The organism is Pseudomonas neuropathica (assembly GCF_015461835.1).
Lineage (GTDB): Bacteria > Pseudomonadota > Gammaproteobacteria > Pseudomonadales > Pseudomonadaceae > Aquipseudomonas > Aquipseudomonas neuropathica.
This window is the reverse complement of the sequence record NZ_JACOPX010000014.1, coordinates 1-57067: the sequence shown is the minus strand read 5'-3', so window position 1 is coordinate 57067 and position 57067 is coordinate 1. Positions and strand designations below refer to the sequence as shown.

53 protein-coding genes and 4 tRNA genes (1 of these 57 cut by a window edge) are annotated in these 57067 nt (G+C 58.2%); 19 read left to right on the top strand and 38 right to left on the bottom strand.

What is annotated here, in order from left to right; translation table 11 throughout:
- A protein-coding gene (locus H8F23_RS20640) for an NADPH-dependent 2,4-dienoyl-CoA reductase (protein WP_194935601.1) crosses the window boundary here: on the bottom strand, positions 1–1136 show its 5' portion. Its footprint begins 904 nt before the window's first position; only the first 1136 of its 2040 coding nucleotides appear in the window; its start codon is at positions 1134–1136; the stop codon falls past the left edge of the window.
- Positions 1137–1344: 208 nt separating this feature from the next.
- On the opposite strand from H8F23_RS20640, the gene H8F23_RS20635 reads away from it, so the two are divergent.
- Positions 1345–2475 (top strand): carbon-nitrogen hydrolase family protein, encoded by a 1131-nt coding sequence (locus H8F23_RS20635; RefSeq protein WP_194935600.1) that lies wholly within the window; start codon positions 1345–1347, stop codon positions 2473–2475.
- 3 nt (positions 2476–2478) lie between these two features.
- Positions 2479–3519, top strand: coding sequence for an AraC family transcriptional regulator (locus tag H8F23_RS20630; protein ID WP_194935599.1), 1041 nt, complete (start codon positions 2479–2481; stop codon positions 3517–3519).
- Between the two features lie 416 nt (positions 3520–3935).
- On the opposite strand, the gene H8F23_RS20625 is transcribed toward H8F23_RS20630, so the two are convergent.
- Complete coding sequence (locus H8F23_RS20625; protein WP_194935598.1) at positions 3936–4790, bottom strand: DUF2242 domain-containing protein; 855 nt, start codon at positions 4788–4790, stop codon at positions 3936–3938.
- 92 nt (positions 4791–4882) lie between these two features.
- Positions 4883–5782: a LysR family transcriptional regulator gene (locus H8F23_RS20620; protein WP_194935597.1), complete on the bottom strand. Its 900-nt coding sequence runs from the start codon at positions 5780–5782 to the stop codon at positions 4883–4885.
- 118 nt (positions 5783–5900) lie between these two features.
- Here H8F23_RS20620 and H8F23_RS20615 point away from each other — a divergent pair, with 118 nt between their 5' ends.
- The gene (locus H8F23_RS20615; protein ID WP_194935596.1) at positions 5901–7106 is read left to right on the top strand and encodes an MFS transporter; all 1206 of its coding nucleotides are present in this window, start codon (positions 5901–5903) and stop codon (positions 7104–7106) included.
- Between the two features lie 578 nt (positions 7107–7684).
- Here H8F23_RS20615 and H8F23_RS20610 read toward each other — a convergent pair.
- The 10 genes from H8F23_RS20610 to H8F23_RS20565 all read right to left on the bottom strand — a co-directional run bounded on the left by H8F23_RS20610 (position 7685) and on the right by H8F23_RS20565 (position 17082).
- Positions 7685–9556 carry a SurA N-terminal domain-containing protein gene (locus H8F23_RS20610; RefSeq protein WP_194935595.1) on the bottom strand — a complete coding sequence of 624 codons (1872 nt, stop codon included), beginning with the start codon at positions 9554–9556 and terminating at the stop codon, positions 7685–7687.
- Positions 9557–9784: 228 nt separating this feature from the next.
- Positions 9785–10057: an HU family DNA-binding protein gene (locus H8F23_RS20605; RefSeq protein ID WP_003183171.1), complete on the bottom strand. Its 273-nt coding sequence runs from the start codon at positions 10055–10057 to the stop codon at positions 9785–9787.
- 148 nt (positions 10058–10205) lie between these two features.
- Positions 10206–12602, bottom strand: a complete 2397-nt coding sequence (gene lon, locus H8F23_RS20600) for an endopeptidase La (protein WP_016986884.1) — start codon at positions 12600–12602, stop codon at positions 10206–10208.
- Positions 12603–12765: 163 nt separating this feature from the next.
- Complete coding sequence (gene clpX / locus H8F23_RS20595) at positions 12766–14049, bottom strand: ATP-dependent Clp protease ATP-binding subunit ClpX (protein WP_003223632.1); 1284 nt, start codon at positions 14047–14049, stop codon at positions 12766–12768.
- A 112-nt stretch (positions 14050–14161) separates the two neighbouring features.
- The gene (gene clpP, locus H8F23_RS20590) at positions 14162–14797 is read right to left on the bottom strand and encodes an ATP-dependent Clp endopeptidase proteolytic subunit ClpP (protein ID WP_194935594.1); all 636 of its coding nucleotides are present in this window, start codon (positions 14795–14797) and stop codon (positions 14162–14164) included.
- Positions 14798–14890: 93 nt separating this feature from the next.
- Complete coding sequence (tig, locus tag H8F23_RS20585) at positions 14891–16201, bottom strand: trigger factor (RefSeq protein ID WP_007917329.1); 1311 nt, start codon at positions 16199–16201, stop codon at positions 14891–14893.
- A gap of 402 nt (positions 16202–16603) precedes the next feature.
- Positions 16604–16679: transfer RNA gene (locus H8F23_RS20580), tRNA-His, on the bottom strand.
- A gap of 77 nt (positions 16680–16756) precedes the next feature.
- Positions 16757–16841 (bottom strand) — tRNA-Leu (locus H8F23_RS20575).
- Positions 16842–16897: 56 nt separating this feature from the next.
- Positions 16898–16973: transfer RNA gene (locus H8F23_RS20570), tRNA-His, on the bottom strand.
- A 32-nt stretch (positions 16974–17005) separates the two neighbouring features.
- Positions 17006–17082 (bottom strand) — tRNA-Arg (locus H8F23_RS20565).
- 275 nt (positions 17083–17357) lie between these two features.
- Between H8F23_RS20565 and folD the strand changes: the two genes are divergently transcribed.
- Together folD and pbpG are read left to right on the top strand one after the other, a co-directional pair.
- Positions 17358–18212, top strand: coding sequence for a bifunctional methylenetetrahydrofolate dehydrogenase/methenyltetrahydrofolate cyclohydrolase FolD (gene folD / locus H8F23_RS20560; protein WP_038362797.1), 855 nt, complete (start codon positions 17358–17360; stop codon positions 18210–18212).
- A 230-nt stretch (positions 18213–18442) separates the two neighbouring features.
- Positions 18443–19381 carry a D-alanyl-D-alanine endopeptidase gene (pbpG, locus tag H8F23_RS20555; RefSeq protein WP_093434043.1) on the top strand — a complete coding sequence of 313 codons (939 nt, stop codon included), beginning with the start codon at positions 18443–18445 and terminating at the stop codon, positions 19379–19381.
- 55 nt (positions 19382–19436) lie between these two features.
- Here the strand turns inward: pbpG and H8F23_RS20550 are convergent, their stop codons facing one another.
- From H8F23_RS20550 to H8F23_RS20540, 3 genes are all read right to left on the bottom strand, one after another.
- Positions 19437–19643: a hypothetical protein gene (locus H8F23_RS20550; RefSeq protein WP_194935593.1), complete on the bottom strand. Its 207-nt coding sequence runs from the start codon at positions 19641–19643 to the stop codon at positions 19437–19439.
- Between the two features lie 12 nt (positions 19644–19655).
- Positions 19656–19862, bottom strand: coding sequence for a DUF6021 family protein (locus tag H8F23_RS20545; RefSeq protein ID WP_093434037.1), 207 nt, complete (start codon positions 19860–19862; stop codon positions 19656–19658).
- A 90-nt stretch (positions 19863–19952) separates the two neighbouring features.
- Complete coding sequence (locus H8F23_RS20540) at positions 19953–20624, bottom strand: peptidase C39 family protein (protein WP_093434034.1); 672 nt, start codon at positions 20622–20624, stop codon at positions 19953–19955.
- A gap of 234 nt (positions 20625–20858) precedes the next feature.
- On the opposite strand from H8F23_RS20540, the gene H8F23_RS20535 reads away from it, so the two are divergent.
- Complete coding sequence (locus H8F23_RS20535; protein WP_194935592.1) at positions 20859–21026, top strand: hypothetical protein; 168 nt, start codon at positions 20859–20861, stop codon at positions 21024–21026.
- Between the two features lie 263 nt (positions 21027–21289).
- Here H8F23_RS20535 and H8F23_RS20530 read toward each other — a convergent pair whose 3' ends face one another.
- Both H8F23_RS20530 and H8F23_RS20525 read right to left on the bottom strand, forming a co-directional pair.
- Positions 21290–22039 carry a TerC family protein gene (locus H8F23_RS20530; protein WP_007917342.1) on the bottom strand — a complete coding sequence of 250 codons (750 nt, stop codon included), beginning with the start codon at positions 22037–22039 and terminating at the stop codon, positions 21290–21292.
- Positions 22040–22068: 29 nt separating this feature from the next.
- Entirely contained in the window at positions 22069–22311 is a 243-nt protein-coding gene (locus H8F23_RS20525) for a hypothetical protein (RefSeq protein ID WP_007965379.1), read from the bottom strand.
- A gap of 133 nt (positions 22312–22444) precedes the next feature.
- On the opposite strand from H8F23_RS20525, the gene nhaR reads away from it, so the two are divergent.
- Entirely contained in the window at positions 22445–23344 is a 900-nt protein-coding gene (gene nhaR, locus H8F23_RS20520; protein WP_194935591.1) for a transcriptional activator NhaR, read from the top strand.
- Here nhaR and H8F23_RS20515 read toward each other — a convergent pair.
- Positions 23339–24502: an MFS transporter gene (locus H8F23_RS20515; RefSeq protein ID WP_102901657.1), complete on the bottom strand. Its 1164-nt coding sequence runs from the start codon at positions 24500–24502 to the stop codon at positions 23339–23341. The genes nhaR and H8F23_RS20515 overlap by 6 nt on opposite strands.
- 336 nt (positions 24503–24838) lie before the next feature.
- On the opposite strand from H8F23_RS20515, the gene sstT reads away from it, so the two are divergent.
- Complete coding sequence (gene sstT, locus H8F23_RS20510; protein WP_095050828.1) at positions 24839–26071, top strand: serine/threonine transporter SstT; 1233 nt, start codon at positions 24839–24841, stop codon at positions 26069–26071.
- A gap of 245 nt (positions 26072–26316) precedes the next feature.
- Here the strand turns inward: sstT and H8F23_RS20505 are convergent, their stop codons facing one another.
- Positions 26317–26826 (bottom strand): DUF1993 domain-containing protein, encoded by a 510-nt coding sequence (locus tag H8F23_RS20505; protein WP_194935590.1) that lies wholly within the window; start codon positions 26824–26826, stop codon positions 26317–26319.
- Between the two features lie 124 nt (positions 26827–26950).
- Here H8F23_RS20505 and H8F23_RS20500 point away from each other — a divergent pair, with 124 nt between their 5' ends.
- Complete coding sequence (locus H8F23_RS20500) at positions 26951–27598, top strand: YceH family protein (protein ID WP_194935589.1); 648 nt, start codon at positions 26951–26953, stop codon at positions 27596–27598.
- Between the two features lie 116 nt (positions 27599–27714).
- Here H8F23_RS20500 and H8F23_RS20495 read toward each other — a convergent pair whose 3' ends face one another.
- Positions 27715–28233, bottom strand: a complete 519-nt coding sequence (locus tag H8F23_RS20495; protein WP_095124445.1) for a cupin domain-containing protein — start codon at positions 28231–28233, stop codon at positions 27715–27717.
- Between the two features lie 142 nt (positions 28234–28375).
- Positions 28376–29194, bottom strand: coding sequence for a shikimate 5-dehydrogenase (locus tag H8F23_RS20490; protein WP_194935588.1), 819 nt, complete (start codon positions 29192–29194; stop codon positions 28376–28378).
- Positions 29195–29450: 256 nt separating this feature from the next.
- Here H8F23_RS20490 and H8F23_RS20485 point away from each other — a divergent pair, with 256 nt between their 5' ends.
- From H8F23_RS20485 to H8F23_RS20475, 3 genes are all read left to right on the top strand, one after another.
- Positions 29451–29801, top strand: coding sequence for a hypothetical protein (locus H8F23_RS20485; protein ID WP_093434008.1), 351 nt, complete (start codon positions 29451–29453; stop codon positions 29799–29801).
- 230 nt (positions 29802–30031) lie between these two features.
- Positions 30032–30226 (top strand): hypothetical protein, encoded by a 195-nt coding sequence (locus H8F23_RS20480; RefSeq protein ID WP_016984641.1) that lies wholly within the window; start codon positions 30032–30034, stop codon positions 30224–30226.
- 98 nt (positions 30227–30324) lie between these two features.
- The gene (locus tag H8F23_RS20475) at positions 30325–30507 is read left to right on the top strand and encodes a hypothetical protein (protein ID WP_093434005.1); all 183 of its coding nucleotides are present in this window, start codon (positions 30325–30327) and stop codon (positions 30505–30507) included.
- Here H8F23_RS20475 and H8F23_RS20470 read toward each other — a convergent pair.
- Entirely contained in the window at positions 30504–31565 is a 1062-nt protein-coding gene (locus tag H8F23_RS20470; protein WP_093434002.1) for an AI-2E family transporter, read from the bottom strand. The two genes, H8F23_RS20475 and H8F23_RS20470, sit on opposite strands and share 4 nt — an antisense overlap.
- Positions 31566–31790: 225 nt before the next feature.
- On the opposite strand from H8F23_RS20470, the gene trhP reads away from it, so the two are divergent.
- Positions 31791–33122, top strand: a complete 1332-nt coding sequence (trhP, locus tag H8F23_RS20465; protein ID WP_194935587.1) for a prephenate-dependent tRNA uridine(34) hydroxylase TrhP — start codon at positions 31791–31793, stop codon at positions 33120–33122.
- Between the two features lie 94 nt (positions 33123–33216).
- Here trhP and H8F23_RS20460 read toward each other — a convergent pair whose 3' ends face one another.
- A complete protein-coding gene (locus H8F23_RS20460; RefSeq protein ID WP_194935586.1) occupies positions 33217–33450 on the bottom strand; it encodes a hypothetical protein in 234 nt (77 codons plus the stop codon).
- Positions 33451–33542: 92 nt separating this feature from the next.
- Positions 33543–34256: a FadR/GntR family transcriptional regulator gene (locus H8F23_RS20455; RefSeq protein ID WP_093433993.1), complete on the bottom strand. Its 714-nt coding sequence runs from the start codon at positions 34254–34256 to the stop codon at positions 33543–33545.
- A 345-nt stretch (positions 34257–34601) separates the two neighbouring features.
- On the opposite strand from H8F23_RS20455, the gene H8F23_RS20450 reads away from it, so the two are divergent.
- Entirely contained in the window at positions 34602–35948 is a 1347-nt protein-coding gene (locus H8F23_RS20450; protein WP_194935585.1) for an MFS transporter, read from the top strand.
- A gap of 21 nt (positions 35949–35969) precedes the next feature.
- On the top strand, positions 35970–37313 hold the full coding sequence (gene gudD, locus H8F23_RS20445) for a glucarate dehydratase (protein ID WP_116256027.1): 1344 nt from the start codon (positions 35970–35972) through the stop codon (positions 37311–37313).
- A 128-nt stretch (positions 37314–37441) separates the two neighbouring features.
- On the opposite strand, the gene H8F23_RS20440 is transcribed toward gudD, so the two are convergent.
- Entirely contained in the window at positions 37442–38314 is an 873-nt protein-coding gene (locus tag H8F23_RS20440; RefSeq protein ID WP_194935584.1) for a LysR family transcriptional regulator, read from the bottom strand.
- Positions 38315–38483: 169 nt separating this feature from the next.
- On the opposite strand from H8F23_RS20440, the gene ampC reads away from it, so the two are divergent.
- The gene (ampC, locus tag H8F23_RS20435; protein WP_407692565.1) at positions 38484–39641 is read left to right on the top strand and encodes a class C beta-lactamase; all 1158 of its coding nucleotides are present in this window, start codon (positions 38484–38486) and stop codon (positions 39639–39641) included.
- Between the two features lie 92 nt (positions 39642–39733).
- Here the strand turns inward: ampC and H8F23_RS20430 are convergent, their stop codons facing one another.
- Both H8F23_RS20430 and H8F23_RS20425 read right to left on the bottom strand, forming a co-directional pair.
- Positions 39734–40000 carry a hypothetical protein gene (locus tag H8F23_RS20430; RefSeq protein ID WP_194935582.1) on the bottom strand — a complete coding sequence of 89 codons (267 nt, stop codon included), beginning with the start codon at positions 39998–40000 and terminating at the stop codon, positions 39734–39736.
- Positions 40001–40016: 16 nt separating this feature from the next.
- Complete coding sequence (locus H8F23_RS20425) at positions 40017–40307, bottom strand: DUF6124 family protein (protein ID WP_371929249.1); 291 nt, start codon at positions 40305–40307, stop codon at positions 40017–40019.
- A 425-nt stretch (positions 40308–40732) separates the two neighbouring features.
- Here H8F23_RS20425 and H8F23_RS20420 point away from each other — a divergent pair, with 425 nt between their 5' ends.
- Positions 40733–41953 carry an AAA family ATPase gene (locus tag H8F23_RS20420; protein WP_228759313.1) on the top strand — a complete coding sequence of 407 codons (1221 nt, stop codon included), beginning with the start codon at positions 40733–40735 and terminating at the stop codon, positions 41951–41953.
- A 176-nt stretch (positions 41954–42129) separates the two neighbouring features.
- Here H8F23_RS20420 and H8F23_RS20415 read toward each other — a convergent pair whose 3' ends face one another.
- On the bottom strand, positions 42130–42693 hold the full coding sequence (locus H8F23_RS20415) for a DUF4174 domain-containing protein (RefSeq protein ID WP_194935581.1): 564 nt from the start codon (positions 42691–42693) through the stop codon (positions 42130–42132).
- A gap of 208 nt (positions 42694–42901) precedes the next feature.
- Between H8F23_RS20415 and H8F23_RS20410 the strand changes: the two genes are divergently transcribed.
- Positions 42902–43366: a GNAT family N-acetyltransferase gene (locus H8F23_RS20410; RefSeq protein ID WP_194935580.1), complete on the top strand. Its 465-nt coding sequence runs from the start codon at positions 42902–42904 to the stop codon at positions 43364–43366.
- A gap of 36 nt (positions 43367–43402) precedes the next feature.
- On the opposite strand, the gene H8F23_RS20405 is transcribed toward H8F23_RS20410, so the two are convergent.
- The 4 genes from H8F23_RS20405 to H8F23_RS20390 form a co-directional block, all read right to left on the bottom strand.
- Positions 43403–43729 carry a hypothetical protein gene (locus H8F23_RS20405; protein WP_194935579.1) on the bottom strand — a complete coding sequence of 109 codons (327 nt, stop codon included), beginning with the start codon at positions 43727–43729 and terminating at the stop codon, positions 43403–43405.
- A gap of 7 nt (positions 43730–43736) precedes the next feature.
- A complete protein-coding gene (locus tag H8F23_RS20400; RefSeq protein WP_034154648.1) occupies positions 43737–44522 on the bottom strand; it encodes a sulfite exporter TauE/SafE family protein in 786 nt (261 codons plus the stop codon).
- Between the two features lie 224 nt (positions 44523–44746).
- Entirely contained in the window at positions 44747–45961 is a 1215-nt protein-coding gene (locus H8F23_RS20395) for an MFS transporter (protein ID WP_194935578.1), read from the bottom strand.
- Between the two features lie 196 nt (positions 45962–46157).
- The gene (locus tag H8F23_RS20390; RefSeq protein WP_194935577.1) at positions 46158–46907 is read right to left on the bottom strand and encodes a hypothetical protein; all 750 of its coding nucleotides are present in this window, start codon (positions 46905–46907) and stop codon (positions 46158–46160) included.
- Positions 46908–47251: 344 nt separating this feature from the next.
- Here H8F23_RS20390 and H8F23_RS20385 point away from each other — a divergent pair, with 344 nt between their 5' ends.
- Entirely contained in the window at positions 47252–48400 is a 1149-nt protein-coding gene (locus H8F23_RS20385; RefSeq protein WP_194935576.1) for an aldose epimerase family protein, read from the top strand.
- Positions 48401–48510: 110 nt separating this feature from the next.
- Here the strand turns inward: H8F23_RS20385 and H8F23_RS20380 are convergent, their stop codons facing one another.
- The 5 genes from H8F23_RS20380 to tssI form a co-directional block, all read right to left on the bottom strand.
- A complete protein-coding gene (locus H8F23_RS20380; protein WP_228759312.1) occupies positions 48511–48786 on the bottom strand; it encodes a hypothetical protein in 276 nt (91 codons plus the stop codon).
- A gap of 85 nt (positions 48787–48871) precedes the next feature.
- Positions 48872–49360 carry a hypothetical protein gene (locus H8F23_RS20375; protein WP_194935575.1) on the bottom strand — a complete coding sequence of 163 codons (489 nt, stop codon included), beginning with the start codon at positions 49358–49360 and terminating at the stop codon, positions 48872–48874.
- Positions 49353–54038 (bottom strand): RHS repeat-associated core domain-containing protein, encoded by a 4686-nt coding sequence (locus tag H8F23_RS20370; RefSeq protein ID WP_194935574.1) that lies wholly within the window; start codon positions 54036–54038, stop codon positions 49353–49355. Before H8F23_RS20370 ends, H8F23_RS20375 begins: the two co-directional genes overlap by 8 nt.
- 116 nt (positions 54039–54154) lie before the next feature.
- Positions 54155–54418, bottom strand: coding sequence for a PAAR domain-containing protein (locus tag H8F23_RS20365; protein WP_008077213.1), 264 nt, complete (start codon positions 54416–54418; stop codon positions 54155–54157).
- Positions 54419–54452: 34 nt separating this feature from the next.
- The coding region (tssI, locus tag H8F23_RS20360) for a type VI secretion system Vgr family protein (protein ID WP_194935573.1) at positions 54453–57067 on the bottom strand (2615 nt) is incomplete at its 5' end.

The window sequence follows — 57067 nt, the reverse complement described above, 5'->3', positions numbered from 1 at the left end:
TTCTTGATCTGCTGCACTGGCAGGTAGTTGAGTTCGGTTTCGTGGCAAGCACGCGGGTTGACCAGGCAACTGGTCAGCTTGCCGCCGAAGGTGTGATCGAGGCACGCCTGGTTGCAGCCGATGCAGGTGTTGATTTCGTCAGCGCGGCCTTCAGCGGCCTTGTTGACGAAGTCCGGGTCGGCGAGGAACGGCCGCGCCATCGAGACCATGTCGGCATCGCCTTCAGCCAGAATCTGTTCGGCGATTTCCGGGGTGTTGATGCGGTTGGTGGTGATCAGCGGAATCTTCACCGAACCGCGCAGCTTGGCCGTGACCTTGCTGAATGCCGCACGCGGCACTTTGGTGGCGATGGTCGGGATCCGCGCTTCGTGCCAACCGATGCCGGTGTTGATGATGGTTGCGCCGGCCTGCTCGATGGCTTTGGCCAGGGTAACGATCTCGTCCCAGGTGCTGCCGCCCTCGACCAGATCGAGCATCGACAGACGGAAAATGATGATGAAGTTCGGGCCTACCGCCTCGCGCACGCGACGAACGATTTCCACCGGCAGGCGCATACGGTTTTCGTAGCTGCCGCCCCAACGGTCGGTGCGGTGGTTGGTGTGCGCGGCGAGGAACTGGTTAATGAAATAACCTTCCGAGCCCATGATCTCGACACCGTCGTAATCGGCGGTTTGCGCCAGTACCGAACAGGTGACGAAATCGCTGATCTGCTTCTCGATGCCTTCCTCGTCCAGTTCTTTGGGCTTGAACGGGTTGATTGGTGCCTGAATCGCGCTTGGCGCGACTTGCTTCGGGCTGTAGGCATAACGCCCGGCGTGGAGAATCTGCATGCAAATCTTGCCGCCCGCGTCGTGCACCGCGCGGGTGACGATGCGGTGCTTGAGCGCTTCTTCCTCGGTGGTCAGCTTGGCCGCCCCGGAGTACACGCCGCCCTCGTCGTTCGGGCCGATACCACCGGTGACCATCAGGCCAACGCCGCCACGGGCACGTTCGGCGAAGTACGCCGCCATGCGCTCGAAACCGCCCGGTTTTTCTTCAAGGCCTGTGTGCATCGACCCCATCAGGGTGCGGTTGCGCAGCGTGGTGAATCCCAGATCCAGCGGGGCCAACAGGTGCGGGTAATGAGCGGCGGTCATCGGTAACTCCACAGCGAGCAATCACGGAAAAGTTGCGGGCGCTCTGCGGCTCCCGTCAGTCATGTTCGACAGACTAAGAGTCGCATCGCTGTCACTCAATGACCGTAACTGACAACTTATTGATCCAAATGCGCAGCACCCCTTGGCAATCAGGTCCATGGGCCCTACCCTAGTCGCCATACCCTGTACCCGGTAGCTGTTGGTTTTCATGCGCAAACTTTTGTACCTGTTTTTCTCCATGGCCCTCGTCGCCGCCCTGACCACCTACGCCATGTGGGCGGCGGACCGGCCGGCGGGCCATTACCTGTCGGACTTACGCATTAAAGTGGCGATCGATCAGGGCATCCCCGCCGATCGTGGCAATCTGCTGGGCATCCAGCCCGAGCTGTTTCCCACCGATTATCAAAGCACCGAGCGCTTGCACCGCAAACTCGCAGCCTATCTGCAGCAAGCCCAGGATCAAGGCCTGCTGAACGATAAAACCGTCGTGGTGCTGCCGGAGAACGTCGGCACCTGGCTGCTGCTCAGCGGCGAGAAAGACGAGCTGTATCAGGCCCCGACCCTCGCCGAGGCGATGAACTGGCTGGCGGCGAGCAATCCCTTGCTGTTCGCCCGCGCCTGGCTCAGCGCCAACGGCAGCGACCGCCTCAATGACGCGTACCTGCGCATGAAGTCCAAGGCGATGGCCAAGGACTACCAGGCACTGTTCGGTGGTCTGGCCAAAGAGTTTCATGTGACGCTGGTAGCGGGTTCGATCGTGCTGCCGGAGCCAAGCATTCGCGACGGCCAGCTCAAGCCCGGTAGCGGCGCGCTGTTCAACAGCAGCGTGGTGTTCGGTCGCGACGGCGTGCCGCTCGGCCAACCGCAACGGCAAATGCACCCGGTGTTCGATCAACGTGAAGTGATCGAAGCCGCAGACAAACACTTGCTCAACGTGGTCGATACTCCGGCCGGGCGCCTTGGCGTATTGATTGGCAGCGACAGCTGGTATCCGGACAACTATCGCCAACTCGACGAGCAAAACGCGCAATTGGTCGCGGTGCCGGCACAGGTGCTCGGTCAGGGTGCGTGGAACCAACCGTGGCGTGGCTACAAAGGTTCAAGTACACCGGGATCGGTCAGCCTCAAACCCGGTGAAGTCACCGAAGGACAGGCTTGGCATCGGTTGACGCTGACCGCTCAGCCGCCAAGCAGTCGGGCGATTGCCGGCATCAGTGTGTTCCTGCACGGGCAGTTCTGGGACAAGGCCAGCTCCGGTCAGAGCTTCCTCAGCAGCAACGGTCAGCAGTTCGCCGATGGCGAGGCCCGTGGCGCGCGCTTACTGAACATCTGGTTGTAAGCCATGAAGCCGCTGCCGATGCGTCTTGGGGATCTGTCGGTAGGCTTCGTCCACAGCCTCGCCGACGCCGTGCGCAGTCATGGGGCGGATCCGCAGTCGCTGCTGGAGCAATATGGTCTGGACGCCGCGCGACTGGCCGAGGCCGGGGCGCGTTTGTCGATTCCGCGCTATATGCGCCTGGGCCACGCGGCGATTCAGTTGACTGGCGATTCGGCGCTGGGCCTGCGCATGGGCCAGCTCAGTCGCCTGAGTCAGGCCGGGCTGGCCGGCGTCACCGCTGCGCAAGCGCCGACCGTGCGAGAAGCCGCGCGCTGCCTGATCCGTTTCGAGGCTTTGTACGGTTCCAACTATCGCGGTCAGTCCAGTTTCCATGAAGATGCCCATGGCGCGTGGCTGCGTTTCTATTCGATCAGCCCGTACAACGCCTATAACCGTTTTGTCGTGGACTCGATCATTGCCGGATGGCTGCATCAGCTCTCCAGTATCAGCCGCGAACCGCTGCGCGCCGAACGCATCGAAATCGAATTCGAAGCGCCGGATTACCGCGAGGCTTACGACTTGCTGGGGGACTGCCCGATCCAGTTCGGTGCCGAGGGCAATCAACTGCGCCTGAGCCTGAACAGCCTCGCACAGCGCAATCCCGAGCATTGCCCGAGTACCTGGCGGCATCTGCTGCAACTGTGTGAACGCGAGCTGGAGCAATTGACTCGCACCCGCAGCCTGCGCGAACGCATCACTCAACTGTTGGGGCCATTGCTCAATGGTGGCCGGGAACCCGACCTGGAAGAAGTGGCGGCACGCCTGAAGCTGCCGACCTGGACGTTGCGGCGCAAACTGGCCGAGGAAGGCACGCAGTTTCGCGCAATCCTCAATGACACTCGTCGGGACCTGGCGATGACTTACATCCGCGATACCGAACTGGCATTCGGTGAAATCGCCTACCTGCTGGGTTTTGCTTCAGCCGAAGCGTTCCAGCGCGCCTTCAAACGCTGGAGCGGTCAGACGCCCGGCGAATTCCGCCGCAGTCACCGCAAGACGGCCTGAAAGCAGCTGCGAGCCATAAGCTGCAAGCTGCAAGTTAAAGCTCGGTGGCGTCTTCGGCTGGCTCGGGTTGGTCCAGTTCAAAGGCTTGGTATTCGAGCAGCTCTTCTTGATATTCATCCATCGTGTAATCCCCCTGCTGCTCTCTTGAATGGGCCTGAGCAAATGCCCAGTGCCTCGAGCTTAACGTGCTCGTATGAAGGAAAAGTGAAACCGGCCTTCATGAATAAAACGTAGCAGGTGGTCAGGAATTTATCGCAGGATTTTTGTCAGGGGAATGTAACGAGATTTTAAGTGCATCAGAAAGCAATGTGGGAGCGAGCCTGCTCGCGAAGGCGTCGGCCCCTTCAGCACATAGGTGACTGAAAGTCCGTCTTCGCGAGCAGGCTCGCTCCCACAGGGTGTGCGGTGAGGCTGAATTACTGGCCAGACGCTGGCATCGCCGGAATCGGCTCGGAGGGTGGCGGGATATCCGGATTGGCCGGTGGCGTGATGGTTTCGGTCGCCGGTGCAGGTTCTGCGCTAGGGGCCGGAGTGATCGGCGCGGCCTCTGCCGGTGGCGCAACCGGTTCAGACGTCACCGGTGCGGTCTCGGCAGGTGCGGGAGCGGGCTCCGCTGCAGGCGCCGGGGTTGCGGCGGGCGCAGGCGTTGGAGTCGGCGCTGGCACCAGCGCTGCCGGAGCAGCCTTCGCCTCAGGCACGCCGAGGTCAGTCTTCGGTTTCTCTTCAATGTGCGCAGCTTTCTTCGCATCCGTCGGCAGGAACTGCTCGACCAGGGTAAAGAAACGCTCGTAGAACTTCTGTGCCGTCACCGTCTCGCTGGCGACTTTGACCATCGAATCGTCGGAGGAGCCGATCGGCATCGACACCGAGCCCAACACACCCACGCCGAGGCTGGCCGAGTTGTTGGTCTTCTTCAGCGCATAACGATCCTGCAAGGCGTTGGCGAACATCGTCGCATGGTGCCCGACACTGCCGTCATCGGCGCAGACCACGTTGAAGCTGATCTCCATGTGGGTGTCGCCGGTTTGCTGGAAGCTCTTGTGGCCACTGACCAGTTTCGGGTCACTGCTGGTGATGATGTAGCCCTGGCTAAGCAATGCACGGCGCGCCGCTTCGCAGCTGACCGCGTCGGTCACCGGGTAATTGCGCGAAAACGTACCGGAGTCATCGAAGTTCTCATGCTCATACATCGGCTTGTCTTTCGAACAGCCGGCAACAGCGGTCAACAACAGCGCCAACCCGACAACACGCATGGGAGTGGAAATCAACATTGAACATCCTGAGAGAAAACAGTCCGGGGCGTATTGTGCAACAGATCACGCCCCCGCGGCGCATGGATTAGTGTCTTAAAGCAGTTACAACTCTATCGACCTTCAGTTGCGGGAAAAAGTCGCAATGCCAGATGATCGATGAACACGCGCAACTTTGCCGTGGCGTGGCGACTGGATGGCCATAGGACCCAGAACTGTCCGGTGTGTTCCAGATGCGCGTCGAGCACCCGCTGCAAGCGGCCTTGTGCCTCGGCCTCGCGGGTCATGAAATCCGGCAGACAGGCAATGCCCATGCCGGCCAGCGCCGAATGCCCCACCGCTTCGATCGACGTGCTGACCAGCCGCGTCGGTAACGCTGGCTCGGCGGCATCTGGCACGCGGATCAGCGGCCAGGTTTCCAGTTTGCCGGTGGCGTGAAACGTATGCCGAAGGCACGCGTGATCCGCCAGATCGGCGGGCGTCTGCGGCACGCCGCGTTGCGCCAGATACGCCGGACTGGCCACCAGCACCATGTGAAATTCGCCCAACGCTCGCGCCATCAATCGCGAATCCCGTGGCTTGCCAGTGCGGATCACGGCGTCGAAACCTTCTTCAACCACATCGACCATGCGATCGGTCAAATCCAGATCAAGTTCAATCAGCGGGTACAGTGCCATGAACTCGTTCATCACCGGCATCACCAAACCATGCACCTGCGGCAGGCTGATGCGCAACTTGCCATGGGGTTTCGCAGCCGCGTCACACAACTCGAACTCTGCCGCCTCGACCTCCACGAGAATTTTGCGACAGCGCTCCAGAAACAGCGCCCCTTCACTGGTCAGCGTGACACTGCGAGTGGTGCGCTGAAACAGCCGCACGCCGAGTCGCGCCTCCAGCCGCGCAATGCTTTTGCCCACCGCCGACGATGACACCCCTTGCAGCCGGCCAGCCTCAGTAAAACTGCGCGTCTCGGCGACCTGAACAAACACCGAAATACTGCCCAGGCTATCCATACCACCCTCCCATTGCCGACATCCGTGTCCGATATGTTCGGAACCTTAACCCGTTTTTCACCGATGTGCAGCGCCCTACCCTGTGCTCTTCGTCAACACTGCACAAGGATGCCGACTCATGAACGATGCCCAACTCGGTTGCCCCGCACTTGAACAACCCGTCGATCGCCGCGAGCGATTACCCCTCGCCGCGCTCCTGGCACTGGCCACCGCCGGATTCATTACGGTCATGACCGAAGCCATGCCCGCCGGCCTGTTGCCGCAGATGAGCAGCGGCCTGAATGTTTCCCAGGCGCTGATCGGCCAACTGGTTACGCTGTACGCGCTCGGTTCGATCCTGGCAGCGATCCCGCTGACGATCGCCACCCGTGGCTGGCGAAGAAAACCGCTGCTGCTGGCCGCCATCGCAGGCTTCGCCATCGCCAACAGCATCACCGCCCTGTCGCAGTGGTACTGGCTGACGCTGATTGCACGGTTTATTGCCGGCATATTTGCCGGGTTGCTCTGGGCGCTCCTGGCAGGTTACGCGAGCCGCATGGTCGCCCCGCACTTGCAAGGCCGCGCCATAACGGTAGCGATGCTCGGCGCACCACTGGCGCTGTCACTGGGAATCCCCGCAGGCACCCTGCTCGGCGCCCTGGTCGGCTGGCGCCTGAGCTTCGCCATCATGACCGGACTGACCGTTGCGCTGGTGATCTGGGTGCACTGGCAAGTCCCGGACTTCGCCGGCGAACGCGTGGGAAACCGCATCCCGCTGCATAAGGTATTCACCTTGCCCGGCGTGCGATCCGTGTTGTTGGTCACGCTTACCTACGTGGTCGCGCACAACTTGTTGTACACCTACATCGCGCCGTTCCTGCAGCCATCCGGGCTTGATGCCAATGTCGACCGCGTGCTGCTGGCATTCGGCCTCGCTTCAGTGTTGAGCTTATGGATCGTCGGCAGCCTGATTGACCGCTGGCTGCGCGAACTGGTGTTGATCAGTGCCGGGCTGTTCATGCTTTCCGCGATAGCGCTGGGCCTGTGGCGCGACATGCCGAACGTGGTGTACATCGCCACCGCTGTTTGGGGCCTGGCGTTTGGTGCAATGCCATCGTTACTGCAAACCGCCTCGGCGAAAACCGCGAAGGAGGCTGCCGATACCGCGCAATCGATGTTGGTTACGCTGTGGAATGTCGGGATCGCTGGCGGGGGGTTGATGGGTGGTTTGTTGCTGGGGAACCTTGGGGTCGGGGCATTTCCGTGGATTGTTGCAGGATTGCTGATATTGACCCTGTCAGCAACCATCAACACTCGGGATCACGGCTTTCCAAGAGCTGGATGAAACCGGCCGGCAAGCAGTCCAGCTCAAACATTTGAAACGGCAGCCTGCAGATAGAGATTGGTCGATTGGCAGGCCGCCATCGCGAGCAGGCTCACTCCCACAGGTTTAATCTGTGTGCGGCCCACGCGGCAAAGCCGCCCCACTCAACAGGATGAGCGTTAGCTCGGCTGCAGCTTTTGATCTTGATCTGAAGGCCCGTCGGCAGGCTGAGTGGAGGGATTTATCCGGGGGTGGGAGCGCAGCGACCGTTCGACGAAGTCGAACACATCGAGAGGAGGTGCAGCGAAGCAAACCGTAGGCGATGCCCCCGGATGAATCCCGGAGCGAAGGAACCCCGAGCCCCAGCGAGCGGGCCGAACGTCAGGGCAAAGCCTTTTGGGTTACCTTTTCGGCGTTTGGAAAAGGTGACTCGCTGTAAGAGCGAAACCGCCAGCGGCAGCACCCGAAACAACGGATATTCACCCAAAACCCCAAGAACATGGTCGGCCCAAAGGCCGCCACTACCCAACGCCCCAAAAAAAACCCCGACCATAAGGCCGGGGCTTTCACATCACATCACATCACATCTCAGTCAACCATCAAAACCGCTTGATGTCCGCCTGAGCTTCCAACTGCTTGCGATAAGCAGCAAAGTCCTGCTGCCCCTCACGCGAAGCAAGGAAACGACGGTACTGAGCCTTCTCTTCATCCGTCGGCGCAGCCGCTTCGTTAACACCATTCAGACGCACGATCATCAGACTGCCATCAGGCAACGTCACGCTGGTGAACGTCGGCTTGTCCTTGGCAGCCGGCTTCGGCATACGGAACAACGCTTGCAGCACCGCCGGATCAACACCTTCCTGACCACGGGTGGCCGCTTCGGTAGCTTTCCAGTTCTGCCCCTCAACCGCTTTGTCCAGCGGAGCCTTGCCATCGCGCAGATCAGCAATCAGCTTCTCGGCCTTGGTCTTGGCAGCCGCGCTGGCGTGCTCTTTGGTCAACTGAGTGCGAATAGCCGCATTCACGCTTTCCAGCGGCAGTTGCGCAGGCTTGAGGTGTTCCTTGGAACGCAGCACGATCACGGTTTCCGGATCCAGCTCGATGGCAGTGCTGTTGGCACCCTCGTCGATCACTTCGGTGCTGAACGCTGCGGTGACCACGGCACGGTTGGCCGCAACACCTTCGCCACCCTCACGGCCGAACGGCTTGGAGGTGTGCACGGTCAGCTTCAGATCCGCCGCTGGCTGAGCCAGGTCAGAGGCTTCGAACGCGGAGTCTTCCAGTTGCTTGGTCGCCTCGACAAAACGCTGCTCGACCTGAGCGGCTTTCAGCTCGCGGGTCAGCTTGTCTTTCAGGCTGGCCAGGGTCGGCACTTCAGGCGCTTCCACACCCAACAGCTTGATCAAGTGATAACCGAAGTCGGTACGAATCGGCTCGGACACCTGGTCTTTCGACAAGGAGTACAAGGCTTTTTCGAACGCCGGATCGTAAACGCCTGGGCCTGCATAACCGAGGTCACCGCCGTTATTGGCCGAACCCGGATCCTGCGAGAACTCTTTGGCAAGCGCTTCGAACTTCTCGCCCTTGGCCAGACGCGCCTGAACGTCTTCGATCTTCGCCTTGGCCTGAGCCTCGGTGGTCTTGTCGTTCACTTCGATCAGGATGTGCGCGGCACGACGCTGTTCCGACAGGTTGGCGATCTCTTTCTGATACGCCGCCTGCAGGTCTTCGTCCTTGACGGCAACCTGATCGAAGAACGAAGACTTCTTCAGTTCTACGTAATCGATGATCACTTGATCCGGAGTCATGAACTCCTTGGCGTGCTCGTCGTAGTAAGCCTTGACCTCGTCGTCGGTCAGTTTGACCGCCGCCGGGTCAGCCTTGACGTTCAGGGTCGCGAAATCGCGGGTCTGCTTTTCCAGACGGGCGAATGCCAGCACTTCGGCGTCAGTGACGAAACCGCTGCCTGCCACACCGGCACGCAGTTGGCCGATCAGCATTTCCTGAGCCAGCATCTGGCGGAATTGCATACGGCTGTAACCCAGTTGACGGATCACCTGGTCGAAACGGTCGGAGCTGAACTTGCCGTCCACCTGGAATTCAGGTGTCTGCAGGATCACTTGGTCCAGTGCGCCTTCGGAGAAAGCGAATTTCGCTTGTTCTGCACCTTGCAGCAGCAGCTTGCGATCGATCAGACCCTTGAGGGCCGATTCGCGCAGCATTTTCTCGTCGAGCAAGGAAGCATCGAAGTCCTTGCCCAGCTGTTGCATCAGCTGACGGCGTTGCATATCAACGGCCTGGCTCAGCTCATTCTGGCTGATTTCATCACCGTTGACCTTGGCCGCCTCATTCTTGTGAGTCGTGGCCTGGAAAATGGCGTCGAAACCGGTCAGAGCCATCAGTGCAACGATGACCCCGATAATGGTCTTGGCAATCCAGCCTTGTGAATTGTCCCTGATATTCTGCAGCATGCGTCCCCCAGAAACGGTTGAACTTCAAAATTAGGCAACCGTGGAGCGTGGGTAGAATCCGGATAGAAGAAAGGCGCATCCGAGGATGCGCCTTCTCGTAACTGGCGGAGCGGACAGGGCTCGAACCCTCGATCCCGGCGTTACAGGCCACTGTTTCAGTGACCTGCTCTACCGCTCCGCTGCCAAGTCAGGCATGACCCCGACCCGGATGGGTAAAAACCTGAAAACTTAGTTAACAGCTTCTTTCAGTGCTTTACCGGCTTTGAAACCTGGCTTCTTGGCAGCCGGGATTTCCAGAGTCTTGCCGGTTTGAGGGTTACGACCGGTACGAGCCGGACGGTCCGTCACGGAGAAAGTACCGAAACCAACCAGAACAACGGAGTCGCCAGCCTTCAGAGCGCCAGTGACGGATTCGATTACAGCGTCCAGCGCACGGCCAGCAGCAGCTTTCGGGATATCAGCGGATGCAGCGATAGCATCAATCAGTTCCGACTTGTTCACTCTAAGTCCCCTTATATCTATTTTGAGATGATTCTAAGTTTTTTGGTGAAAGCAAAAACGAGTGCTGAATGGCCTACAGACACTTAAGAGCCGCTTTATAACAAGGGCTCTAAAAAACTGTCAAGGAAGCCCCCCAGGCAAAAGCGTATTAATGCGTGCTAATTCTTTCCTTAGAGTCAGACTCACGTTTTTCGTCCTTGGCAACTATCTCCGGAGCCACATCCGGCAAGGGCTCCGGCGCGTATTGCAGCGCAATTTGCAGGACCTCGTCAATCCATTTAACCGGTTTAATCTGCAGATCCTGCTTGATATTGTCAGGAATCTCCTTCAGATCGCGCACGTTCTCTTCCGGAATAATCACGATCTTGATTCCGCCGCGGTGAGCCGCCAGCAGTTTTTCCTTCAGACCGCCAATCGCCAGCACTTGACCACGCAGAGTGATTTCACCGGTCATGGCGACATCGGCGCGCACCGGAATGCCGGTCAAGGCCGACACCAGCGCCGTACACATGCCTACGCCAGCGCTAGGACCGTCTTTCGGCGTCGCCCCTTCCGGCATGTGGATGTGCGTGTCACGCTTCTCGTGGAAGTCCAGAGGAATGCCCAGGCTCTTGGCCCGGCTGCGCACTACAGTGAGCGCGGCAGTGATCGATTCGACCATCACGTCGCCCAGCGAACCGGTCTTGATCAGTTGACCTTTACCCGGTACAACCGCGGCTTCGATGGTCAGCAATTCACCGCCCACCTGAGTCCAGGCAAGGCCCGTGACCTGACCGATCTGATCCTGTTGCTCAGCCAGACCGTAGCGGAATTTGCGCACCCCGAGGAAGTGTTCCAGCAGGTCAGCTGTCACTTTCACCGAGAAGCGTTTTTCCATTGCGTGCTCTTTAACGGCCTTGCGGCAGACCTTGGCGATCTGACGTTCGAGGCCACGCACACCGGCTTCACGGGTGTAGTAACGGATGATGTCGCGGATCGCTTCAGCGTCGAATTCCAGCTCGCCTTTCTTCAAACCATTGGCGGCGATCTGCTTTGGCGAGAGGTATTTGACGGCGATGTTGATCTTCTCGTCTTCGGTGTAGCCCGGCAGACGGATCACTTCCATCCGGTCGAGCAGCGCCGGCGGGATGTTCATCGAGTTCGAGGTGCACAGGAACATCACATCCGAGAGGTCGTAATCGACTTCCAGATAATGGTCGTTGAAGTTGTGGTTCTGCTCCGGATCGAGCACTTCCAGCAACGCCGACGCCGGGTCGCCACGCATGTCGCTGCCCATTTTGTCGATTTCATCGAGCAGGAACAGCGGGTTGCGCACACCCACTTTTGTCATCTTTTGAATCAATCTTCCTGGCATCGAACCGATGTAAGTCCGACGGTGACCACGGATTTCCGCTTCATCACGCACGCCACCGAGGGCCATGCGCACAAATTTGCGGTTGGTGGCGTGAGCGATCGACTCTGCCAGCGAGGTTTTACCCACGCCCGGAGGACCGACCAGGCACAACACCGGGCCACGGATTTTCTTCACGCGCTTTTGCACGGCGAGGTATTCAAGGATACGTTCCTTGACCTCTTCGAGTCCGTAGTGATCGGCATCGAGAATGTCTTCTGCGCGCGCCAGGTCCAGGCGAACCTTGCTCTGCGCTTTCCACGGCACTTGCACCAGCCAGTCGATGTACGAGCGCACCACGGTGGCCTCAGCGGACATCGGCGACATTTGCTTGAGCTTGTTCAGCTCGGCAGTGGCTTTGGCCAACGCGTCTTTCGGCAGACCGGCAGCGTCGATACGCTTTTTCAGGTCTTCGATTTCGTTGTGGCCTTCGTCGCTGTCACCGAGTTCTTTCTGAATGGCCTTCATCTGCTCATTCAGGTAGTACTCGCGCTGGCTGCGCTCCATTTGCTTTTTGACGCGACCGCGAATACGTTTTTCGACTTGCAGCAGATCGATCTCGGCATCCAGCAACGCCAGAACGTGCTCGACCCGGGCCGACAAATCGATGATTTCGAGGATTTCCTGTTTCTGCTCGATTTTCAGCGCCATGTGCGCCGCCATGGTGTCGACCAGGCGACCCGGCTCATCGATGCTGTTGAGCGACGACAGGACTTCAGCCGGGACTTTCTTGCCCAGCTGTACGTATTGTTCGAACTGCGACAGCAGTGTGCGCACGAACACTTCGGATTCGCGCTCGGCGGCGTCGACTTCTTCGATCAACGAAACTTCGGCACGACAGTGCCCGTCAACTTCGCTGAAGCGCTCGACGGTGCCGCGTTGCTCACCCTCGACCAGAACCTTGACGGTGCCGTCAGGCAGCTTGAGCAGCTGTAGAACAGTGGCGATGGTACCTACGCGATAGAGAGCGTCTTCACCGGGATCATCGTCAGCCGGGTTTCTCTGGGCCAGCAGCAGGATCTGCTTGTCGCCCGTCATCGCGGCCTCGAGGGCTTCGATGGATTTCTCGCGCCCCACGAACAGCGGGATAACCATGTGCGGATAAACCACGACATCACGCAATGGCAGGAGAGGCAATTCGATGGTTGTCTTCATGATTTCGCCTCTACGGCGGCCATATGGCCGTAATCAGATGGAATTGAGCTTGAAACCAAGATGGGGGCTGCCTTGAAAAAAAACAAGCACAAAGCGGATGTAAAAAATGACATAAAAAAAAAGAGGCCCGAAGGCCCCTTCTTTATTCCAGCAGACTGGACGCTTAAGCGTCCGGCGCTGCCTTGGCCGTCGGCTCACTGTTTTCGTAGATATACAGTGGCTTGGACTTGCCTTCGATCACGCTTTCATCGATCACGACTTTGCTCACCTCGGACTGCGAGGGGATTTCATACATCGTGTCGAGCAGTACACCTTCGAGAATCGAGCGCAGACCACGAGCACCGGTTTTACGTTCCAGGGCACGCTTGGCGACCGATTTCAGTGCGTCGGTCCGGAACTCCAGATCCACGCCTTCCATCTCGAACAGCTTGGCATACTGTTTGGTCAGAGCATTTTTCGGCTCGGTGAGGATCTGCATCAGCGCAGCCTCGTCAAGCTCGTCCAGCGTCGCGAGGACCGGCAGACGACCGACGAATTCCGGGATCAGACCGAACTTGACCAGATCGTCAGGCTCGACTTCACGCAGGGATTCACCGACTTTCTTGCCTTCTTCCTTGCTGCGTACTTCTGCGTTGAAGCCGATGCCGCCCTTGGTGGAACGGTTTTGAATAACCTTTTCCAGACCGGAGAACGCACCACCGCAGATGAACAGGATATTACGGGTGTCGACCTGCAGGAATTCCTGCTGCGGGTGCTTGCGGCCACCTTGCGGCGGTACGGAAGCGACCGTGCCTTCGATCAACTTCAGCAAGGCCTGTTGCACGCCTTCACCGGAAACGTCCCGGGTGATCGACGGGTTGTCGGACTTGCGGGAAATCTTGTCGATTTCGTCGATGTAGACAATACCCATCTGGGCCTTCTCTACGTCGTAATCGCACTTCTGCAGCAACTTCTGAATGATGTTCTCGACATCTTCACCCACGTAACCCGCCTCGGTGAGGGTGGTTGCGTCGGCAATGGTGAACGGAACGTTCAGCAAGCGGGCCAATGTTTCGGCCAGCAGGGTTTTACCGGAGCCTGTCGGGCCGATCAGCAGGATGTTGCTCTTGCCGAGTTCGACGTCGTCAGCCTTCTTGTCACGCTGGTTCAGGCGCTTGTAGTGGTTGTACACCGCTACGGCCAAAACCTTTTTCGCACGCTCCTGACCAATGACGTACTGGTCAAGGATGCCGCTGATTTCTTTAGGCGAAGGCAATTTATGCGCGCTGCTCTCGGCCTGGGCTTCCTGCACCTCCTCGCGGATGATGTCATTGCACAGGTCGACGCACTCGTCGCAGATAAAGACCGAGGGGCCGGCAATCAATTTGCGCACTTCATGCTGGCTTTTGCCACAGAAGGAGCAATAGAGCAGCTTGCCGTTGTCCTCGCCGTTGCGGGTGTCAGTCATTCGTTCGATCCAAATCCGATAGGCTTGCAACACAAGATGAAGGCTATTGCGGGCTTTTTCAAGCCCGCCGCTGATCAGACAAGCCGACCAAGCCTATTTTGAGCTGCTTATTTTAAGCTGGGCGCTGGTTGATCACTTCGTCGATCAGGCCATATTCCTTCGCAGCTTCTGCACTCATGAAGTTGTCGCGATTGGTATCGCGCTCGATTTCTTCCAGAGTACGCCCGCTGTGTTCGGCCATCAGCGTGTTCAGACGCTCGCGAATGAAGAGGATTTCCTTGGCGTGGATTTCGATGTCCGACGCCTGACCCTGGAAACCGCCCAGCGGCTGGTGAATCATCACGCGAGAGTTCGGCAGGCAGAAACGCTTGCCCGGGGCACCTGCGGTCAGCAGGAATGCGCCCATGCTGCAGGCCTGGCCGATGCAGGTGGTCGACACGTTCGGCTTGATGAACTGCATGGTGTCGTAGATCGACATGCCTGCAGTCACCGAACCGCCCGGGGAGTTGATGTAGAGATGGATGTCCTTGTCCGGGTTTTCCGCTTCAAGGAACAGCAGTTGCGCACAGATCAGGTTGGCCATGTAGTCCTCTACCGGACCAACCAGAAAGATCACTCGCTCCTTGAGCAGGCGCGAATAGATGTCATAGGCGCGTTCGCCACGAGCAGATTGCTCGACAACCATCGGGACCAGGCCGCCGGCGGCCTGGATATCAGAGTTCTGCTGAATATAAGAATTACGGAACATGCTCTGCAGTCGCTCCCAAATAGTTATGTCTTGAATACGCATAAGCCAGCTCGAGAGCTGGCTTATGGTGTGTACTTCTTAACGCAAAACCAATCAGTCGGCTGTTGGAGCTTCTACCGGCTTGACTGCTTCTTCGTAAGAGACCGCTTTGTCGGTCACACTAGCTTTCTGCAGAACAGTATCCACAACTTGCTCTTCCAGCACAACCGAACGCACTTCGTTCAGCTGCTGCTCGTTTTTGTAGTACCACGACACAACCTGCTCAGGCTCCTGGTAAGCGGAAGCCATTTCCTGAATCATTTCGCGAACGCGAGCTTCGTCAGGCTTCAGGTCGAATTGCTTGACCACTTCAGCAACGATCAGGCCCAGCACGACGCGGCGCTTGGCTTGCTCTTCAAACAGCTCGGCCGGCAGTTGATCAGGCTTGATGTTGCCACCGAACTGCTGAACAGCCTGCACGCGCAGACGGTCAACTTCGTTGGACAGCAGCGCCTTCGGCACTTCGATCGGGTTGGTGGCCAGCAGACCGTCCATTACCTGATTCTTGACCTTGGATTTGATCGCCTGACGCAGTTCACGCTCCATGTTCTTGCGAACTTCGGTGCGGAAACCGTCGATACCGCTTTCCTTGATGCCGAATTGAGCGAAGAACTCTTCGTTCAGCTCTGGCAGTTTAGGCTCGGAAACAGTGTTGACGGTCACGGTGAACTCGGCGGTTTTGCCAGCCAGGTCCAGGTTCTGATAGTCCTCTGGGAAAGTCAGGTTCAGAACGCGCTCTTCGCCCGCTTTAGCGCCAACCAGACCTTCTTCGAAGCCCGGGATCATGCGGCCGGAACCCAGTACCAGCTGAGTACCCTTGGCGGAACCGCCAGCGAATACTTCGCCGTCAACCTTGCCAACGAAATCGATGTTCAGTTGGTCTTCGTTCTGGGCAGCGCGATCGGCCACTTCAAAACGAGTGTTCTGCTTGCGCAGGATGTCGAGCATTTTGTCCAGGTCAGCGTCAGCCACGTCAGCGCTCAGGCGCTCAACGGTGATGCCGTCGAAACCGGCAACGGTGAACTCAGGGAACACTTCGAATACAGCAACGTATTCCAGGTCCTTGCCAGCTTCGAGCGACTTAGGCTCGATCGACGGCGAACCAGCAGGGTTCAGCTTCTGCTCAACCACAGCTTCGTAGAAGGAGGACTGGATCACGTCGCCTACAGCTTCCTGGCGAGCATCGGCACCAAAACGGCGCTTGATTTCGCTCATTGGCACTTTGCCTGGACGGAAGCCAGCAATCTTGGCCTTTTGGGCAGTCTGCTGCAGACGCTTGTTGACCTGAGTCTCGATGCGCTCAGCCGGCACGGTGACGCTCATGCGGCGCTCGAGAGCAGTAGTATTTTCAACAGAAACTTGCATGGATATTCCTCGTTGCACAGACGTTAGCCGGCCGTTTCCGACCCCAGAATCAAGGGCATGCATTCTAGTGGGTCAAACTCAAGAAGTCACCCTACTGAAAACGGGTAAAAAAACAGCAGGCAATTTATAGGGATCGATGCACGGATGCAGCGCGTCCCACAGGCGAATACAACCAATCACGCCAGGGCCCTGCGCCAACCTCTTCTATATATAGAAGAGGTTGCCAATCAGTCCCTGACGGCCGAACCTGAAAGCAAGCCCGGCGAGCAGCACAGCATCATCGAGCAACATAAATACGACGAAGCGCCCTGCCCCTGCGCCCCGAAACCGGCAATCGCCGCTTTTCAGAACCGCTAAAACAAAAAAGGCGCCAGACTGTTAAATCTGGCGCCTTTCGAAATATGGGGTGGACGATGGGGATCGAACCCACGACAACGGGAGTCACAATCCCGTGCTCTACCAACTGAGCTACGCCCACCATATTGCGTAACAAAAAAGCCAAACAACTTCTTTGTTGAAACCTCACCAGCCCGAAGACATGAATGAAGCTTTAATTGGTGCGGATGAAGAGACTCGAACTCTTACGCCTCGCGGCGCTGGAACCTAAATCCAGTGTGTCTACCAATTCCACCACATCCGCGATGAAGCTTTTAAAGCAAAGGCGCCAGACTGTTACATCTGGCGCCTTTCGAAATATGGGGTGGACGATGGGGATCGAACCCACGACAACGGGAGTCACAATCCCGTGCTCTACCAACTGAGCTACGCCCACCATATCGCGCTACTTGTGCCAAAGCTGCCTAATGGCGCACCCGGCAGGACTCGAACCTGCGACCATCCGCTTAGAAGGCGGATGCTCTATCCAGCTGAGCTACGGGCGCCTTATTAATCTGTACTCTTAAAGGACTACAAACTAAGTGCTTTCCAGTGTCGCAGAACCTTGATTCCGCTTCACCTTCTTAACCAGTGCTAGGCTGTGCCCGACAAGTGCGACGAATAGTATAGAGCGCTCGAAAGGTCGTCAAATCCTTTTTGAAAAAAATTCATTTAATTAAAGGAGTTAGAGGAATTTGCTGACCAAGCGCCTTTGCCCTCAACGCTCGACATGCGAGAATGCGTTCTCATTTTTTCCCCTCTCGATGGTTAATCACGCGCAATGACTGCACAACTAATCGACGGCAAATCGATCGCCGCCAGCCTGCGCCAGCAGATCGCCCAACGAGTTGCCGAGCGTCGCCAGCAAGGCCTGCGCACTCCCGGCCTCGCGGTGATCCTGGTCGGCAGCGATCCTGCCTCTCAGGTTTATGTCTCGCACAAGCGTAAAGACTGTGAAGAGGTTGGCTTCCTCTCTCAAGCCTACGACCTGCCCTCCGACACCACGCAAGACGCGCTGACCGATCTGATCGATCGCCTCAACGACGACCCTGCGATCGACGGCATCCTGCTTCAGCTGCCGCTGCCCGAGCACCTGGATGCCTCCAAATTGCTGGAGCGCATTCGCCCGGACAAAGACGTCGACGGCTTCCATCCTTATAACGTCGGCCGCCTGGCCCAGCGCATTCCGCTGCTGCGTCCCTGCACACCTAAAGGCATCATGACGCTGCTGGAAAGCACTGGCGCTGACCTTTATGGCATGGACGCAGTGGTCGTCGGCGCTTCCAACATCGTCGGTCGCCCGATGGCCATGGAACTGCTGCTGGCCGGTTGCACCGTGACCGTGACACACCGCTTCACCAAGGATCTAGCCGGCCACGTTGGTCGTGCTGATCTGGTGGTGGTGGCCGCCGGCAAGCCGGGCCTGGTCAAAGGCGAGTGGATCAAGGAAGGCGCGATCGTGATCGACGTCGGCATCAACCGTCAGGACGACGGCAAACTGGTCGGCGACGTCGTCTACGAAACCGCCCTGCCCCGCGCTGGCTGGATCACTCCAGTGCCGGGTGGCGTAGGTCCGATGACCCGCGCCTGCCTGCTGGAAAACACCCTTTATGCGGCAGAAACCCTGCACGCCTGATCGGTAATTTCAGCAATAAGAAAAACCCGCCTTGTGCGGGTTTTTTCATGCCTGAGAAAAAACTGTAACCGTTCGCCGGAAACCCCTCTTTTTACAGGCCTTTTCACGAGATTTTCAGGTCACTCAAACAACCATCGACAGTTCTTCAGCCATACTCCTAAAATGCGACGCTTTGAAGAAATAACCCGTTACAAACTAACGGAATATCCAACCTTTATGAGTTCGCCCGCGTGAAAATTCGTCTTTCGATTCTGAGCCTGTTTTTTGCTTTTACAGGCACATTCATCACGCCAACGATCAACGCTGCGGAAACCACCGCTGCCCCACGTGACGCTTCGAGCCTGAAGATCGCCTCCGGCAGCGCACTGCTCATGGATATGCAGACCAACAAAGTCATCTACTCCAGCAACCCTGACGTGATCGTGCCGATCGCTTCTGTCAGCAAGCTCATGACTGGATTGGTAGTGGTTGAAGCCCGGCAGAACATGGACGAATGGATCAATGTCGATATCAGCAACACACCGGAAATGAGGGGTGTGTTCTCCCGAGTCAAACTCAAGAGTGAGCTGCCGCGTCGCGAGATGCTGCTGATCGCCTTGATGTCTTCGGAGAACCGCGCGGCCGCCAGCCTCGCTCACCACTATCCGGGAGGTTACGCAGCCTTTATCGCGGCCATGAACGCGAAAGCCAAGGCACTGGGCATGACCAGTACGCACTTTGTCGAACCGACAGGCCTGTCGGAACGTAACGTTTCCACCGCCCGTGACCTGAGCAAGCTGCTGGTGGCCGCGCATAAGTACCCGCTCCTCAGCGAACTCACCACCACCAAGGAAAAGACCGTGTCATTCCGCAAACCCAACTACACCCTGGGTTTCCGCAATACCGACCACCTGGTGAACAAGGCCGACTGGGACATCAAGATCACCAAAACCGGTTTCACCAATCCTGCCGGTCATTGCCTGGTCCTGGTAACGAAAATGGCTAACCGCCCGGTCGCGCTGGTGATTCTCGATGCCTTCGGCAAATACACCCACTTTGCCGATGCCAGCCGTATTCGCAGCTGGGTGGAAACCGGCAAGAGCGCCAACGTTCCTGCGGTGGCGCAACAATACAAGGCCGAGAAAAACCTCAAGTCACGCCAGAGCGGTGTGGTTGAAGCGTCCAAGTAACCCGCGCCCGCAAGAAAAAGCCCCGAATCCTCGGGGCTTTTTTTTCGCCTGCATTTCAGTCATTGGGCAGCGGCATCTTGTCGTCATCAGGAATGCCATCGCCTGCACTTGGATCCCGCGAAGGTTCCGGCGTCATGACATTAGGTCGGGCCATCGGATCGCGCAGCGGGCTGTCCGGATCCAGCACCGGATCAATCTCCGGCTCCGGCGTCGTGGGCACGCTGTCCGGTTTTTGGTCATCGAAGCTTGAGTCAGTACTCATACGCACCTCACATCAAGGTTTCAGATTGGCTAACGGGTCATAAGGTTTGGCCGGCGTCTTGTCGTCTTCACCGGGTTTCACGTCTTTCGGCGCCTTGGCCGGGCCAACCGGATCGACTTGCGGATCATCAAGGTCCGGCGAATCGGGGTCGAAACCCAGATCATGACCCGACGAATGCTCGGTCGAATGCGGCCCTTTCGGGGATGGGGAATCTGCCATGTTCGCCTCCTGAGTCACCCGCAGAAAACGGGTTCTATTCGTAGGAGGCTTGCCGGGCGCAGTCGTGCCCGGCAAATGACGAACGGGAACTCAGTGGGCTGCCAGCGCCTTGCGCGCCTGCGCCGCTTCGTTTTCCTGACCGGCCTGGGCCAGTTCATCTGCCGCTTTGAGCCAGCGCTGACGATCAACGGCTGCCGGGATCTGCGACGGTTTCTGGATCAGCACGGCCCAGCCACCGGATTTCTCCAGTGCCGACTCAAAGGAGCTGAAACTCATCAGTTCGCGACGGTTCATGCCGGCACGCAGCAAGACCTTCTGTTTGTTGCGGTCGTAGCCGGACAGGATCGCGTAACGCGGCTCGGCCCAGAATGCCGCCCCCTCGCTGAAGCGCACCATCACCGGATAGCCTGCCGCCACTTGGGTCAACAGTGCGGGCAGGTTGCTGTCCAGCGGGTAAACCACCATGCCGTACTCGCGGGCCAGGTTTTGCAGGTTCTGTTGCAATTTGTCTTCGGCACCCGGCAAGTGCAGAGGTTTCTCGAGCAACCCCGGAGTGATCACGATGCCCTGCTGCGACAACAGGCTGGCCAGCACTTGCGGGCCGCTCTGATTGGCTTCGCCGCGATAGAACGTGCCACTGAGTTCGACCCGCTCCGGCAGACGCTTGACCTCAGGCGCCACAGTACCTGCACATCCGGCCAACACGGCCGCACAACCCGCCACCAGTAGCGCCGCACGAATTCGAGAAAATACCTGCACCATCATCACTCTCTGTTCAGACGCCGGTCATCGTGTTCCGGCAACGCCTGCGATCATAGGGCCGCGCCCGGCTGCGGTATAGCCTTAAGCGGCAGACCCATCGATTGCATAGAGCAAAGTGATTGGTCGCAATCGACCTTTGGTCAATAGTCTGAAACACCCCATTGTCTAGACTGTCACTGAAACAGAGCGAATTGAAAAAGTGTGGGCCCGATGCAGGGCGAAGAGGAGGCACTGATGAGCCTGACCATGACCATCGTAATGTTGATTGCCGGCTGGCTGGCCGTGGCCGCTGCCATGTTGTGGGGGGTGCTGCGGGTTTCGCGGCGCCATCATCATCCGGTTCAGCCTGCTGCGGTTGAGAAAACCGAGAAGCACAGCCCGCGTCACGCAACTGCGCACTGAGGCCAAACTTTAAAAGCAAAAGCCCCTCACCCTAGCCCTCTCCCGGAGGGAGAGGGGACTGACCGAGTTGTTTTTCGAGCTACGCCGACCTGGAAGACCAGGTTGAACACACGTTTAAAAACTACACAAATCGGCTCCCTTTCCCCCTCTCCCTTGGGAGAGGGCTGGGGTGAGGGGCTGGCTCTATCCCGCACTGCAAATCTTGATTCAAAAAAAACCGCCTGTTCTCTAAGAGTTCAGGCGGTTTTTTGTACTTTCAGCAGTTACGCCTGCTCAGCCAGCTTCTTCTGCCTGGCCCGACGAGACATCATGTTCAGCACTTCAATCGCTGCCGAGAACGCCATCGCTGCATACACGTAACCTTTCGGTACGTGGGCGCCGAAGCCTTCGGCGATCAGCGTCATACCGATCATGATCAAGAAGCCCAGAGCCAGCATCACCACCGTCGGGTTGTCGTTGATGAACTTGGCCAGCGGTTCAGCAGCAAACAGCATCACCAGCACCGACACCACCACCGCGATGATCATGATCGGCAAGTGTTCGGTCATGCCGACCGCAGTAATGATGCTGTCGATCGAGAACACCATGTCGAGCATCAGGATCTGGCCGATAGCCGCGGCAAAACCCAAAGTGACTGTCGAGGTCGCCGACTTCGGATCTTCCGGCGCCGGGTCCATGCTGTGATGGATCTCGGTCGTAGCCTTCCAGACCAGGAACAGACCACCGGCAATCAGGATCATGTCCTTCCAGGAGAACGCCTGGCCCAGGATCTCGATCACAGGTGCGGTCAACTGCACGATGAAGGCGATGGTGCTCAACAGTGCCAGACGCAGGATCAACGCCATGCCGATACCGATACGGCGTGCTTTCTGCTGGTACTGCTTGGGCAATTTGTTGGTCAGGATCGAGATAAAGATCAGGTTATCGATGCCGAGCACGATTTCCATCACCACCAGTGTGGCCAAAGCAACCCAAGCGGTGGGGCTGGCGGCGAGCTGTAACAGATATTCCATGGGTCAGTCCTGACTCTGTGTAAGACGAATTAGATGGTCTTGGAGGAAGATTCGGATTTTTCCGCATCTTTTTCCGGTGTTTCTTTTTTCTCGATCAGCCCGCCGGTGGCATCACTGAGTGCTTGCTCAGCGGCTTTATGGGTGTCGTCAATCGCTTGCTTGGCGCTTTCGGCAGCCTTGCCCATCAGTTGCTGGGCGCTTTTCTCGGCCTGATCGCAACCGGCCATAAGCAGTAAAGACGTAAACATCAATGCCGGGATTGTGTATTTCATAAGGTTTCCTTCGAATGAACAGACAGGCTCACAGACCGGCCGTCGATGGGTGGGCATTCTAGGGAGACAAACACTTCAGGAAAATTCGTATTTTTAGCGGCTATACTTCGGTTTTCACGAACTGTAGAACGTCATGCTCAATTACCGACAACTGCATTACTTCTGGGTCGTAGCCAAGACCGGCAGCATCGTGCGCGCCTGCGAGCAACTGAACCTGACACCACAGACCATCAGCGGGCAGATATCACTGTTTGAACAGACGTATGGCATCGAGTTATTCAGACGCGTCGGCCGGCAACTCGAATTGACCGAAGCCGGGCGACAAGCCCTGCCCTACGCCGAGCAGATGTTCCAGCTCGGCGGCGAACTGGAACTGATGCTGCGTGCCCAGCCCCACGAACAGCAGATCCTGTTCCGCGTCGGCGTGGCTGACGTGGTGCCTAAATCCATTGTCTATCGCCTGATCGCGCCAACCATGGAGCTGAACGAGCCTCTGCGCATTACCTGTCGCGAAGACAAACTCGAACGTTTGCTCGCCGATCTGGCGATCCAGCGCCTCGACCTGGTGATTTCCGACAGCCCGATGCCCTCGCACCTCGACATCAAGGGCTACAGTCAGAAACTCGGTGAGTGCGGAATCAGTTTCTTCGCCACCCCGGAACTGGCAGCCAGATACGGTCAGGATTTCCCGCGTAGCCTGCACGGTGCGCCACTGTTGATTCCCGGACCGGAAACCGTGGTGCGCAGCCGCTTGCAGCGCTGGTTTGCCGAGCAGCAGATCCAGCCGCAAATCGTCGGCGAGTTTGATGACAGTGCCTTGATGCAGGCGTTTGGCCAATCCGGCAGCGGGATTTTTATCGGCCCGAGCGTGATTGCCGATGAAGTGAAGCGCCAGTACGGCGTCGAACTGATAGGCCAGACCGACGCGGTGACCGAGTCGTTCTATGCCATTTCGGTGGAACGCAAGGTCAAGCACCCCGGTATCGTTGCGATTACCGAAGGTGCCCGACGCGAGCTGTTTACCGCGTTATGAGGCCTCGGCGCACATTTCGCGCGGCTTGAGCGTCATCAGCACCATGGCGAGGAACACCGACAGCAAAATGAACCCGGCGGCGGCAAACCCCAGGAAGCCCAGACCCGCGCTGTCGATCACCCGGCCACCGACGATGGCGCCCAGGCCAATCCCCAGATTGGCCCCGGCGATATTCAACGAAGCAGCAAACGCTGGCGCTTCCGGCGCGGCTTTCATCAGGCGCACATGGCTGACCAGGAACAACGCAGCCTGAGTCACGCCCCAGATCCCCATCGCCACCGCCAGCCCCAGCGGAGAATGAATGTTCGGTACCAGCGAGACCATGCCGGCAATCATGAACGCACAGAACAACACCGACGCGCCCAGCGGATGGCGATCCACCGCACGACCACCAAGGGAGTTGCCGATCAGCCCGACCGCACCGAAAGCCATCAGGCACCAACCGACCACGGTGCCGTTGAACCCGGCGAGGCGCTCAAGAATGTCGGCCAGATACGTGTAAGCAGTGAACATGCCGCTGAACACCAGGATCGACAGCACGATGTGGCCGATCATCAACGGGCTGCGCAGAATCTTGAACTGCGAGCGGAAGCTGACCTGATGTTGGTGCAGGCTGGTTTTCGGCAGATAAACAAACAGCAACAAGGCTTTGGCAAAAGCGATCACCGCCAGAATGCCAAAGGCACTGCGCCAGCCGAACGCATCGGAAATCAGCGTGCCTACCGGGATGCCGAACACCGTGGCGCAGACAATGCCGAAACCGATCTTGGCGATCGCGCGACCGGCGAAATCCGGGCCGACGATGTCCACTGCGGTCTCACTGGCCAAGGCCCAAAACACCGGCAGCCCGAGCGCGGGGATCAACCGGGCAATCGCCATCACCCAAATGTTCGGCGCCAGCGCCGCCACGGTATTGGCCAGACCAAACATGATCAGGATGCTGATAAACAGCTTGCGCCGCTCGAAGCGGGCGAAATACGCGGTCAGGAAAGGCCCGAACATCGCCACGGTAAAAGCGAATAAAGTCACCAGCAACCCGGCCTGCGGGATGGTGACTTCGAGGTCTCGGGCAATCGCCGGCAACAGGCCGACGATGACGAATTCCGTGGTCAGCACCGTGAAACCGGCGGCGGACAACAGAAGAATGGGCAACAGCATGCGCAACTCCAGCAAAACGACGACACCAGCGTTGACCCGGAGGCCCGCTGGCGGAATGTGAAAATAAGGATGCGCAATCTTAACAGAGTGTGTCCGGACTGACTTGCACAAACCTGTCTATCTGGTTGACTGTTCCGGTGGCAGATCGTCACATGCCTGAAGGAGAAGGCCTACGCTGTGATAAAGTCCGCGCCCTGAAAAACGTACAACCTGATCAGCGGCCGGTTTAATGGCGTTGATATCGCGTCAACACTTTCGGTTCGTGGCGGTGGTCTGCCCCTGTTTTGCCATCGTTTCACGCAACCTTGCACCCTATAAAAAATCAGAGATGCCGCTATGACCGCTTCATCCCCTTCTCTACTGCAACGTCTGAAAAACCTCAGCCTGGTCACGCAGATCCTGATCGGCCTGATCGCCGGTATCGCCTTGGCGCTGTTCGCGCCGGAAGCGGCGAAAGGCACGGCGTTCATCGGCAAAGTGTTCGTATCTGCGTTGAAAGCCGTCGCACCGATTCTGGTGTTCGTGCTGGTGATGGCCTCGATTGCCAACCACAAGCACGGCCAGGAAACCCATATCCGCCCGATCCTGTTCCTCTATCTGCTGGGCACCTTCGCTGCGGCGGTCGTGGCCGTGGTTGCGAGCATGGCGTTCCCGTCGCACCTGGTGTTGTCGACCGACAACGTCTCGGTGACGGCGCCGGGCGGTATCGGCGAAGTGCTGCAGAGCCTGCTGTTGAGCGTGGTCGACAACCCGGTCAGCGCGCTGATGAACGCCAACTTCATCGGCATTCTGGCGTGGGCGATCGGCATGGGCATCGCGATTCGCCATGCCGGGGACACCACCCGCGAAGTGCTGGGTGATCTGTCCAATGGCGTGACGGTCATCGTGCGTGTGGTGATTCGCTTCGCGCCGCTGGGCATTTTCGGTCTGGTGGCTTCGACGCTGGCCACCTCCGGTTTCGGCGCATTGATCGGTTACGCGCACCTGCTGGCCGTGCTGCTCGGCTGCATGCTGTTCGTGGCACTGGTGATGAACCCGCTGATCGTGTTCTGGAAACTGCGTCGCAACCCGTACCCGCTGACACTCAAATGCCTGCGTGAAAGTGGCATCACCGCATTCTTCACCCGCAGCTCGGCGGCGAACATTCCGGTCAATCTGGAATTGAGCAAGCGTCTGGGCCTGCATGAAGACACCTATTCGGTGTCGATCCCGCTGGGCGCGACCATCAACATGGCCGGCGCGGCGATCACCATTACCGTTCTGACCCTTGCAGCCGTGCACACACTGGGCATCGCCGTGGACATCCCGACCGCCATCCTGCTCAGCGTTGTTGCGGCGATTTGTGCCTGTGGCGCTTCGGGTGTGGCTGGCGGTTCGCTGCTGTTGATTCCGCTGGCGTGCAGCCTCTTCGGTATTCCAAGCGAAATCGCCATGCAGGTTGTGGCAGTCGGTTTCATCATCGGGGTGCTGCAGGATTCGGCGGAGACCGCACTGAACTCGTCGACTGACGTGCTGTTCACCGCTGCGGCGTGCCTGGGTGAGGAAGCGAAAGCCCAACGTACGGCTTAATATTCGCTGTAATGAAAAAGCCCGCCACGGTGTGAACCTTGGCGGGCTTTTTTGTGGCTGAGATCTTTTCCCCCCTCACCCCAACCCTCTCCCCCCAAGGGGGGCGAGGGGGAAAGGGAGCTGATTTGTGTGCTGTTCAAAACCTGAGTTCGACTCGATAGATCAGGTCGGTGTATTTCGAAACAACAACTCGGTCAGTCCCCTCTCCCTCCGGGAGAGGGCTAGGGTGAGGGGCTTCTGGCCGCTTAGAACGCGCCCATATAATCACGCTTGCCCACTTCAACCCCGTTATGACGCAGCAGCGCATAGGTAGTGGTGACGTGGAAGAAGAACTGCGGCAGACCGTAGGTCAGCAGGTAAGCCTGACCGCTGAAGCGTTTTTCCTTTGGGGTGCCCGGACGAGTAACGATTTCGATGCCTTCCTTGCCATCGATCTGCTCCGGCTTGATCTCGCCGATGTAGGCCAGAACCTTGGCGATCAGGGCTTGCAGCTCGGCGAAGGTGGTTTCGGTATCGTCGTACTTCGGCACTTCGATTTCAGCCAGACGCGAGGAAACACCTTTGGCGAAGTCGACGGCGATCTGCACCTGGCGGGTCAGCGGGAACATGTCCGGGTACAGACGGGCCTGCAGGAAAGCGTTCGGATCGATGTTTTTCTCGGTAGCGTGGGCTTCAGCCTTTTTCAGGACATCGCTCAGCGCGTTGAGCATTTGTTGAAAAACCGGGACGGATGCGGCGTACAGGGAAATGGTCATGGCAGTCTCGTGTGGTGGCTGGGTGGAACAGGAGGCGATTATAGCCATGCTTGATGACCACACGGCTTGCCTTTTGTTTGGCAAGGATTAGGCTAGGCGCCTTCGACTGCAGAGGGAACGCGCGATGACCACAGAGACAGAATCCAGCTTCGACGAACCACGGCTCAATGCCACGGAAATCCGCATCCTTGGTTCGCTGATCGAGAAACAGGCGACCAGTCCGGAAACCTATCCCCTGACGCTCAATGCGTTGGTCACCGCCTGCAACCAGAAAACCAGCCGCGAACCAGTGATGAACCTGACCCAGGGTCAGGTCGGCCAGAGTTTGCGTGCGCTGGAAGGTCGCGGTTTCGCCAGGCTGGTGATGGGCAGCCGTGCCGACCGCTGGGAGCACAAGGTCGACAAGGCGCTGGAACTGGTGCCGGCGCAGGTGATTCTCAGCGGATTGATGTTTCTGCGTGGCCCGCAGACCGTCAATGAACTGCTGACTCGCAGCGGGCGCATGCATGATTTCGAAGACGCCGAACAGGTGGTGCATCAGCTCGAACGTTTGATTGCGCGGGGTTTGGCCGTGTTGATTCCGCGTCAGGCCGGGCAGCGCGAAGATCGTTATACCCATGCGCTGGGTGATCCGGCGGATAGCGAGGCAATTATGGCAGCGCGGCAGAGTCCGCAGGATCGCGGTGCAAGCAGTGGCGTTTCGGTTGAGCGTATCGAAGAGCTAGAAGCGCGAATCGCCGCGCTGGAAGAACGCCTGGCCCGCCTCGAATAACCACACAAAACCAATGTAGGAGTGAACCTGCTCGCGATAGCGGTGTGTCAGTCACATCATTTTTGGCTGACACACCGCTATCGCGAGCAGGCTCACTCCTACAAGGGATCTGCGTGTTATTCACCGTCCCAGTAATCCACGCCATCCGCCTGCCGTGCCACCGCGACAAAGCCTGAGGCATTGCCCTCGGCATCCACCTTGAAGTTATCCATCACCACGTACTTGTTCGAATCCGGGTATTCGCAAATATCGGGCTGCTGCTGGGTGCTCACCGCCAGATAGCGCAATTCGCCCGAGCTGGTATTGATGATCTGATGCGCCTTCTCCGGCCCACCCGGCGGGCAAGCGATCACGTCGCCTTCGCGGATCGGGAAACGCTCGGCGCCCAGACGCACCTCGCCCTCCCCGGCCACCACGTAAAACATCTCTTCGTTGACCCGATGGCTGTGAAACGGGCTGCCACGCATGCCCGGTGGCAAGGCATACAGCCGATAACCGAGTTTCTGCGAACCCAATTGCTGGCCAATCCGCGCCATGCGCTGCTGATAGCGGCCGGCGGTTTCGCCTTCTGGGGCCAGGGCTTCGGGCAGGGGTTCGAGTTCGACCTGATGCAGGTTGAGGATGGGCGGATGCATGGGAGCCTCGGTCACGGTTTTTGTGGTGGGCAAGTCTGGGCTTGCTGAGGAGGCAGTATAGGCATTGATGGCCGGCGTGAAACCGCGTCGCCTCCTTCGCGAGCCTGCTCGCGAAGGAGGCCCGCCCAGCCACCACAACACATCAGCTCCGGGCAAAGCCCACCGCCGCCGCAAACTGCTCTTCAGTCGGCCGCACGCCGGTGTACAGCACAAACTGCTCCAGCGCCTGAATTGCAATCACCTCAAGCCCGGTGATCACCCGCTTGCCCTCTGCTCGACCGCGCACAATCAACGGCGTCTCCGACGGAATCGCCACCACATCAAACACCGTTTCGGCAGCCTTGATCACCTCCGGTTCAAACGCCAACTGCCCCGCCTCCGGCCCGCCGTCCATGCCCACGGGTGTCACATTGATCAGCATTTGCGGCCGCTCCTCCCCCAGTTCCGCCTGCCAGCGATAACCCAGCGAATCCGCCAATGCGCGCCCGGCACGTTCGTTGCGGGCGACGATCAAACCGTTTTTGTAACCACCGTCACGCAGTGCGCTGGCCACCGCTTTGGCCATGCCGCCACTGCCTCGCAAGGCAAAGGTCGATTCCTTGGGCACCGCGTGGGTTTCCAGTAGCTGCGCCACAGCGATGTAATCAGTGTTGTAAGCCTTGAGATGGCCGTGGGTGTTGACGATGGTATTGATCGACTGGATCGCCGCTGCCGATGCATCCAGTTCATCGACCAGCGCAATACACGCTTCCTTGAACGGCATCGACACGCCGCAACCACGGATGCCCAACGCGCGAATACCGCCCACCGCGCCGGTCAGGTCCTGACTGCTGAAAGCCTTGTAATAGAAGTTCAGGCCCAACTGCTCATACAAATGGTTATGAAAACGCAGACCGAAGTTACCCGGGCGCCCCGACAGGGACATGCACAATTGGGTGTCTTTGTTCGGGTTCATCTGCATGAAACTTCTCCTTCAAACGCACTTTCGGATAAACGGGATTAGCCAGCCCATCGGCTTCTGAACGATCATAGAGGCCTGATTTAAACGTGTTCCGCGGCCATCACACCGCCCGGTAAATAAACCGGTACAGACCTTACACAAAATTTACCCAGTGGCTGTGCTGATTTTCCAAAATTCGCTGTCTTAGAAGTATCCCCGCGACAACTGTGGGCCTGGTGCAGGCCCCGATGCCGGGTCGAAGAACCGAGGAATTATCATGATTCGTAAACTCCCTATCGTCGCCCTGCTGATCGGTGCTTTTGCTGTCACAGGGCAAGCAGAAGCCCACGGCGGTGGCTGGCAGGGTCCGGCGGTGTTTGGCGCAATCGTCGGCTCGGCCATCATCGGTTCGGCGCTTATCAACCAGGATCGTCCGGTTTATGTGCAACAGGCGCCGGTGTACGCCCCGCCACCGGTCTATGTGCAGCAGCCACCGCCACCGGTCTACTACCAGCCCGCACCGGTGTATGTGCAACAACCGGTCTACGTGCAACCGGCCCCGGTGTATTACGGCCCGCCGCGCGGCTACTACGGTCGTCCGCACTACTACGGCGGCCCACGCTGGTAACCGAAACACAAAGCCCTGCTTGTATAGCGGGGCTTTTTTATGACCGTTGGTCGGCCAGCGTCTGAAAAAATCTCGCCAAGGTCGCTGTGAGGACAGTTTCACCGGCTAAAGTCGGCATGATTGATTGACCGTTATGTACTTTTCCATAAAACGGTCATTTATTTGTCATGACGGAACCGCAATCTGAATCCGTCCGTAAACAACAGGTTGATAACAACAAGGACGACAGTATGCCAACACAAAACCCGCACCGCATCGTCGGCCTGTGCACCTCCAGCAAGGTGTACAGCGCGCTGACCGAGCTCAAGCACCTGGAAGGCCATCGTTGCGCCAAGTTCCTTTCGCTGCTGGCGGAAAACCTCGTGCACAAAGGTTTGCTCAACGAGCGCGAAGTCATGCACATGCTTGATCAGGTGGTCGACTGAAGCCTCAACGGCATCAATGACCACTATCGAAAGCGTTGATTGTCCGTAGAACCGGCGAATCTCTAAGGTAGCTCCATTGATAGATGGAGGTACTCGTCATGGCTCAGGTTCAAATCATGTCCGTTATCGGCAGCGCCGTCCCCGCTTCGCTCAGGGCCACGGGCCTGCTTGCCTGCTGGTATCTGATGCGCGACGGCGAAGCGATCAGTGGCCCGCTGACTTCCTTGCCCGCTGCGCAGGCACTGTCGCAGAAGCTTGTCAGCGAGCCGTTTCACGCTTAAGGCAGTTGCACTTTGGGCTTGGTCTCGGCGAACAGCGCCCAGCTCGACATGAACAACGCCGCGATCAGCGGGCCGATCACAAAGCCGTTGAGACCGAAGACTGCCAGGCCGCCAAGGGTCGAGATCAGAATCATGTAATCGGGCATTTTGGTGTCCTTGCCCACCAGAATCGGCCGCAGCACGTTGTCCACCAAACCGATCACGAACACCCCGAACAAGCCCAGCACCACGCCTTGCCAGATCATCCCGCTGAGCAGGAAATACACCGCCACCGGCGCCCAGACAATCCCCGCGCCGACCGCTGGCAGCAACGACAAAAACCCCATCAACACCGCCCACAGCAGCGCGCTGGGGATGTCGAGAAACCAGAAAATCGCCCCGCCCAATGCGCCCTGCGTCACCGCGACCACCAGATTGCCCTTCACCGTCGCCCGTACCACGCGGTTGAACTTCAACTGCAAGCGCCGCTTGTGGCCTTCCTCCAGTGGCACAGCGGTGCGCACCTTGCGCGCCAGCTCGGCGCCGTCACGCAGAAAGAAAAACAGCAGATACAGCATGATGAAAAAACTCACCACGAATTCGAATGTGCCCTGGCCAAAACTGAACGCCTGACTGGCCAGCACCTGGCTGCCCTGCATTGCCGATTTGACGATTTTCTCGCGCAAGCCGTTTAGCTCGCCCATGCCAAACCGGTCGAGCAAGTGCTGAAAGTACGGCGGCAGGCTGTGCTTGAATTGCGCCAGATACGCAGCGATGTCCAGCTCGCCGCTTTCGATGTTCTTGTAGACCGCTGCGCCTTCCTGCACCAACAGCACACTGAGGATGATCACCGGCAGAATCGCGATCACCAGGCAGACCGACAAGGTACACAGGGACGTCAGGTTGCGCTGCCAGCCGAATTTCGCCTGCAGCCGGCGTTGCATCGGCGCAAACACAATGCCGAGAATTACCGCCCAGAACACCGCACCGTAGAACGGCAAGAGGATCCAGATAAACGCCACCGTGACCAGCAACAGCAGCACGGTGAGGGATTTGAATTGAAGGCTTTTTTCGTTCATGTCCGATCCATGTCAGTCAGGCGTCATGCACGCCTCGATGCTTAGTCAACCGCGACCTGCACGAGTGCCATCTTTATTCATGGAGCATAGTTGTGGATCAGCGCGAGCCGCTTATCGAGCTCGTTCACCCACAACAAAACACGCTCAGTGCAAAGCGTAGATCCAGATCAATAAGCCGCGCCCGAATCCGCATTACCCTGCCGCGCTTTTGCGATCGACACCGCCATGACCCCTACCCTCGCCGCCCCCGAACTGCTCGCCCCCGCTGGCACCCTGAAAAACATGCGTTACGCCTTCGCTTACGGCGCCGATGCGGTCTACGCCGGCCAGCCGCGTTACAGCCTGCGGGTGCGCAACAACGAGTTCGATCACGCCAATCTGGCACTGGGTATTCGTGAAGCGCAGGCGCAAGGCAAACGCTTTTACGTGGTGGTCAACATCGCCCCGCACAACGCCAAGTTGAAGACCTTCCTCAAGGATCTGGCACCAGTCATCGACATGGCCCCCGACGCGCTGATCATGTCCGACCCGGGACTGATCATGCTCGTGCGGCGACATTTCCCGCAGATGCCGATTCACCTGTCGGTGCAGGCCAACACGGTGAACTGGGCGAGCGTCGAATTCTGGCAGCAGCAGGGGCTGAGCCGGATCATCCTGTCGCGGGAATTGTCGCTGGAGGAAATCGGCGAAATCCGTGAGCAGGTGCCGGGCATGGAACTGGAAGTGTTCGTCCACGGCGCGCTGTGCATGGCCTATTCCGGGCGCTGCCTGCTCTCCGGTTACATGAATAAGCGCGATGCCAATCAGGGCACCTGCACCAACGCTTGTCGCTGGAAATACTCAGCGCAAGAGGCCACCGAAAACCAGCTCGGCGAGATCGTCCAGACCTTCCAGCCAGAGCCAACGCTGGGGCTGGGTACGCCCACCGATCAGGTGTTCCTGCTGCAGGAAGCCAATCGCCCCGGTGAATTGATGCCAGCGTTCGAGGACGAACACGGCACCTACATCATGAACGCCAAGGACCTGCGCGCGGTGCAGCACGTCGAGCGTATGACGCGCATGGGCGTGCATTCCCTGAAAATCGAAGGCCGGACCAAATCGCACTTCTATTGCGCGCGCACCACCCAGGTGTATCGCCGCGCGATTGATGATGCGGTGGCCGGGCGTGAATTTGACCGTAGCCTGATGACCGATCTGGAATCACTCGCACAGCGTGGCTACACCGAAGGTTTCCTGCGCCGGCATGTGCATGACGAGTACCAGAATTATCAGAATGGCAGCTCGGTGTCGGAGCGTCAGCAGTTCGTTGGCGAGTTGACCGGCGAGCGGCGTGGGCGATTGGCAGAGGTCAAGGTGAAGAACCGCTTTGCCTTGGGTGATCATCTGGAGTTGATGACGCCGAAGGGCAATTTCCATTTTGATCTGCATGATTTGCAGAACGCTAAAGAAGAGGCGATCGAGGTGGCACCGGGGGATGGGCACACGGTGTATCTGCCGATTCCGGATGCGGTGGATTTGCGGTTCGGGTTGTTGATGCGGGATTTAGGCGTTGCTTGAGAAGGGGTCTGGTCGAAGGTATGTATGGAGGGTTATGCCGTCTTCGCGAGCAAGCTCGCGAAGAGGCCGGTAAATCCAGCACAACAACCAAGTCTCAGCGCCGATCATCCGACAACGGCGTCGGCTCATCCGCCGGCGGCACATCCTCATCGTCCGCTCCCGGGTCCTTCCAATCATCCGGCCGGTCGGCGTCACTCAAGGGATCGCGCCCCGGGGGCATTCCCATCGGTGAGTCGTGATCAGCCAGTGTCGGTTCATCGGTACCGGGCAGCGGCCGGGTCGAATCGGTGGGCAGCACGCCACCCTGAAACAGCAAATCGTTAGCCATGACGCACCTCACTCAGGAGGTCCGGAATACCCGGGCCGTACAACTTGGAATCAGCCCTTTGCACGGCGTGCTATCGAACAGACCAACGGACATCAGCCCCGCGCGGAAAACCGGTCGCGGCTGTTGGTCAGATGCAGCCACATGGCCGCGCGCGCGGCGTCCGCATCCTGACGCTTGATCGCATTCAGAATCGCCTCATGTTCCAGATGGGCCAGTTGCCCGAGCTTGCTCAAATCCGCCGCGCCACGTTCAGCAGCATTGAGGCGATGACGCGGAATCATCGCGCTGCCCAGGTGCTGCATGATCTCGCTGAAGCAAACATTGCCGGTGGCCTCGGCAATCAGCAGATGAAAGCGCCGATCCGCTTCGACGCAACTGTCGTTGTTGTCGAGCAGCCGCTGATAGTCATCCAGCGCCTGACGCATCTGCAGCACTTGCGCCTCCGTGCGCCGCTGCGCCGCCAGCGCCGCCGCTTGGGTTTCCAGGCCCAGACGCAGTTCGAGAATGCTGCGCACACCGAGCGCCGTGTCGACATTCAGGCGCAAGCCCTGCTCCGCAACACGCTCGATGACAAAGGTGCCGATGCCGTGGCGCGTCTCCACCAGCCCGGAAGCCTGCAACTTGGAAATCGCCTCGCGCACCACCGTGCGGCTGACACCGTGTTCCTGAACGATGGAATTCTCTGACGGCAGCTTGTCGCCGGGCGACAGCTGGCCGAGCAGGATGCTTTGCGTGAGCTTCTCCACCAGGTCATGGGCGAGGTTGTGCGCACGTTTACGGGCGGGAGCGTCGAGGTCTTCTTGCATGATCGGTTCCGGTGATCGGGGCTTGTGGATCGTAGCATCCTGCGGGGATGACGAAACTGAGTTTAGCGGCTCAGCTTGTATGACAACACTCAAATAAATGGAAATAACTTCAAACATTTCTGACAAACAGAACCGTGCTTCCCTGGGGATGACGTGATGCTCCACGCCCTACAAAACCCAACAAACATTGATCATTAACGCAAAAAAGCATAAGAAACCGGCATCCCAGAGAAAAATAATCGGCGAACCCTACTTGTAGGACAAAATTTCTCAGTTGTATGATGTCTAGCAACAACGCAGCACCTGCCCTACCCCGCATAAAAATAATCAGTGGGAGAAAAACAAGTGAAAACCTCCGTCTCCGGGATGAACGAGGGCGTCGATTCGACACTCGCGTCGGCCATCTCGAAAGTGAAACGCCACGTCCTGCCGCTGTTCGTGATCATGTTCATCGTCAATTACATTGACCGAGTGAACATCGGTTTCGTCCGCACTCACATGGAACATGACCTCGGTATTGGTGCCGCCGCTTATGGCTTCGGCGCCGGGCTGTTCTTCATCGGTTACGCGCTGTTCGAAGTCCCGTCGAACATGCTTCTGCAAAAAGTCGGCGCACGCATCTGGCTGACCCGCATCATGCTCACCTGGGGCCTGGTCGCCGCCGGCATGGCCTTCATCCAAAACGAAACCCACTTCTATGTACTGCGCTTTTTGCTCGGCGTGGCCGAAGCCGGGTTCTTTCCCGGGGTGATCTACTACTTCACCCGCTGGTTGCCCGGTGCCGAACGCGGCAAAGCAATTGCGATTTTCCTCAGCGGCTCGGCCGTGGCCTCGTTGATCTCCGGCCCGCTGTCCGGCCTGCTCCTGCAAATCAATGGGCTGGGCATGCACGGCTGGCAGTGGATGTACTTCATTGAAGGGATGTTTTCCGTGTGCCTGTGCGTGTTCGTCTGGTTCTGGCTCGACGCCAAACCCCACGACGCGAAATGGCTGAGCCGCGCCGAACAGGACGCACTGGTCAACGCCATCGACGCTGAACAGAAGGCCCGCGAAGCCGCGACGCCGATCCGGCCATCCATGGGCAAACTGCTCAAGGACCGCCAGATCATCCTGTTCTGCCTGATCTACTTCTTCATTCAGTTGACCATCTACGCGGCAACCTTCTGGCTGCCGAGCATCATCAAGAAAATGGGCGAGATGAGCGACTTCCAGGTCGGCCTGTTCAACTCGATTCCGTGGTTGCTGTCGATCATCGGCATGTACGCTTTCGCCTCGTTCTCGGCCAAGTGGAAACACCAGCAGGCGTGGGTCGCCACCGCCCTGTTGATCGCCGCTGCGGGGATGTTCATGTCGACCACCGGCGGGCCGATCTTCGCTTTCGTTGCGATCTGCATTGCTGCGCTGGGCTTCAAATCCGCCTCATCGCTGTTCTGGCCGATCCCCCAGGCGTATCTGGATGCGCGCATCGCGGCGGCGGTGATCGCGCTGATCAACTCGGTCGGCAACCTTGGCGGCTTCGTCGCGCCGACCACGTTCGGCCTGCTCGAAGAACACACCGGCTCGATTCAGGGCGGCCTCTATGGCCTGGCCGCGACGTCGATCATTGCCGCGATCATCGTCTTCTTCGCGCGCACCACGCCGAAACCTGCTGCCGACCTCGCCGTGGCTGACGCCGCGCCAAAGCACGCCTGAACTTTTTACAAGGATAAGAACATGACCGCACACGACACCGCCAAAGCCCCGATCATCACCGACATGCAAGTCATCCCGGTGGCCGGCCACGACGGCATGCTGCTCAATCTGAGCGGCGCCCACGGGCCGTTTTTTACCCGCAACATCGTCATCCTCAAGGACAACGCCGGCCACACCGGCGTCGGTGAAGTGCCCGGTGGCGAGCGTATTCGCCAGACCCTGGAAGACGCGCGCAGCCTGGTGGTCGGCAGCCCGATCGGCACGTATCAGAAAATCCTCAATCAAGTGCGCCAGACCTTCGCCGACCGCGATGCTGGCGGTCGTGGTCTGCAGACGTTTGACCTGCGCATCACCATTCACGCGGTCACCGGCCTCGAAGCCGCACTGCTCGATCTGCTCGGTCAGCATCTCGATGTACCGGTGGCGGCGCTGCTCGGCGAAGGTCAGCAACGCGACGAAGTGAAGATGCTCGGTTATCTGTTCTACGTTGGCGATCAGCGCGAAACCGACCTCGCCTACCGAAGCGAACCGGACGCCGACAACGACTGGTTCCGCGTGCGGCACGAGAAGGCCATGACGGCCGAAGCCGTGGTGCGCCTCGCCGAAGCGGCCCACGCGAAATACGGTTTCAAGGACTTCAAACTCAAGGGCGGCGTGCTCAGCGGCGATGCGGAAATCGAAGCAGTGACGGCGCTGGCCGAGCGCTTTCCCGAGGCGCGCATCACCCTCGATCCGAACGGCGCGTGGTCGTTGAAAGAAGCCATTCGCTTGTGCCGCGATCAGCATCAGGTGCTCGCCTATGCCGAAGACCCGTGCGGTGCGGAAAACGGTTATTCCGGTCGAGAAGTGATGGCCGAGTTTCGTCGTGCCACGGGGCTGAAAACCGCCACCAACATGATCGCCACTGACTGGCGTGAGATGGGTCATGCGATCCAGTTGCAGTCGGTGGACATTCCGCTGGCCGACCCGCATTTCTGGACCATGCAGGGATCGGTGCGTGTGGCGCAAATGTGCCATGAGTGGGGCCTGACCTGGGGTTCGCATTCCAACAACCACTTCGATATCTCGCTGGCGATGTTCACCCATGTCGCTGCCGCCGCACCGGGCGAGATCACCGCGATCGACACCCACTGGATCTGGCAGGACGGCCAGCGGTTGACCAAGGCGCCGCTGCAAATCGTCGATGGTCTGGTGCAGGTGCCGAAGAAGCCGGGGCTGGGTGTGGAGCTGGACATGGACCAGGTGGCCAAGGCCCATGAACTGTATAAAGGCATGGGCCTCGGCGCGCGGGATGACAGCGTGGCGATGCAGTTTCTGATTCCGGGCTGGAAGTTCGATAACAAGCGGCCGTGTCTGGTGCGCTGAACCTGATCTCCAATCCACCACGGTCCCTGTAGGAGTGAGCCTGCTCGCGATAGCGGTGTGTCAGTCAAAATTGATATCAACTGACACACCGCTATCGCGAGCAGGCTCACTCCTGCAAGGGTTTTGCGTTAACCAGAGATTTGCAGCAGCCAGGTTTTGAAAGCCATCATCGCCGCCGTTTCCGGCCGCGACTGCAACCGCGTCAACCAGTAACTCCCCGTCGTAATCTCAATCGCAAACGGCTGACAAATCGCCTCCGCCGCCAGTTGCCGGGCGAACATCATTGGTGGCGCCAACGCCACACCACTGCCCTGCAACGCAGCCTCCATCATCGCCAGCGACGAGTCGAACACGATGCTTTGCGGCGGCGCAGCCTGGGTCGCCAATCCGGCCGCCTGAAACCACTCCGGCCACTCATCGGTGCGATAGGAACGCAGCAACGTCTGTTGCAGCAAATCCCCCGGCGATTGCAATTGCCGGGCGATCTCCGGCACGCACAACACCGACAGGGGTGCATCGAGCAAACGCGTCGCGTCGATGCCATGCCACGCCCCTGCGCCAAAACGGATTGCGTAATCCAGCCCTTCCGCCGCGACATCCACACGGTTGTTGTTGGTCGACAGTCGCAAATCTATGAGCGGATGTTTCGCACTGAAGTCCGCCAGCCTCGGCAACAACCAACCTACGGCGAAGGTGCCGACAGCGCCGACGGTCAGCATTTCACGATACTGTCCTCCGGCGACACGCTCGAGAATCTGCGCGATGTGATCGAAAGACGTGCTCAGTACCGGCAGCAAGGTTTCACCTTCGCTGGTCAGCATCAGCCCACGGGGCAGGCGTTTGAACAGGGTTACGTTAAGTTGCGCCTCAAGGCTTTTGACCTGATGGCTGACCGCCGCTTGCGTGACGCACAGCTCCACGGCCGCGCGGGTGAAGCTCAAATGACGTGCGGACGCTTCAAAGGCGCGCAGTGCGTTGAGCGGCAATTGCGGTCGAATCATGCCCAGTCCCAAATTTTTCTAATGGCTCGTGCGAGTTTTCGTCGTTTGTCGATTGGCGTCGCGCTGACTAAATTGGCGGCGCTGATCAGTCGCCCAACGAAGAAATCGCCCGCAGTGTAGCGGGATAACGTCATCAACACTCATGGAGAGTGGTTCATTCATGCCATCCATTCAATCGAGCAAAGTCATTTCCTGCGCTGCTTTCGGCCTGTTCTTGGGCGCCACATCCTGTCTCGCCGCCGCGCCCGACGCTGCGCAGTTGCAAGCATTGGTCAACGACGCAGTAACGCCTGTGATGCAGCAGCAGAACATTCCCGGCCTCACCGTAGCGCTGACCATCAACGGCAAGGCGCATTACTTTAACTACGGCGTCGCCAGCAAAGATACCGGGCAAAAAGTCAGCGAAAACACCCTGTTTGAAATCGGCTCGGTGAGCAAAACCTTCACCGCCACCCTCGCCGGTTATGCCCAGGCGACTGGCAAACTCGATCTGTCGACCAAGGCCAGTCAGCTCTGGCCTGATCTGAAAGGCAGCGCCTTCGACAACATCAGCGTGCTGCAATTGGGCACCTACAGTGCCGGCGGTTTGCCGCTGCAATTCCCGGACAACTCGGATTCGTCTGACAAGATGCTCGGCTATTTCCAACAGTGGAAACCGGTGTATCCGGCTGGCAGCCATCGCCAGTACTCCAACCCGAGTTTAGGTTTGTTCGGTTATCTGGCCGCGAAAAGCCTCGGCCAGCCGTTTGATCAGGCGATGACGCAAACCCTGCTGCCGAAACTCGGTTTGCAGCACACCTACCTCAGCGTGCCTGCCGCGCAAATGGGCTTGTATGCGCAGGGCTATGACAAAAACGGCAAGCCAGTGCGCGTCACCCCCGGCGCCCTGGATTCGCAGGCCTACGGCGTGAAAACCAGTGCCGTGGACATGCTGCGTTACGTGCAGGCCAACCTGAAGCCTGAAACGCTGGAAGCGTCCCTGCAAAAAACCATCGCCAACACCCACACCGGTTACTACACCGTCGGCGACATGACCCAAGGCCTCGGTTGGGAAATGTACCGCTACCCGATCAGTCTCGAGCGTTTGCTGGCGGGCAACTCGACGGAAATGGCCATGGAGGCGCACAAGGTGCAGTGGCTGAATCCGCCGCAACCGCAACCGCAAGACGTGTTGATCAACAAAACAGGCTCGACAGGTGGCTTCGGGGCTTATGTTGCGTTTGTGCCGAGCAAAGACGTAGGCATCGTGATCATGGCCAACAAGAACTTCCCGATTCCTGAGCGGGTGAAGATCGCCCACAAAATCCTCAGCGCTGTCGCTGACTGAAAATCAAAAGATCGCAGCCTGCGGCAGCGCCTACAGGATCGGGTTTTCACTCGGTCAATGTAGGTGCTGTCGCAGGCTGCGATTTTTTGTCTTTAAAGCTGCGCCTGCAACTTCCAGCCGATGACATCCATCAAGTCGCAACTGTCCCGCAACGGGATCGCCATCACCCGGGCGAAATCCTGCAGCAGTAAAGCGTCATGCCCCTTGCCATCCCCCAGCGCCAGTGTCTCCATCAGTTGCGTCACACAGCGCAAACGGTAAGCCGCCGTGCCATGCAGCACATCCACCGGTGCTTCGCTATCGATCAACAGGCTGGGAATCTTGCAGTCGATCCCGGTAATCGGAATGTATCGCGCCATGTTTGAACCTCCCTGTTCAATGCTGCGTCGCCGCAGGTGGATCGAGATTGTCCAGCGCTCGGTTGACCAGCAACTCGCCGAGCACGGCCAACTGCTGAATCGACAAGGCAAGGCTGCGCGGTGAACCTTGAAGTTCTGCGGCCAGGTCGGTGGTCAGGACGTTGAGTGAAGCGAGGGTTTCGCAAGCGTGGCAGAGCAGCGTGGGCGTATCGATATCGGGGAGGATGGTGAAGAGGTGGCTGATGGGATCGGGGTGATGCGGGTTGCGTAATCGGGGGTTGTTGGCGTCGAAGGAGCCTGAATCCATGGGGGATTCGGGAGGGTTTGGCGTTGGTTTTTTCATGTATGAAGCACCGTAGTGAATTGTAGGAAAAACTACCTTTCTCACTTCCACATGAGGGTGGCAGCTGTACGCAGGTGTGGAAGACCAGGCCAATCCACCAAAACCCGGCGCACTCGAAAGTGCCCCTGCGCACAGCCGCCAAAAACGCGGCGATGTTGACATAAATAACGTCGACATGCGCTTTTGAGACATTGATGGATGTAACCGACAACCGGACTTCCACGTCCGACCACTGTGTTTTGCAGCGGCCAAAGAAGACTATGCCTCCTCTCCAAAACCCACCAGTTCACCACCGCCGCCGCGACTTGCAGGAAAAATCCACGGGACTTGAAGGGGGTTTGTGTCAGACATTTCGGCAGCCACATGCTGCAATGACTTTGGGTTAGCGAATGAATTTGATGTATCTACACTGCATCGAGACAATCTTTGGACGAGGATGGCGTCGTGCAAAAAACAGTCATTCGAAGGGCGCAGTGATGGAAATCAAACGTTTGAAGCTTACGGATGTCGGACACTTTGGCGACATGGATATTCAGTTTGCCCCTACCCCGACACACCGTTCGAACATCACGGTGCTGGTGGGAAACAACGGCAGCGGAAAAACCACCATTCTTAAATCCCTGAATATTTGTCTGAGCTGGCTGATCGCAAAAATTCACTCCAATAAAGGCAATGGCAAATACCTTGTCGATGAAGACATTCGCAATGGCGCCTCAGGAGCAATCCTTTCGATTGGCATCACCGACGTTTCGCACCCGCGCGCAGCTGACAGCGATGCGGGTTCCGAAAACGAATTATTCGTATGGGGCGCTGCCCGAAGTCGACAAGAAGGTGCAGCCTCGGGCCGTGGATATTTAAACGAAGTCAGACTGCTTGCAGACCACTACCGCACTCAACTCACCGCCCACGATAACGCCTCACTCCCGCTAATCGCTTATTACCCAGCCGAACGTTGCGTTCTCGACATCCCGCTTAAAATCACCAGCAAACAAGCCTCTGATCAACTCGACGGCTACGACACCAGCTTCAACGGTGGCGCCGACTTTCGCGGTTTTTTCGAATGGTTTCGTGAACGTGAGGACAGCGAAAACGAAGACGGTATTTCCGATACCGCACTGGCCGAAGTCGCGGAAAAATTCGGTACTGACAGCGACGTCTGGAAAACGCTGGCCAATGTGAAAGCCTCCACTCGCGATCGCCAATTGACTGCCGTTCGTTCGGCCCTCACCGCGTTCATGCCGGATTTCACTAACCTGCGCGTGCAACGCAAACCGCATCTGCATATGGCCGTCGACAAGCATGGCGCGACATTCAGTGTCACTCAGCTCTCGCTTGGCGAAAGGTCGCTGATGGCGTTGGTGGGTGACATCGCCAGGCGTCTGGCGATGATGAACCCGTCGATGGACAACCCGCTGCACGGCGATGGCATTGTTCTGATCGACGAGGTGGAATTGCGCATGGATCCGCAATGGCAGCTTGGTCTGATTGCACAGTTAAGTACGACCTTTCCCAATTGCCAGTTCGTGTTGACCACGCATTCGCCATTGGTCATAGGTGACACCAAAGGTGTGTTGGTTTACCTGCTTGATGAGGGCGATAGCCGTGGGTAGACAAGTTGCTGTGAGGGCGTCGGTGTCCGCAAATCTGCTGGCAACGGAGTAAACATTGTAGGAGTGAGCCTGCTCGCGATAGCGGTGTATCAGTCAACGCTGATGGTGACTGATACACCGCTATCGCGAGCAGGCTCACTCCTACAGGGGACGTGTTTTATTCAATGAGTGTGCGATCAGTCATCCGGCATTTCCGGCGGCTTGGCTGGTTTCGCAGGCTTGGTGGGTTTGGCGTTCTTCGCGCCTTTTATCGGTTCCGGCGTAGCAGCAACCGGCGCTTGAGCCGCAGCGGCCGCTTCCTTCTCAGCCATTGGCATGGCATCGATGGTGTCGAAGATTTTCTTCAAGTCCACCGCCTTCGCTTCATCCCCCGACGCCGAGAGTTTGGTCTCGCCGTCCTTGCCCACCAGGAACACTTTCGGATACGCCCCGGCGCCAAGCTTCAGCGAGCGCAGCAGCGCCATGGTGTCTTGCTGGCCCATGTCCTTGCCGTCGAGCTGTCCGGACATGTTGAGGATGGTGTAAACCTTGATGTTGCGGTCGGTGACGCCCTTTTTGTTGGCCGGATCCTCCAACGACTTTTTCAGGGCTACCCACACGGGGTCCACCGTGCTTTGTGCGATCACGATCAGCGGTCGGGCGCGGCCCATGTCCCCGGCGATGGGCGAATCGTTGTCAGCGGCGAACAAGGGGCCGGCAATCGCCAGCAAGAGTGTCAGGGTCAATGACCTGATGAGCATGCGCATCTCCTTTTGATATCCACGCTCTAATGATTGCGCATCGTGGCAATTGTTCCGGGACAACCCGGCAAATATCTTCCGCCTAGTCAGAAGCTTAGGACAGGCGCGACATTGCGCAACATATCCGAGGTGATCGCAACGCGGATTTGATTACCTTTTATGACCGCATTAGGGTGGCGGTTCTGCCAATGGAATGGAGTTCACCCGTATGCATATCGATTACCTGTGCGATCACCCCGAATTGATCGAAGAACTGGCCACGCTCAACTTCAAGGAGTGGGGCGAGTTTCGTCCCGGACAAACCGTCGAGGACCGTATCGAACACATGCGCGAGTCCTGCGGCAAACGTGCCGTGCCGAGTGTCGTGGTAGCGCTAGAGGGTTCGCGGCTGCTGGGCGGCGCGCTACTGATTGAAAGTGATCTGAAGCTGCGCCCGAATCTGACTCCGTGGCTGGCTGGCGTTTATGTGAAGGCTGAGGAACGAGGTCGCGGGATTGCTTCGCAACTGGTCAATCGAGTGGTTGCAGAAGCGGCGGCGCTGGGTGTGCCTGAGTTGTATCTGTACACCGACACATCGCAGTCGCTGTATGCGCGGCTGGGTTGGGAAGTGGTGGAAGAGCTGGTCTACGACGATTTGCCAGTGACGGTGATGAAATACGTCATTCAGCGTTAACCCGTGGTGAGGCGGCGCGCCGCAGGCTGTGCCGCCTCATTCCAGCGCTGAATCGAGTGCCGAAAGCAATTGCGAAGGGTCGACAGGATGTCCCCCGAGTTTGAGTTCACCGCTGTCGAGTTCAACACTCAACCTCACCGACGCCCGATCGCCCGGGTATTTGCGCAGCACCAGCTCGATGCCATTGGCCGTCTCGTCGGCGGTACCGAGCAAATCCCACAGGCTCTCGCTCAGATCCAGCAGCACTTGCTGGCGCTGCAGATCGACTACCTGCGGCGCATACAGCCAATGGCTCATGCGCATTTCACGCGGTTCGACGCTGATGGCGAGACGGCCATCGCAACGGACAGTGGTTTCAGTCATGGCCGGATCAGAACGCCAGTTTGTAACCGATCAGCACCAGCATCGTCGCCAGGCACGGGCGCAGCACTTCATCGGAAATGCGTCCGGTCAGATGGCTGCCGAGCCAGATGCCCGGCAACGAGCCGACCAGCAAGAAGCCCAGCACACCCCAATCCATATTGCCCATGCTCGCGTGGCCGAGGCCTGCAACCAGCGTCAGCGGCACGGCGTGGGCGATTTCTGTGCCAACCAGACGGCGGGTCGGCAGCAGTGGATAGAGGATGAACAGCGCAACGGTGCCCAAGGCGCCAGCGCCGATCGAGGTCAGGGCCACCATGGTGCCGAGGATCAGACCGGTGATCACGGTCATCACGTTCAGGCGCGAACCGCTCGGGTTGTAGTTGCCGCCCGCGCGTTTGTGGGCGAAGTCGAGCAAGCGTTTCTTGAAGAAGATCGCCAGCGCCGTGGCGAACAGGACGAAGCCCAGCGCCTGTTTGATGATGGCGTTCATCGCGTCCGGCGCGGTGTGCAGGGTGCTGAGGAACCACAAGGTCATGGCCACCGCCGGCACGCTGCCGAGGGTCAGCCAACCGGTGATGGCCCAGTCGATGTTCTTGTTTTTGCGATGGACGAGGACGCCACTGGATTTGGTAATGGCGGCGTACAGCAGGTCAGTGCCCACCGCCGTTGCCGGGTTGATGCCGAACCACAGCAGGATCGGCGTCATCAACGAACCACCGCCGACACCGGTCATGCCGACAATAAAACCCACCACCAGCCCGGCAATCACCAGGCCGAAATTTGCCAATTCCATTAAACCGTCCAGAAAAACGACAGGAAAAATCTGGCCCGCAGCATAGCGATTTTTCTTATAACCACATATATCGATGCGGTCTATCGTTATGCCATATCGACCTCACCATCGCTTTACTGTAGGAGTGAGCCTGCTCGCGATAGCGGTCTATCAGTGATGGATTCAGTGACTGACCCTCCGCTATCGCGAGCAGGCTCACTCCTACAGGGTTGGTGGATGCAGATTCAGTGCACCCTTCGACCCGGTTTGAAGCTGTGGTTTTTGTTGACCCACACTGTGGCAAGCGCGATCAGCGACAGAATCAGCAGTGCCCACGGAAACGACATCGCCCCCGCCCGATCCAGCAGCAAGCCGCCGAACAAGCCGCCACCGGCGATCGCCACGTTCCACGAAGTGGTGAGCATCGCCTGCACCACGTCAACGTGATCGCCAGCAGAGTCGGCCGCAGAGGTGAGCAACAAGGTTGCCGAGCCGCCAAACGACAATCCCCATACCGCCATGCAGGCATAAATGACCAGCGGTGAAGGCGCAGCCAGCGCCAACACCAATGCCGTCAGCGCAAACACCGCGAGGCTGATCAACGTCAGCCAGCGCAACCAGCGATCCACCAGCATGCCGATGATCCAGATCCCCACCAGCGAACACAGGCCAAACACCAGCAGCACCAGATCGACCCGGTCAGCCAATCCGGCCTGCATCAGAAACGGCGCGATATAGGTGTAGAGAATGTTGTGTCCGAGCATCCACGTCAGCACCACGAACAACACCGGCCGCACGCCCGGCAGGCGCAGCGATTCGAGCAGCGGCAGACGCTCCTCACTGGCCTGCCCCGGACGATCCGGCACCGCGACGACAATCCAAGCCGCCAGCACCAGGGCCAGCGCCGACATGATCCCGAACGACGCACGCCAGCCGATCAGATTGCCCAGCCACGTCCCCGCCGGCGTGCCCAGTGACAGCGCCACCGGGGTGCCAAGCATGGCAATCGCCAGTGCTCGCCCCTGTTGATGCACCGGCACAATGCCGCGCGCATACCCGGCCATGATCCCCCACGACAGCCCCGCCGCCATCCCGGCGAGGAAGCGCGAAACCAAGGTCAGACCGTAATGGCTGGAAAACGTGGTGACGGTGTTGAACAGCAGAAACCCGCCGACCGTCATCAACAAAACCCGGCGCCGAGGCCAGCCGCGTGTGGCGACGGTCAGCGGAATCGCCGCGACAATCGAACCCAGTGCATACAGCGTCACCAGTTGCCCGGCGAGTACTTCGCTGACGTTGAGCCCGGCACCGATTTGCGGCAACAGTCCGGCAGGCAGGGTCTCGGTGAGAATGGCGATGAACCCGGTCATGGCGAATGCCAGCAACGCGGCATAGGGCAGTTTGTCCGCACGGGCGGTGCGGTCGACGCGGCTGAAATCGGCGCTGGCGGGGTCAGTCATGACGGGTGCGGCTCCATTTTGATCAATAGCGGTGACGGATTGTATACAAAAACAGCCTTCACTATTCGATCAATGTGGGAGCGAGCTTGCTCGCGAATGCTGTCTTTCAGCCATTGAAGTGTTGATTGATCCACCGCTTTCGCGAGCAAGCTCGCTCCCACCTTGGAGCTCTGCACGCCACAGGTTTTCGTGGAACTCATTGCACCGGCAAGAAATTCAAGAACAGCAAACTCTGCGCGTAGTTAAGGCCGATCCGCCGGTAACGCTCGTCGAGCATCTGCGTGATCAGGTCCAGTCGCGCAACGATTTTGCCGAACTCGGTGGCGAAGCTCAGGTTACTGCCCTCCTCCGAGATCTCATTGGAAAACAGCAGCGGCTGACCTTCCTTGTTCTGTCGCTGGGACAAGATCCACGTGGCTTTTTCGATATTGCGTGCAGCGTTGTGAACGAAAGTCGGGTTGATCGCATCGGTCATGTAGAACTCGGTGCGATTGCCATGGGCGGTGACCAGCATGCTGCCGATGGCATAGATGAACGCGCCGACGCGGTCACCGAGAAACTCCGGGCTCATCGCATAGCTCAGCGCCGCCAGGTCCTTTCGGCCACCCAACACCGGCAGCGGCTGTTGCTGCTCGATGGCCAGGCGAACCTGTTTCACCGCGGCATGGATGTTGAGGAAACCCGACTTGCGCAGCTCGTCCGGGTTGCGCAGGTACAGCTTGGCTTGCAAGCGGTAAAGACTGCTGAGGTTGTCGCGCATCGCCAACGTGGCCATACGGTCGACGCTGGTCTGCAGGAATTCCTGTGGCTTCCCTTCACGCATCTGATTGAAGAAGCCGTTGCCGTCCTGGTGGCTGCAACCGCTGAAAAACAGCAACGACAAACACGCCAACAACAGGCACGGGCGGCGGAAAAAAGTAGCGATCAGGGCAAAAGCTCTCGGCATGAAATCTCGAACAGGCACATTCCTGTGCGGCGGGAGTCACCGCATCCTGGCCATGGATAGAGCCGCTGATTGCGAAAAAGTGCAGTGGTGCGCACGACCAGCCGACCTTCGGTGCTTACCCCAAAAGCAATTAGTCTGTCTTTATTGTTGAAATAAACGATTAATCAGCTATAAATCTTGATTGCTAATACAAATAGCATGACTAGTTACGCTGTAGGAGCTGCCGCAGGCTGCGATCTTTTGACCTTGCCTTTGAAAACCAAAATCAAAAGATCGCAGCCTGCGGCAGCTCCTACACGGCATCGGCGCCATTTTGAAAACAACAACAAAAAGGAAGGTCAACCATGCTTCAATCCCGTCACCTGCTTTCCGGCCTCGGACTGTCCCTGATGATCGCCACCCTCTCCGCCAACGCGGCCGGCCTCAGCGCCGAACACAAAGCCTTCGGTAAAACCAATGACGGCACGCCCGTCGAGCAATACATCCTGCGCAACAGCCACGGCATGCAAGCCACCGTCATCACCTACGGCGCGACCCTGCAATCGCTGAAAGTGGCGGACAAGCACGGCAAGTTCGACGACGTCGTGCTCGGCTTCGATGATGTACAGGGTTACCAGAAAGGCACCGCCTATTTCGGCGCGACCATCGGCCGCTTCGGCAATCGCCTCGCCGAAGGTGCGTTCGAACTCGACGGCAAGCGCTATCAAGTGCCGCAGAACGACAAGACCAACGCGCTGCACGGCGGCACGCTGGGCTTCGACAAGAAAGTCTGGAAGGCGCAAGAAACCAAGGACAAGGATTCGGTCGGCGTGACCCTGACCTATCTGTCGGCGGACGGTGAAATGGGCTTCCCCGGCAACCTCACCACTGAGGTGACCTATAGCCTCACCGACAACAACGAACTGCGCATCGACTACAAGGCCAGCACCGACAAACCGACCGTGCTCAACCTGACCAACCACAGCTATTTCAACCTCGCCGGCGCCGGCAATGGCGACATCCTCAAACAGGTCGCCACCCTGCACGCCAGCCATTACACCCCGGTCACCGCCAAACTGATCCCGACCGGCGAACTGGCGCCCGTGGCCGGCACGCCGATGGACTTCACCAAGCCAACTGCAATCGGCACGCACATCAAGGCTGATCATCCGCAGTTGAAATTTGCCGAGCCGAAACAAGGTGGGTTTGATTTCAACTGGGCGCTGGATACCAAGGGCGATATCGGCAAAGTTGCGACTGAGGTGAGTGACCCGCAGTCCGGTCGCGTGCTGCAGTTGTTCACCACGGAGCCGGGTGTGCAGTTCTATACCAGCAACTTCCTCGACGGTACGGTCAAGGGCAAGGGTGGCAAGGTGTATCCGCACTGGGGCGCGTTTACCCTGGAGACTCAGCACTATCCGGATTCGCCGAATCAGCCGGACTTCCCGAGTACTCGGCTTGATCCGGGGCAGGCTTACAGCCACAGCGTGGTGTTGAAGTTCTCCGCAAAATAACCTCCAACGCTGATCGTTCCCACGCTCCGCGTCCCTTCGCGAACTGGAACGCGGAGCGTCCCTTGAGGCATTCCATTGTTGCGCGTGGGAACAATCAATCACCAAGGAGATTACAGACCCACACGCTCCAATCCCTGGCGCATGCCTTGATCCGCCTGCTCGCACCACTGCTTCAGCGTCAGACTCGGCGGCAGATTGGCCTCCAGGGTTTTGTATTGACCATCGTCCAATACCTCACCCTTGCGACCATGAGCCTCGTTCTTATCGCCGTCGCTCTTGTCCATCTGCCCTGGAATACCGGCAACAAACGCCAGGCCAAAGCAGACACTGGCAATCAACCGCTCTTGGCCGATTCCCGCCCGTTGTGAACGGTAGAGAACCGACAAAAATAACGAGCCAGTTATGCCTGCGAAACCAGTGCGATTGATAATGTCGACTTTAGACCAGTAAATGGCTATCACTTTTACTGCGCTACCTCGGTTGTGGTAGCCAGCGCGTAGGCCTTTTATGGTCAGCCCCTCCGTCGAGGGCTACTTTCGTAGCTAGCTTTTCAAATGCCTGACTGAAATCGCCAATCCTGTTGATCATCTCGAAAAACCACTCAAAAGACTCTTGCACGAAATCTTCATCGGAAACTCTGTCAGGATACATGACGCAAAATAAAGCTCTTACAGCAGCGTCCTCGTTATCTTCAATGTCGACATCGCGCCCTTTCGCTTCCAGAAAATCCCAGCATTTAACTCTGGCAGCATTCAACTCCTTTTCATTTTTTCCCCCTTCAAACCAGTATTTGTGCGCAGCTGCAAACGCGCTTTTGACAATTGGGGACACTTCTTCGTCCTGAAGAACCAAACCTACGCCCGCGCACATAAATTTCATTATGTTCCGAGCCGCTTCGGCTTCAGCCTTACCTTTACTCAACTGCTCTGAAAAATGAACGATTTGCTCATGACTAATCATGGTGGACTCCAAGTGTTGTGAGTACAGAGCTACAGGAACGACACGCCTTTTTAGCGGTTCCATGCCCTTTGCCCGAGGTACCAATATTGACGGCTTCGCTTGTACCGCCCGCAGGATCCATTCCCGCGTCATAGGATCGGCTCAAGCACTCGACTTCTGCACACTTGCCATGCCATGGCTCACGTTGATCCTTCGGCACAGCCTTTAGGGCTTTCCTGACCTTGGGATGGACGGGATATCTCGATCCACTCACCCCTACAAACACTTTGCCACCGGTACGTAGTTCTGAGGCGGCGCCTGTGGTCTTACCCTTTTTCAGTGCAGCATCTGCGGCCTTTTTGGCAGTGTCACGTGCCAACCCCAGCGGATCAACCCAGCTAACAGGATTTGGCGCATATTCGTAAAGATTCAGTCCACCCGCATAACTGATCGGGTCTTTGCCGATAAAGCGCCCGATCAGCGGGTCGTAGTACCGATAACGATTGTAATGCAGCCCGGTCTCGTGATCATGATACTGGCCCTGGAAGCGGATTGGATTGGTCAGACCGACCTGCTGCGCAAATCGAGAACGAGTTTCTTGAACTTCACCCCATGCCTTGTACTGGGCACTCCAAGCGATATCTCCTTGTTGATCCGTCAGCTCCTGAGGTGTTCCCAGATGGTCACACTGATACCAGGCCAACACATCCAGAGGTTGCGCAGACGGGGTGTAATTCCACAACGGATCTTCTTCAAGATTGAAATCGCCAGCGTGCTCGACCTGAGTCAAAAGATTAATGAACTGATGTTGCAGCGCCTGAGCAACGGGAACAAAAGTGTCAGGTTCATAGATGTAGTGAACCGTACGACCGAGGCCTCCGTCGACCTGACCACGACTGCTTTCCCACGCAAGGTTGTCGCCGTCCCAACCATACAGCGTAAAGCCACAGCCGAGCTCAAGCTGCTTGCGTGCATACTCGTTTCGGTTCCATTCGGAGCCCGCCTCAGGCCGTTGTTTACAATAGGCGACAGAATTTTTATACAGACGCCGTCCCAGTGCGTCATAGGCGTAGTCAACGGACAAACGTCCGTCTTCGAAGTGCGCTAGACGGTCAAACAGATCCCACCGCATTCGACTGTAACGACCGTCATGCCAGCGAAGCGTCCGATTGCCGCGATCGTCGTACTCGTAGTGTGTCCCGGCATACTCTCTCAAAAGATTGTCGAGTCGCTTACTGCGAGGAGCGTCTACAGACAGCGGACGCCGATCCTCCTCATTGGCCTTGTCCAGCAAATTACCGGCCGGATCGAATGCGAACGTTTCTGTGCCGAGTCGGCTGGCAGCACTCAACAGTCGGCCCACGGGGTCGTAACGATAAGCGAGCGGACCGCGACGGCTATCATTGATGTCAGTCAACTGGCCGGCCGCGTCGTATTGATAATCGCGTTTTAGCAGGGTGGTCTTATCATCGCTGCGACCCAACATTTGCTGCTGCAGTCGCCCAACGGGGTCCCACTGTTGCGTTTGAAGTAAATGGTTGCCTTGATGACGCGCGATCTCCCGGTGCAGATCATCACGCTCGAGTCCGAGCAATTCGTGCTCGTCCAGGCGAAGCCCAAGCAAGTGCCCTGTCCCATAGGTCAACCAACTGACCCTATGCCCGTCCGGACGAATAGTGGCGATACGCTGATTCAACGCGTCGTACTCGTGTCGCCATACCGCGATTGTCGACTTCTCCAGCCCCAGATAGTGTTGGTGCTCGCGCAGCAGATTACCCGCAGCATCATGGAACCAATGCAAGCGACTATGTGCATTGGAGGCTTCGGTAAGGTTGCCATTGCCGTCATAAGCGAAACTTTCGCGCTGCGTTTGATCGCCTAAAGACGCTGAACGCTCGGCCAATCGGCCCATGGCATCGAAGCTCCAGGCAATGCGCCTGCTGCCGGTGACGGTATTGGCTAGTCGCCCAGTAACAGCGTCATAGCCATAACGGGTAATTTGCCCATCGAAACAGGCCTCCTGCAACAAACGCCCTAGAGAGTCATACTGGAACTGAGCACGCTTTTCGTTTTCATTTTCCAGCACCAGTAACCGTCCACAACGATCCCAGTGATAACGCAACGTCTGTTCGCACGCATCGACCCGCTCGCCAATTAAACCGGCCGCGGTATAACTCCAGCTCGTGCACTGACCCAATCCATCCGTATAAGCCAGTAGCCGGCCTTCTGCATCGTGTTGAAAACGCTCTTCGGTTTTGTCGGGATGCTTGGTGAGCACCAAGTGCCCTGCCTTGTACTCATGCTCCGTACTGTTACCTGCCGCGTCCGTGTAACAAATCATCTGCCCACGTTCGTTGTATTCCCAACAGCTGGTTTTCCCTGAGCAGTCGGCATACTCCACCAATTGGCCGGCATCGTTGTAATCGAGCTTTTGTTCGTTGCCAAGGGCGTCCTTGACCCCCGTCACCAAACCCGCTGAGTTGTAGGCATATTCGGTTTTGTTTTCCAGCGGATCGATGGCTTCGATCAGGTTGCCACGATCATCGTATGCGCGCTGCCATTGGCCACCCTCGGCATCACTGACTTTGATCAGTTGATCCAGATCGTCATAGGCGTAATGCATTACGCTGCCATCAGCCCGGATATGTTCAAGCACGTTGCCACGCTCATCGTAGCTATACCGCTCTTCGCTGCCACTGGCGTGAACATGACGGATCAGATTCTTGGCCTCATCGCGGAAGAACCATTCCGAACGCTCATCCGGATGTCGAATACGATAGGTGTAGCCAAGGATGTCGTAGTAGTGCCAGGTTTCGTTTCCGTGGGCATCGGTGACATAGGTCAGCCGAATGTTTTCGTCCCATTCCAGGCGGGTGTCGAAGCTACCGTCATCCGCCCACTCGCGCACAGCGCGAGCCTTTGCATCCTGTCCTTGCCACTGCAGATTCATGCCACGGCCAGTGCGATCCGTGTAACGAGTAATCAAGTGATGCTGATACTCATAAACTCGGCTTGCCCCATTCTCATCCTGAGCCAGCAGAAGATCACCAGTGTCCCCATATTGATAAGCGCACAGTTGACGTTGAGGCGCACCGTCTCGAATTTCCCAGAGTCCGGTCAAGCGGCCCTGCCCATCAATCATCGTCCCCAGGTGGGCCTGAACCTCTGCAATATCATCCTGGTAAGTGATCAGGTCGGACAGCACTGAATCCTTACCGTGACGATGCTCGTAATGCAGCATCATCCCAGCGCCATTGCGCAGTTCAACGCCCGTCAGAACGTAACGCTGGCCCCGGCGCATATAGGTTTCCTTGCGCTCGAAGCCACGGCACAGCACCAACTGATCCTCGCTGGCCCTGACCAACGTGATGTTTTCAATCGCGTCGTAGTGAGAGAGCGCGATTTTGGGGAGCGGGTAATCGTGGCTGCGGCCGTCAGCGTCGTGAAAAGTCACGCCATCACTACGGCAATCAAAACGCGTGGTCAGCGCTGTGATCCAGCGAGCACCGAGTTCACTTTGGTCATACTCAGCCAGACGTGAACTGTAGGTTCGCGTCCACTCTATCGGGAAAGAACCGGACAAACTGAAGTCGGTATGGCTGAGTGATTCTGAGCCCAATGCAAAACTGATGCTGTGCTGGGTTGCGGGCATTACCGTGTTTTTACAACTGTTACAGTTGCTGGTTGCCGGCGCTTGTTGACTGGTTGCTTCCAGACGCCCCTCACCCGCTTTGCGCTGAGCTTTGGAAGTGGTGCCCGGCTTGACACTTGCACCTTGTCCATGAGCCTGACGCTTGCGCCAGGTAAGCACGGAACCGGCAAGCATTTGCAACAGCCAACCAATAGAATGCTGGACGCCAGGATCGCCGAGCTTTTTCATTTGGGTTTGTAATTCGACACCCAAAGTGCGCAGCATCGAGGTATTGGTTAATACCAATGCCTTGGCATTTTCCGGCAGCAGATTCTTCGCTGCGCTGTTGGCCACACCCTTTCCCGCAGCCTTGTAGGCGCTGTAGGTAGCGCCAAGAAAATTACTGATGGACGCCTTGGGATCATGTAGAAACTGACTGCCAGCAGCGCTCATTTTTGCACTTGCAGCCTTCATGTCGCCCTTGGCGTCGAGCTTGCCATTGACCACAGCCTCCAGGCCTTTGGCAATCTCGTTGACAGCGTCATGTCCAAGCTTTCCGGCATCGTCAAGAATTGACGCAAGCTTGGGTTGAGCCTGTTTTACAAAGTCGTCGATGGTGCCAACGATGGTCGCGTTCAAATGCCCGATCAGCACTTCGATCAGTGAATCACCCAATAGCGCCTTTGCGCTATTGCGCAGCTCCTGGCGCACCAGCGATAACGTCGGGCGCAACGTCATCCGCGCCGATGCCATGGTAGGCGGTGCAGGCAATACACCTATCAGGTTGATGCCCAGACTCACCCAGTCCAGCACCTCCCTCTGCTTGCTTTTGGCAAGGGTAACGATGTCGCCGAGCGCATCGACCAACGCCATGATGTTGCCTACCACCGGCAACGCACCAGCGACGTTTTTGACCCGTTCAAGCGTAACCACACCTCCGCTGAGAGACTGCAGCCAAGCATCAAATTTCGCCGCCCCGCGACCGACATCCTTGATGTCGATGGTATTGAGAGGCGCGACCGCAACCTGCGGTTCTCGTTTCTTTGCAACAGCAGGTTCATTTGTCATGACAGCAACTCACCGGCCAGCAGCCCCAGCCTTTATGCACAATTTTTGAACACCTCTCAAAAACAGGTATGAGGCCTGCCTCTTGGAGGTACAGAATCAAAACGCGAACTCAAACTTCAGCTGACTACGGCCCCTTTGGGACCACTTGCAATCAGCGCAGCACCGCAGGCGGTCTTCATGCCATCCAGCGCGATTGGCGTGCCATCGACGGAGTAAGTGCTGCTGCCCTCGGCAATCGGGAAAATCCCCTTGCACAACGGGCAACTGACCTTGTGACCGACCCCGGCAATCGGTTTGCCATTGAGGTCGGTTTGAGAGAAGGCTTCGAGAACCTTGCCACCGTGGGTGGTGGAGTCCCCCAAACGAATAGCGTCTTTCATTGCGTCACTCCTTTGACCGAAATCGTTTCCGTTGTCATGACAGCATCTCACCCGCCAACAGGCCCGGGGTTTTCAAGGAAGGTTTTGGCAGACTCGGTGCAGGCAGACTCGGCAATTTGCCCGCCTTGCTCGCCGCCCCCAAAATCCCCGACGCACTCGGCAACGCCGCACTCGCCAGCTTCGGCAACCCGGCCACCCCGCCCTGCACCACACCTTTCACTTGCTGCGCCGTTTGCATCGCACCTTGCGCCGTCTGCATCGCACTCATCCCTGTCTGCGCCATGTCCTTGCCCTTCTCCAACATCTCCCAACTCTTGCTCGGCAAGACCTGCGCGACCATCGCCTGCACCTGACTCGGCACGTCTTCGGCACCCGGTGGATTCAACGGCCATTCCGGCTTGCCGATGTAACTGCCATCGCTCCAGGTGTCGGCCGGGTCTTTACCGAACAGCACACGCGCAGGCCCCGGTGCAGCCCCGGCGACGCTGGCGAAACCCTTGCCATCGAGCTTGCCCTTGATGCTTTTGCCCAGCGCATCGATGACTTCGTAATCGCCCTCTTTGATGCCCTGGCGCCCGGCATATTGGTTGAACAATTCCAGATTGCCCTTGCCAGGTTTCGGTGGTTCCGGGAATACTCCGGCCAAAGATTTCGCGCCGGTGTAGGCGAAGTTCGCCGCGTGCGCGGTGTACGGGCCGCTGGTGGCGTGGGTGATGCCGCCGGCGTTGTAGGTGGTGGCGCTGCCGCCGCCCTGAATCACCAGTTCGGTTTTCGCGGTGATGGTGATGCGGTCGGCGTTGGCGGTGATGTTGAGTTTGGCCAGCAGGTTGATGCTGTCCTTCAGTGCGCGTACATCGATGTCGCCGGACGCTGCGACCAGCCGCCAGCCCATGCTCTGCACGAACAGGCGCATGCCGCGACTGGCACTGGCCAGCAGGCGTTTGCCGATCGACAGGCTGGTGTGGCCGGTGCTGCTCAGCGCCAGATGTTCGCCGGTGGCGATGTGGCTGGAGCGCGGCGTGGTCAGGGCAATGCCGGCCGGGCTGGCGAGGACCAGATGCGGTTCGGTGAACTCGGGGAATTCGTTGGCGGTGAGGTTGGCAGGACCAGAGCCGAGCACACCTTGATGCTGGGCATGCAGCGCTTTGGCCACGTCGTCCTGATCACCCGCCTCCTGAGCCTGAAGTTCTTTGGCCTGCACCGCAAAGCCGTCTTGCTGATCGCTGGCTGTCGCGAGGCGTTCAGCGGTTTCCGGCAGATCCTTGTGGTGCTTGGATTCGTTTGGACGCGGCTCAGTCGTTATGAGAAGGCCGGCGGCCGCACGCACCGCACCGTGCCGGTCGGTTCGCAACTCGAAACCTTCACCGCGCGGCTGACCACCGCTCGGGCGCGGATGGGTCAGGTAACCGAGGTTGATCGCACTCGCGCCGTGGTCACTGCGCAGCGCAATGCTGATCTCGCTGGTGGTGTCGTCGATGCGCAGTTCATTGGCACGGCTGCCCTTGTATTCCTTGCTCTTGACCGTGGCCAAGGTCTTGAAGTCCGGCAGCTTGTACGGCGGCAGATTCGCGCCGTGGTACAGGCAACCGGTGATTAGCGGCTGATCGGGATCGCCCTCGAGGAAGGTGATCAACACCTCCATGCCAACCCGCGGAATATTGATCGAACCAAAGGTTTCCGCCGCCCAGCTCGATGCCACGCGCATCCAGCAACTGGTCATGTCGTCGTGCTTGCCTTCGCGGTCCCAGAAGAACTGCACCTTCACCCGGCCGTACTGGTCGCAGTAGATCTCTTCACCCTCGGGACCGCAGACCACCGCGCTTTGCGTGCCGAGGACTTTCGGTTTCGGGTGATCGAGCGGCGGACGATACGGGACGTCCCACGGGATGGCGCTGAAGCGGTTACGGTAGCCCTGGTGGAAATCGTCTTTGTTGTCGGTGGTGTCGCTGGTCACCGACTCTTCGAGCACCTGCGGCTGCTTGCCTTCGTGGAAGATTTCGGTGAGCAGCCACAAATCATTCCACGTCGGGTTGGCGTGGTCGGTCAGGGCGAGGAAATGCCCGCTGACGAGGATCGGCTGATCGCTGTTGCCCTCGGCCAGACGGTAGTCGCTGCGATGCCGCTCCAGCGCGCGATTGGCCAGGTGTTTGCCGCGCTCACGATCGACGAAACGGCCCGGGTAATCGTAGTCCTCAAGGTCCGGTTGCGCGCTGCTTTTGGCGTCGCTTTCCAGCTCGATTTTCGGTTTGACGAAGTCGTAATCACGGCGCGTGGTGCGGCTGGTGCGGGTGGCCAAGCGCAGGCCGAAACGCTTGACCACCGGTTTGTCGGCGACCAGTCCCGAGTCCTGCTGATAGGCCACTGGCGCGAGTTTCGGGAACACCGTCTGGTCATCGCCGAAGGTCAGTTTGTGGCCGCTGGACGTGTGCTGAAAGTGGTAGTGAATGCCCTCTTCTTCACACAAGCGCTGGATGAAATCCAGGTCCGACTCGTCGTACTGCACGCAGTAAATGCGCTCAGGATAAATCGCGCTGAGCTGAAAGTGGTAATCGCTGGCGAGGATGCCGTGCTCTTCCAGCACCTGGCTGATGATCTGCTGCACGGTCATCTGCTGGAAAATGCGCTGGTTGACCCGGTGCGCGAGGTACG

Bases quoted from the DNA above. Each gene is read 5' to 3' on its own strand.
- H8F23_RS20490 (WP_194935588.1), bottom strand. From the start codon at position 29,194: ATGCAGATGAACCCGAACAAAGACACCCAATTGTGCATGTCCCTGTCG.
- H8F23_RS20630 (WP_194935599.1), top strand. From the start codon at position 2,479: ATGAAGCCGCTGCCGATGCGTCTTGGGGATCTGTCGGTAGGCTTCGTC.
- H8F23_RS20400 (WP_034154648.1), bottom strand. From the start codon at position 44,522: ATGGAATTGGCAAATTTCGGCCTGGTGATTGCCGGGCTGGTGGTGGGT.
- tig (WP_007917329.1), bottom strand. From the start codon at position 16,201: ATGCAAGTTTCTGTTGAAAATACTACTGCTCTCGAGCGCCGCATGAGC.
- H8F23_RS20495 (WP_095124445.1), bottom strand. From the start codon at position 28,233: ATGCATCCGCCCATCCTCAACCTGCATCAGGTCGAACTCGAACCCCTG.
- H8F23_RS20620 (WP_194935597.1), bottom strand. From the start codon at position 5,782: ATGGATAGCCTGGGCAGTATTTCGGTGTTTGTTCAGGTCGCCGAGACG.
- H8F23_RS20615 (WP_194935596.1), top strand. From the start codon at position 5,901: ATGAACGATGCCCAACTCGGTTGCCCCGCACTTGAACAACCCGTCGAT.
- H8F23_RS20455 (WP_093433993.1), bottom strand. From the start codon at position 34,256: ATGCAAGAAGACCTCGACGCTCCCGCCCGTAAACGTGCGCACAACCTC.
- H8F23_RS20375 (WP_194935575.1), bottom strand. From the start codon at position 49,360: ATGATTAGTCATGAGCAAATCGTTCATTTTTCAGAGCAGTTGAGTAAA.
- gudD (WP_116256027.1), top strand. From the start codon at position 35,970: ATGACCGCACACGACACCGCCAAAGCCCCGATCATCACCGACATGCAA.
- H8F23_RS20485 (WP_093434008.1), top strand. From the start codon at position 29,451: ATGATTCGTAAACTCCCTATCGTCGCCCTGCTGATCGGTGCTTTTGCT.
- H8F23_RS20505 (WP_194935590.1), bottom strand. From the start codon at position 26,826: ATGACCATTTCCCTGTACGCCGCATCCGTCCCGGTTTTTCAACAAATG.
- H8F23_RS20365 (WP_008077213.1), bottom strand. From the start codon at position 54,418: ATGAAAGACGCTATTCGTTTGGGGGACTCCACCACCCACGGTGGCAAG.
- clpP (WP_194935594.1), bottom strand. From the start codon at position 14,797: ATGTTCCGTAATTCTTATATTCAGCAGAACTCTGATATCCAGGCCGCC.
- H8F23_RS20385 (WP_194935576.1), top strand. From the start codon at position 47,252: ATGCTTCAATCCCGTCACCTGCTTTCCGGCCTCGGACTGTCCCTGATG.
- H8F23_RS20545 (WP_093434037.1), bottom strand. From the start codon at position 19,862: ATGGCAGATTCCCCATCCCCGAAAGGGCCGCATTCGACCGAGCATTCG.
- H8F23_RS20610 (WP_194935595.1), bottom strand. From the start codon at position 9,556: ATGCTGCAGAATATCAGGGACAATTCACAAGGCTGGATTGCCAAGACC.
- H8F23_RS20470 (WP_093434002.1), bottom strand. From the start codon at position 31,565: ATGAACGAAAAAAGCCTTCAATTCAAATCCCTCACCGTGCTGCTGTTG.
- H8F23_RS20395 (WP_194935578.1), bottom strand. From the start codon at position 45,961: ATGACTGACCCCGCCAGCGCCGATTTCAGCCGCGTCGACCGCACCGCC.
- H8F23_RS20530 (WP_007917342.1), bottom strand. From the start codon at position 22,039: ATGGAATATCTGTTACAGCTCGCCGCCAGCCCCACCGCTTGGGTTGCT.
- H8F23_RS20475 (WP_093434005.1), top strand. From the start codon at position 30,325: ATGGCTCAGGTTCAAATCATGTCCGTTATCGGCAGCGCCGTCCCCGCT.
- H8F23_RS20440 (WP_194935584.1), bottom strand. From the start codon at position 38,314: ATGATTCGACCGCAATTGCCGCTCAACGCACTGCGCGCCTTTGAAGCG.
- H8F23_RS20405 (WP_194935579.1), bottom strand. From the start codon at position 43,729: ATGACTGAAACCACTGTCCGTTGCGATGGCCGTCTCGCCATCAGCGTC.
- H8F23_RS20410 (WP_194935580.1), top strand. From the start codon at position 42,902: ATGCATATCGATTACCTGTGCGATCACCCCGAATTGATCGAAGAACTG.
- clpX (WP_003223632.1), bottom strand. From the start codon at position 14,049: ATGACTGACACCCGCAACGGCGAGGACAACGGCAAGCTGCTCTATTGC.
- H8F23_RS20430 (WP_194935582.1), bottom strand. From the start codon at position 40,000: ATGGCGCGATACATTCCGATTACCGGGATCGACTGCAAGATTCCCAGC.
- H8F23_RS20540 (WP_093434034.1), bottom strand. From the start codon at position 20,624: ATGGTGCAGGTATTTTCTCGAATTCGTGCGGCGCTACTGGTGGCGGGT.
- H8F23_RS20515 (WP_102901657.1), bottom strand. From the start codon at position 24,502: ATGCTGTTGCCCATTCTTCTGTTGTCCGCCGCCGGTTTCACGGTGCTG.
- H8F23_RS20525 (WP_007965379.1), bottom strand. From the start codon at position 22,311: ATGAAATACACAATCCCGGCATTGATGTTTACGTCTTTACTGCTTATG.
- H8F23_RS20500 (WP_194935589.1), top strand. From the start codon at position 26,951: ATGACCACAGAGACAGAATCCAGCTTCGACGAACCACGGCTCAATGCC.
- H8F23_RS20415 (WP_194935581.1), bottom strand. From the start codon at position 42,693: ATGCTCATCAGGTCATTGACCCTGACACTCTTGCTGGCGATTGCCGGC.
- H8F23_RS20370 (WP_194935574.1), bottom strand. From the start codon at position 54,038: ATGACAAATGAACCTGCTGTTGCAAAGAAACGAGAACCGCAGGTTGCG.
- H8F23_RS20635 (WP_194935600.1), top strand. From the start codon at position 1,345: ATGCGCAAACTTTTGTACCTGTTTTTCTCCATGGCCCTCGTCGCCGCC.
- H8F23_RS20535 (WP_194935592.1), top strand. From the start codon at position 20,859: ATGAGCCTGACCATGACCATCGTAATGTTGATTGCCGGCTGGCTGGCC.
- folD (WP_038362797.1), top strand. From the start codon at position 17,358: ATGACTGCACAACTAATCGACGGCAAATCGATCGCCGCCAGCCTGCGC.
- H8F23_RS20460 (WP_194935586.1), bottom strand. From the start codon at position 33,450: ATGGCTAACGATTTGCTGTTTCAGGGTGGCGTGCTGCCCACCGATTCG.
- H8F23_RS20425 (WP_371929249.1), bottom strand. From the start codon at position 40,307: ATGGATTCAGGCTCCTTCGACGCCAACAACCCCCGATTACGCAACCCG.
- lon (WP_016986884.1), bottom strand. From the start codon at position 12,602: ATGAAGACAACCATCGAATTGCCTCTCCTGCCATTGCGTGATGTCGTG.
- H8F23_RS20480 (WP_016984641.1), top strand. From the start codon at position 30,032: ATGCCAACACAAAACCCGCACCGCATCGTCGGCCTGTGCACCTCCAGC.
- H8F23_RS20390 (WP_194935577.1), bottom strand. From the start codon at position 46,907: ATGCCGAGAGCTTTTGCCCTGATCGCTACTTTTTTCCGCCGCCCGTGC.
- H8F23_RS20420 (WP_228759313.1), top strand. From the start codon at position 40,733: ATGAATTTGATGTATCTACACTGCATCGAGACAATCTTTGGACGAGGA.
- trhP (WP_194935587.1), top strand. From the start codon at position 31,791: ATGACCCCTACCCTCGCCGCCCCCGAACTGCTCGCCCCCGCTGGCACC.
- nhaR (WP_194935591.1), top strand. From the start codon at position 22,445: ATGCTCAATTACCGACAACTGCATTACTTCTGGGTCGTAGCCAAGACC.
- sstT (WP_095050828.1), top strand. From the start codon at position 24,839: ATGACCGCTTCATCCCCTTCTCTACTGCAACGTCTGAAAAACCTCAGC.
- H8F23_RS20550 (WP_194935593.1), bottom strand. From the start codon at position 19,643: ATGAGTACTGACTCAAGCTTCGATGACCAAAAACCGGACAGCGTGCCC.
- H8F23_RS20625 (WP_194935598.1), bottom strand. From the start codon at position 4,790: ATGTTGATTTCCACTCCCATGCGTGTTGTCGGGTTGGCGCTGTTGTTG.